Raw genomic sequence first — 55,713 nt, forward strand, 5'->3', positions numbered from 1 at the left:
TGAGGTTGCGGCGCAGCAGCCGGTCGGCGCTGACCGGCCGGTAGCGCACCCCCTTCAGGGCGAGCGGGACCAGCGCGACGATGATCAGCGCGTTGAAGATCACCGCGGAGAGGATCGCCGAGTCCGGCGAGGACAGCCGCATGATGTTGAGCTTGTCCAGGCCCGGATAGACGGCCGCGAACAGCGCCGGGATGATCGCGAAGTACTTGGCGACGTCGTTGGCGATGGAGAACGTCGTCAAGGCACCCCGGGTGATCAGGAGTTGCTTGCCGATCTCGACGATCTCGATGAGCTTGGTCGGGTTGGAGTCGAGGTCGACCATGTTGCCGGCCTCCTTGGCGGCCGACGTGCCGGTGTTCATCGCCACGCCGACGTCGGCCTGCGCGAGGGCGGGCGCGTCGTTGGTGCCGTCGCCGGTCATCGCGACCAGCTTGCCGCCGGCCTGCTCCCGTTTGATCAGGGCCATCTTGTCCTCGGGGGTGGCCTCCGCGAGGAAGTCGTCGACGCCCGCCTCGTCGGCTATCGCCTTCGCGGTCAGGGGGTTATCGCCAGTGATCATGACGGTCCTGATGCCCATGCGGCGCAGTTCCGCGAACCGCTCGCGCATGCCTTGCTTGACGACGTCCTTGAGGTGGATGACCCCGAGGACGCGGGCGCCTCGCTCGTCCTCGACCGCTACCAGCAGCGGCGTGCCGCCCGCGGCGGAGATGCGCTCGGCGGCCGTGTCCGCGTCCCCGGCCACCGTGCCGCCGCGCTCCCGGACCCAGGCGATGACGGAGCCCGCGGCGCCCTTGCGGACGCGCCGGCCGTCGACGTCGACGCCGGACATGCGGGTCTGGGCGGTGAAGGAGATCCATTCGGCGCCGACGATTTCGCCCGAAGAGAAAGGCGCGCGAAGCGCTTCCTCAGAAGGGTGGTGGTGGGCGACGGGTGGGCGTTCGCGCAGGCCGTACTTCTCCTCGGCGAGGACGACCACCGAACGGCCCTCGGGCGTCTCGTCGGCCAGCGAGGAGAGCTGGGCGGCGTCCGCGACCTCGGCCGCGGTGGTGCCGCTCACCGGCACGAACTCGGCGGCCTGCCGGTTGCCGAGCGTGATGGTGCCGGTCTTGTCCAGCAGCAGCGTGGAGACGTCACCGGCGGCCTCGACCGCGCGGCCCGACATCGCCAGCACGTTGCGCTGCACCAGGCGGTCCATGCCCGCGATGCCGATCGCGGAGAGCAGCGCGCCGATCGTGGTGGGGATCAGGCACACCAGCAGCGCCACCAGCACGGGCATCGTCAGTTCGGTGCCCGCGTAGTCGGCGAGGGGCGGGAGGGTGGCGCAGGCCAGCAGGAAGACGACGGTCAGCGAGGCGAGCAGGATGTTCAGCGCGACCTCGTTCGGCGTCTTCTGCCGGGCCGCGCCCTCGACCAGGTTGATCATCCGGTCGATGAAGGTCTCGCCCGGCCTGGTGGTGATCCGGACGACGATGCGGTCGGAGAGCACCTTGGTGCCGCCGGTGACGGCGCTGCGGTCGCCGCCGGACTCGCGGATGACGGGCGCGGACTCGCCGGTGATCGCCGACTCGTCGACCGAGGCGACGCCCTCGACGACGTCGCCGTCGCCGGGGATGACGTCGCCGGCCTCGCAGACGACCAGGTCGCCGACGCGCAGCTCGGTGCCGGCCACCGTGCTGCCGTCGGCCCGGCGGGCGACGGTGTCGGTCTTGGCCCTGCGCAGCGTGTCGGCCTGCGCCTTGCCGCGGCCCTCGGCGACGGCCTCCGCCAGGTTGGCGAAGATCACGGTCAGCCAGAGCCAGGCGCTGATGGTCCAGCCGAACCAGTCGCCGGGGTCGGTGAAGGAGAACACCGTGGTCAGGACGGAGCCGACGAGGACGACGAACATGACGGGCGACTTCACCATCACCCGCGGGTCGAGCTTGCGCAGCGCGTCGGGCAGCGACCTGACCAGTTGCCTCGGTTCGAAGAGGCCCGCGCCGACGCGGCCCCCCGGCTTGTGCCCGGCCGGTGTGTCGTCGTGCGGCGCCCGGGGGCCGGTGGCCGTGGACGTGGCTGTGGACATGGAGTCCTCGTGCTTCTGGGTGTCGGTCGTGTCGGTGGTCATGCCGCCAGCCCTTCGGCGAGCGGGCCCAGGGCGAGTGCCGGGAAGTAGGTCAGACCGGTGATGATGAGGATCGCGCCCACGAGCAGGCCGGTGAACAGCGGTTTCTCGGTGCGCAAGGTGCCCGCGGTGGCGGGCACGGGCTTCTGTCCGGCGAGTGAGCCGGCGAGCGCCAGGACGAACACCATCGGCAGGAAACGGCCGAGCAGCATGGCCAGGCCCAGGGTCGTGTTGAACCACTGGGTGTCGGCGTTCAGACCGGCGAAGGCCGAGCCGTTGTTGTTCGAGGCGGAGGTGTAGGCGTACAGGATCTCGGAGAAGCCGTGGGCGCCGGTGTTGGTCATCGAGTCGCCCGGGGTGGGCAGGGCCATCGCCGCGGCGGTGAAGGTGAGGACCAGCGTCGGGGTGACGAGGATGTAGCAGGCGGCGAACTTGATCTCCCGGCTGCCGATCTTCTTGCCCAGGTACTCCGGGGTGCGCCCGACCATGAGCCCCGCGATGAAGACCGCGATGACCGCCATGATCAGCATGCCGTAGAGCCCGGACCCGACACCGCCGGGCGCGATCTCGCCCAGCATCATGCCGAGCATGGTGATGCCACCGCCGAGGCCGGTGAAGGAGGAGTGGAAGGAGTCCACCGCGCCGGTGGAGGTGAGGGTGGTGGACACCGCGAAGAGCGACGAGCCGCCGATGCCGAAGCGCAGCTCCTTGCCCTCCATCGCACCGCCGGCCGCCTGGAGGGCGGGGCCGTGGTGGGCGAACTCGGTCCACATCATCAACGCGACGAAGCCGGCCCAGACGGTGGCCATGGTCGCGAGGATCGCGTAGCCCTGGCGCACCGAACCGACCATGACGCCGAAGGTCCGGGTGAGGGCGACGGGGATCAGCAGGATCAGGAAGACCTCGAACAGGTTGGTGAACGGGGTGGGGTTCTCGAAGGGGTGGGCGCTGTTGGCGTTGAAGTAGCCGCCGCCGTTGGTGCCCAGCTCCTTGATGACCTCCTGCGAGGCGACCGCGCCGCCGTTCCACTGCTGCGAACCGCCGGTGCTGTGCTCATTCAAGAATTGACCGACCTCGTGGATGCCGGAGAAGTTCTGGATGACGCCGCAGGCCACCAGGACCACCGCGCCGACCGCCGCGAGCGGCACCAGGACGCGGACGACGCCGCGCACCAGGTCGGCCCAGAAGTTGCCCAGTTCGCCGGTGCGGATGGGGGTCCCCCCGCTCGAGCGAAGCCGAGAGTGGGGGAGGGCGAAGCCGCGTACGAGGGCGATGGCGACGGCGATGCCGACGGCCGCGGAGACGAAGTTCTGCACGGCGAGCCCGGCGGTCTGCACGACGTGGCCCATGGCCTGTTCGCCGTAGTACGACTGCCAGTTGGTGTTGGCCACGAAGGACGCGGCGGTGTTGAACGCCTGGTCCGGGTCGATGGAGGCGAAGCCCAGCGAGCCGGGCAGCACGCCCTGGAGCCGCTGGAGCAGGTAGAGGAAGACGACGCCCGCGAAGGAGAAGGCGAGGACGCCGCGCAGGTACGCGGTCCAGCGCATCCGGGTGTCGGGGTCGGCACCGATGCCCTTGTAGATCCACCTCTCGACCCGCAGGTGCCGGGGAGACGAGTAGACCCGGGCCATGTAGGTGCCGAGGGGGACGTGGGCGAGCGCCAGCGCGGCCAGCAGGGCGAGCATCTGGAGCACGCCGGCGAGGACGGGGCTCATGGGGTGCTCAGAACCTCTCCGGGTGGATCAGGGCGAGGACGAGGTAACCCAGCAGGGAGACGGCCACGATCAGGCCGACGACGTTCTCTGCGGTCACAGCTTCGTCACCCCCTTGGCGACGAGAGCCACGAGCGCGAACACCGCGATCGTGGTGACGACGAAGGCCACGTCGGCCATCGCGAGCTCCTAGTGAGGTTCGAACGAGAGTCTGACAACGAGATGAGACCCCCGGTACGACCCGATTCGGCCGCCGTTGATGGCTTCCTTACGGCGGCCCGAGCGGCTTTGATGCATCTCTTACGGCGCCGGTGAACACGCGATGCGCGGGCTCCCGTGCTCCGGTCAGCCCCAGACCCCGTCCGCGATCGCGGCGCCGAGGAAGGCCGCGCCCAGGCCGGCGGTGACACCGGCGACGACGTTGGCGGCGGCCAGGAGCCGCGCCCCGGTCTCGGCCAGCCGCAGCGTCTCGTAGGAGAAGGTGGAGTAGGTGGTCAGCGCTCCGCAGAACCCGGTACCGACCAGCAGCCGCACCGAGTCCGAGGCGGCGCCGTGGGCGGCCGCGCCGGTGAGCGTGCCGAGGACCAGGCAGCCGACGACGTTGACGGTGAAGGTGCCCCAGGGGAAGAGGGTGCCGTGCCGGGCCTGGACCGCGCGGTCGGTCAGATACCGCAGGGGCGCACCGACCATGGCGCCGGTCACGACGAGCAGCCAGTTCACTTGCGCCTCCCGGGGATCAGGCGTCGGGTGAGGCTCGCGGCGCACCACACGCCGGCGAGGGCGGCCGACACGGTGGCGGCCAGGTAGGCGAGGGCGGTGCCGGGATCGCCGCCTTGGAGCAGGCGCTGGATGCCGACGGCGTAGGTGGAGAAGGTGGTGAAGCCGCCCAGGACGCCGGTGCCGAAGAACGGGCGCAGCAGGCGGTGCGCGCACCACACGTCGGTGACGAGCACCATGAAGACGCCGATCACCGCGCAGCCGGCCGCGTTGACCAGCAGGGTGGTCCAGGGGAAGGCGCCGGGCGCGGTGGGCCACAGCAGCGAGGCGGCGTAGCGGGCCGTGGCGCCCAGGGCACCGCCGGCCGCGACCGCAAGGAGGACGGGCGCCTGTCCGCCGGCGAGCTCGCGCCGCTGGGCGGGCACCGACAGGTCGACGTCCGGGTCGATGGGCTCGCGGCCCTCGGGGCCCACCGGCGGTGGCTTGCGCGGGGTGTTCCGCAACGCGGGTCTCCTACTCGTGCGGCCGCCCGGGCATGCGGACGGTCCTGGTCACCAGTAGGGACTGTTGGCGGCGTCGGTGCCGCGGTTCGGGTACGGCGAGCCCCACCGCCGCGCGGCCACCCGGACGGGGCAGGCCGCTGCCGCCCAGGGTAGCCCAGCGGCGCCGGCGCGAGTGGCGCCCCGGTCCCGCTACGAGTCCTGTCCCGGACCGTCCGGGACGGGACTCGTAGACTCGACGGCCGATATCGGTTGCGTCACTGTCGGAGGTGGACCGGGTGCGGGAGTTCCAGCGGGGCGCGGTGCGGCTGCACATCCTGCACCACGCGGCCCAGGAGGAGATCCACGGTGCCTGGATGACCGCGGAACTGGCCCGGCACGGGTACCGGATCAGCCCCGGCACCCTCTATCCGACGCTGCACCGCCTGGAGGCGGACGGGCTGCTCGCCTCCGAGCAGCGCGTGGTGGACGGCCGCACGCGCCGCGTCTACCGGGCGACCGAGGCGGGGAAGGCGGCCCTCGCCGAGGACCGCAGGGCCCTGGAGGAACTGGCCCGCGAGGTGCTCGGCGACGAGCGGCATCGCCCTGAGCCTTCACCAGGAACGTGACTTCGGCTACGCGTCGCGGGAGGCGAGTGCCCGGCGGATGCCGTACGCGATGACGCCGACGGCGAGCACGGCTGCCCCGGAGATCACGGAGGAGGCCGGCAGGGTGAACGCCAGCAGCAGGCAGCCCGCGAACCCGGCCACCGGGACCAGGCGCGGCGGGCGGCCCTCCGCGGGTGTCAGCGTCCAGGCGGAGGCGTTGGCCACGGCGTAGTACGCCAGGACCGCGAACGACGAGAAGCCGATCGCCCCGCGCAGGTCCGCCGTCGCGGCGAGCACGGCCACCACGGCGCCCACGAGCAGTTCGGCCCGGTGCGGCACCTTGTACCGCGGGTGGACGGCGGCCAGGCCGTGCGGAAGATGCCGGTCGCGGGCCATGGCCAGGGTGGTGCGGGAGACGCCGAGGATCAGCGCCAGCAACGAGCCGAGCGCGGCCACCGCCGCCCCGGCCCGGACCACCGGCGACAGCCAGTCGGCGCCCGCGGCCCGCACCGCGTCCGACAGCGGCGCGGTGGCCTCGGCCAGCCCCTCGGGGCCGAGCACCGACAGGACGGCGAGCGCCACGAGGACGTACACGGCGAGCGCCATGCCCAGGGCGAGCGGAACGGCGCGGGGGATGGTGCGGGCCGGGTCGCGGACCTCCTCGCCCAGGGTGGCGATGCGCGCGTATCCGGCGAACGCGAAGAACAGCAGGCCCGCGGCCTGGAGCACCCCGCGCGCGTCGGTGTCGCCCCCGACGTCCCAGCGGGCGGCGTCCGCCGTGCCGGAGCCGAGGGAGGCGATCACCACCGCCGCCAGCACCGCCAGGACCACGGCGACGATCACGCGGGTCAGCCACGCCGACTTCTGCACGCCGGCGTAGTTCACGGCGGTCAGCGCCACCACCGCGGCGACGGCGACGGCGTGCGCCTGGCCGGGCCAGACGTACGCGCCGACGGTCAGGGCCATGGCCGCGCAGGAGGCGGTCTTGCCGACGACGAAGGCCCAGCCGGCGAGGTGGCCCCAGAAGTCGCCGAGCCGCTCCCGGCCGTAGACGTAGGTGCCGCCGGAGGCGGGGTAGCGGGCGGCGAGCCGCGCGGAGGAGGTGGCGTTGCAGTACGCCACCACGGCGGCCACCGCGAGCCCCAGCAGGAGCCCGGAGCCGGCGGCGCGGGCGGCCGGGGCGAGCGCCGCGAAGATCCCCGCGCCGATCATCGAGCCCAGCCCGATCGTCACGGCGTCGGGCACGCCCAGCCGCCGCCGCAACTCGTCCGGCGTCCCCGCCGCGGCGGTCGAAGACTCGCCCATCAGCCCTCCTGGATTACGGTTCTCGATATCGGCAGACGATATAGGAGCCGGGTGACTCGGCGGTGAACTCCCGGCGCCGGACCGGGACCGCCGCCCCCCGCTCCCCCGCCCGAGGCCGCCGCGTCCTCTCCCACCCGAACCCGTAGCATGACGTGCGTGACCAGGAGCACCCCGTCGATCAGCCGCCCGGCCGGGCGGCTGCTCACGCTGCTGGTGACGGCCGTACTGGCCGGCCTGCTCGGCATGCACGGCCTGGCTCCCGGAGTGCCTACGGCGCACGCCGGCACCGGAACGTCGTCCGGTGCACACCACACGGACGCCATGGCGGCCCACGCGGACGGTGCCGCGACCCTCGCGGACCGTGTCTGCGGACACTCGGACGGCGGATCGGGACACGTCGACCACGCCGACGGCACGTGTGCGGCCGCCGGGACCGCCTCCGCCTACACGCCGCCGCCCCTGACCGGCGCCACGGCCGACGCGCCCGACGCCGCCTCCCCCGCCGTGACGGCCACGGGAACGCCCCAGGACGGGCGGGGTCCGCCCGACCTCTCCGAACTGCAGCTCCTGCGGATATAGAGCGGCCCGCACGCCCTCGCATCCACCAGGCACATCCACTCGGACGCGCGCCGCGAGCAGGCGCGCGTGAAGGAGTTGCACCCAGCATGAAGCACACGCGTTCCCTCGTACGCCGTACCGCCGCCGTCCTCGCCGCAGGAGCGGCGGCACTCGCCCTGGCCGCCTGCGGCGGGGCCGACGACGGCGACACCGGCGGCTCCGCAGGACACGGCGGCCACAGCGCGACGGCCTCCGCGTCCGCACCGGCCTCGCAGGGCAAGCACAACGCCGCCGACGTGGCGTTCGCGAAGGGGATGATCCCCCACCACCGCCAGGCCGTCGAGATGGCCGACCTCGCGCCCGGACGGGCGGCGTCGCCGGAGGTCGAGAAGCTGGCCACGGAGATCAAGAAGGCCCAGGACCCGGAGATCAAGACGCTGTCCGGCTGGCTCACGGCGTGGGGCGAGGAGGTGCCCGCCGAGGGCGCCGCCATGGACCACTCCGGGCACGGCACGGGCGCCATGGACGGCATGATGACGGACCAGGAGATGAGCGGGCTCGAGGACGCCTCGGGCGAGGCGTTCGACACCGCCTTCCTGGAGCTGATGATCAAGCACCACGAAGGCGCGGTCACCATGGCGAAGGCCGAGCAGGCCGACGGCGCCTTCGCCCCGGCCAAGAAGATGGCCGACGAGATCATCACGTCCCAGAGCGCCGAGATCGAGCGCATGAACCAGCTCCTCGGCAAGGGCTGATCCACCGGCGGGCCATCCGTCGCCCTCGGATACCCGGAACCGGTACCGGAATACCCCGTGGGGGTATATGGTTCCCGACCGTGGGGCCCAGCCCGGGCCCCACGGTCGAGATGTCGATTGGGGTGGACACGCCATGGAGCATCAGCACGCGCACGGCGCGACCTGGGCGACGGCGGTGCGGGCGACCCTGCACTGCCTCACCGGGTGCGCCATCGGCGAGATCCTCGGCATGGTCATCGGCACCGCCCTGCTGTGGGGCAACGTGCCGACGATGGCCCTGGCGATCGGCCTCGCCTTCGTCTTCGGCTACTCGTTCACCCTCTTCGCGGTGGTGCGGGCGGGGGTGTCCCTGAAGGCCGCGGTGAAGGTGGCGCTGGCCGCCGACACCGTGTCCATCGCGGTGATGGAGCTGGTCGACAACGGCATCATCGCGCTGACGCCGGGGGCGATGGACGCGCACCTGTCGGACGGGCTGTTCTGGTACGCGCTGCTCGGCGGCTTCGCCGTGGCGTTCCTGATCACCACGCCGGTCAACAAGTGGATGATCGGCCGCGGCAAGGGCCACGCCGTGGTCCACGCCTACCACTGACGGCGCCTCCGCGGCCGTCCGTCCGAACGCGCCGCCGGGCGGCCCCCGGAACATCGGGGGCCGCCCGGCGTCGTACGGAGATCCTCAGACGGCGCGGCCGGTGAGCTCGTAGCCCGCCTCGTCGACGACCTTCGCCAGGAGCGCGTCGTCGGGCTCCCCCTCAGTGGTGACGGAGACCCGGCCGGCCTCGCGGTCGACCTCGACCGCCCGTACGCCGTCCAGGGCGCCGATCTCCTTGCCGAGCGTGGCCTCGCAGTGTCCGCAGGTCATGCCGGAGACGGCGTAGACGGTGGTGACACCCTCGGCGACCGCCACGGTGGTGTCGGTGGCGGCGGTGGTGGAGCAGCTGCCGTCAGGGGTGCAGCAGGACATCTCTTCCTCCTGGGAGTGATCGGTGGGGACACCCGGCCGATCCGGTGGCCGAGTACCCTATGGGGGTATGCGGGCTCGCTCCGTCAATCTATACCCCAAGGGGGTATACGTGAAAGCCGCGTGGGCGACGACCCGGCACCCCGCCCTCCTCAGTCCCCGTCCCCGCCCACCACGGGCCCCCCGCCCACCGTGAACCCGATCACCGACCCGCCCCCGTCCCGCCGGAAGGCGAACGTCGCTCCCCCGTGCGCCAGCGCCACCTCCCGCACGATCGACAGGCCGAGGCCGGAACCGGCCCGGGAGCGGGCGTCGGCGGCGCGGTAGAAACGGTCGAAGACCCGGGTCAGGTCGGCCTCGGCGATGCCCGGACCGCGGTCGCGGACCTCCACCCTGATCGGGCCCTCCAGGGCCGGCCCGGCGACCGCGACCTCGATGGGCCCGGTGCCGCCCGGGTCGAACTTCGCGGCGTTCTCCACCAGGTTCGACAGCGCCCGCGTCAGCATGGCGGGCCGCCCCTCCGTCACCGTCTCCCCACGGACGCTCACCCCGATGTCCCGCCCCGTACGGCGCCGCGCCAGGCTCGCCACGTCCCGCGCGACCCGAGCCAGGTCGACCCGCTGCGGAGGCTCCCCGGCGGACTGCCCGGCCGCCAGCTCGACCAGCTCGTTGACCAGGTCGGTCAGCTCACGGGCCTCCTGGCCGAGGTCCGCGACCAGTTCCCGGCGCGCCTCCGGCGGAAGCTCGTCGATCCGGCGCAGCAGCGAGATGTTGGTCCGCAGCGAGGTCAGCGGCGTCCGCAGCTCGTGCCCCGCGTCCTGGACCAGCCGCCGCTGGTCCTCCTCCGACTGCGCGAGGCGGACCAGCATCAGGTCGATGGCGCGGCCCAGGCGCCCCACCTCGTCCGGGCCGGTCACCGGCACCTGGACCCCCAGCCGGCGGGTGCGGGCGACGTCCTCGGCGGCGGAGGTCAGGAGCACCAGCCGCCGGGTGATGCGCCGCGCCAGCCACCAGCCGAACAGCCCGGCGGCCGTCACCACCGCCGCCATCAGCAGCAGCGTCCGGCGCTGCAACGCCCGCAGCAGCTCCTCGGTGTCGCTGAACTCCTGCGCCACCTGCACCGCGCCCCGGCCGCCGCCCAGCGACACCGTCGCGACCCGGAAGACGTCGTCGCCGACCCCGACGTCCTCGTGCTCGACCGTCCGCCCGGCCACGGCGGCGTGCGCCGTCCGCCGGTCGGCGTCGGTCACCGGCAGCCGGGGACCGGCCGGATCGGAGATCTCACCGTCCGGCCCGAGGACCTGCACGTCGGTGCGGGCCGGGCGCACGATCTCGTGACCCGGCGCGGAGGAGGCGAAGTCGCCGGGCGACATCCGCCGCTCGCGCACCTCGGCCCGCAGGTCCTGCACGACCTGCGCGAAGACGGTTTCCTGGTCCACCCGCACCAGCCGGGCCGCCGCGTTGTACGACAGCACCCCGACGAGGACAGTGACCACGGCCGTGACCGTCGCGAAGGACACCGCGAACGTCGTCCGCAGCGACAGCAGCCGGGGCCGGCGCCCGAGCGGGGACGGGCCCACTCAGTCCTCCCGCAGCACGTAACCCACCCCGCGCACGGTCTGGATCGGCTGCGGCGCGCCCGGCTGGTCGAGCTTGCGGCGCAGGTAGCCGACGTAGACGGCGAGGTTCTTGGAGCCGGGCCCGAAGTCGTAGCCCCAGATGCGGTCGTAGATCGTGGAGTGGTCGAGGACGACGCCCGCGTTGCGCACCAGCAGCTCCAGCAGCTCGAACTCGGTGCGGGTCAGCTCCAGCTCGCGCCCGTCCCGCCAGGCGCGGCGGGCCCGCGGGTCCATGCGCAGCCCGGCCGCCTCCAGGTACCGGGCGGCGGCGTCCGGCTCCTGTGGCCCGTCCGCGGCCGGGGGAGCCGTGCCCGCGCCCTCCCCGTCCCCCCTGTCGCCCCTGTCCCCCTTCTCCTCCCGGTCCTCCCGGTCCGTACGCCGCAGCAGGGCGCGCAGCCGGGCGAAGACCTCCTCGACGTCGAAGGGCTTCACCACGTAGTCGTCGGCGCCCGCGTCCAGGCCCGCGATCCGGTCGGCGGTCTCCACCAGCGCCGTCAGCATCAGGATCGGCGTCGGGTCGCCCTCGGCACGCAGCTCCCGGCAGACCTGGAGGCCGTCGACGCCCGGCATCATCACGTCCAGCACGAGCACGTCCGGCCGGCCGCTGTGGGCCTGCGCCAGCGCCTCGGTGCCGTCGGCGACCGCGGTGACCCGGTAGCCCTCCAGGGTCAGGGCGCGCTCCAGGGCGTGCCGGATCGCGCGGTCGTCTTCGGCGAGCAGAACAGTCCGGGGCACCCGTCCAGTCTGCCAAGGCGACCGGGCCCGTGACCGGACGGCCGGGCTTCTTACCGAGCTCTCACCCAGTGGGCCGCAGCGCCGCGAGCCGTTGCTCGAAGGGCACGACCTCGAAGGCGTCGTCCGCCGGCTTCCCGTCCGGTCGCGAGGCCGACGACAGCCCGGCCATCAGCGCGGCCAGCTCGCCGGCCGCCCGCTCGATCCGCCCGTCCAGCCCCTCGGCGCCCCAGTCCTCCGAGGCGGCGTACACGCCGGTCGGGACGACGACGGCCTTGAGGTAGGCGAAGAGCGGGCGCAGGGCGTGGTCCAGGACCAGTGAGTGCCGGGCCGTGCCGCCGGTCGCGCCGATCAGGACCGGTTTCCCGGCGAGGGCGTTCTCGTCGGTGACGCTCAGCGCGTCGAAGAACGACTTGAACAGCCCGCTGTACGACGCCGAGAACACCGGCGTGACGACGATCAGGCCGTCGGCCGCCGCGACCGCGCCGAAGGCGGCGGCGAGATCCGGGCCCGGGAAGCCGCTGGTGAAGGTGTGCGCGATCTCGACGGCGAGGTCGCGCAGCTCGACCACCTGGACCTCGGCCGGTGTCCGCTCGGCGGTGGTGGCGGCCAGGCGGTCGGCGAGCAGCCGGGTGGAGGACGGGACGCTCAGTCCCGCCGAGACGACGACGAGCTTCATGCCCGCACTCCTTCCTCGCGCTCCCTGCGGGCGGCGGCCAGCAGGGACGTGTGCGTCGGCGCGTCCGGCACGGCGGCCGGACGGTCCTTGGCGAACTCCTTGCGCAGCACCGGCACGACCTCCTCGCCGAGCAGGTCGAGCTGCTCCAGGACGGTCTTCAGGGGCAGCCCGGCGTGGTCCATCAGGAACAGCTGGCGCTGGTAGTCACCGGCGTAGTCGCGGAAGGCGAGCGTCTTCTCGATCACCTGCTGCGGGGAGCCCACCGTCAGCGGCGTCTGCGCGGTGAAGTCCTCCAGCGACGGCCCGTGCCCGTAGACCGGCGCGACGTCGAAGTACGGCCGGAACTCGCGCACCGCGTCCTGGCTGTTCCTCCGCATGAACACCTGTCCGCCGAGGCCGACGATCGCCTGCTCGGGGGTGCCGTGCCCGTAGTGGGCGTAGCGGTTGCGGTACAGCTCGATCATGCGCTTGGTGTGGTCGGCGGGCCAGAAGATGTTGTTGTGGAAGAAGCCGTCCCCGTAGTAGGCGGCCTGCTCGGCGATCTCGGGCGAGCGGATGGAGCCGTGCCAGACGAAGGGCGCGACGCCGTCCAGCGGGCGCGGCGTGGAGGTGAAGCCCTGGAGCGGGGTACGGAACTTCCCCTCCCAGTTCACGACGTCCTCGCGCCACAGGCGGTGCAGCAGGGCGTAGTTCTCGACGGCGAGGTTGATGCCCTCCCGGATGTCCTTGCCGAACCACGGGTACACCGGGCCGGTGTTGCCGCGGCCCATCATGAGGTCCACCCGGCCGTCGGCCAGGTGCTGGAGCATCGCGAAGTCCTCGGCGATCTTCACCGGGTCGTTCGTGGTGATCAGGGTGGTGGAGGTGGACAGGATCAGCCGCTCGGTGCGGGCCGCGACGTAGCCGAGCATCGTGGTCGGGGACGACGGCACGAAGGGCGGGTTGTGGTGCTCGCCGGTCGCGAAGACGTCCAGGCCGACCTCCTCGGCCTTCAGCGCGATGGCGACCATGGCCTTGATGCGCTCACGCTCGGTCGGCGTCCGGCCCGTGGTCGGGTCCGGGGTGACGTCGCCGACGGTGAAGATGCCGAACTGCATGGTCGCTCAACCTCCGATTTGTTGACGGTTCAACTATACCCGCCCAACGGTCGGCCGCCGGCCGTTATTCCACAGGCCCGTGCCAGCCTGCCCCCATGCTCGTCCTCCGCTCCGCCGCCCTCTTCGAGATCGGCGGCGCCTGGCTGGTCTGGCAGGGGGTGCGCGTACGGCTTCGTCGCCACCTTCCAGCCCGACGCCCACTTCGGCCGCATCCTCGCCGCGTACGGCGGGATCTTCGTCGCCGGCTCCATCCTGTGGGGCGTGGTCGCGGACGGCTACCGGCCCGACCGCTGGGACATCACCGGGGCCCTGGTCTGCCTCGCCGGGATGGCCGCGATCATGTGGGCGCCCCGCAACGACGGCTGACTACGCTGGCGGCGACCGTTCGTACAGTCCCTGACACCCAGGAGCAGCCCATGGCCACCGCAGCCGCCCCGTCCGCCGCCTCCCGCATCGCCGTCGTCACCGGTGCGAGCAGCGGCATCGGCGCCGCCACGGCCCGGCAGCTCGCCGCCGCCGGCTACCGCGTCGTCCTCACCGCCCGCCGCAAGGACCGCATCGAGGCGCTCGCCGAGGAGATCCAGGCGGCCGGCCACAAGGCCACGGCGTACCCGCTGGACGTCACCGACCGCGCGGCCGTCGACGAGTTCGCCACCGCCTTCAAGACGGTCGGCGTCCTCGTCAACAACGCGGGCGGCGCACTCGGCGCCGACCCCGTCGCCACCGGCGACCCGGACGACTGGCGCCGCATGTACGAGACGAACGTCCTCGGCACCCTCAACCTCACCCAGGCTCTCCTGCCCAAGCTGGAGGCGAGCGGCGACGGCACGATCGTCGTCGTCTCCTCCACCGCCGGCTTCGCCACCTACGAGGGCGGCGCGGGCTACGTCGCCGCCAAGCACGCCGAACACGTCCTCGCCGAGACCCTCCGCCTGGAGATCGTCGGCCGCCCGGTCCGCGTCGTCGAGATCGCGCCCGGCATGGTCAAGACCGACGAGTTCGCCCTCACCCGCTTCAGCGGCGACGAGGACAAGGCGGCCAAGGTCTACGCCGGCGTCCCGGACCCCCTGACCGCCGACGACGTCGCCGACACCATCACCTGGGCGGTCACCCGCCCCGCCCACGTCAACATCGACCTCCTGGTGGTCCGCCCTCGCGCCCAGGCGTCGAACACGAAGGTGCACCGGGAATCGTAGGAGGCGGCGCGCCTCAGCCCTTCACGCAGACGACCTGCTTCAGCTTCGCCACGACCGCCACGAGGTCGCGCTGCTGGTCGATGACCTGCTCGATCGGCTTGTAGGCACCCGGGATCTCGTCCACGACGCCGGAGTCCTTGCGGCACTCCACCCCCCGCGTCTGCTCCTCCAGGTCCTTCGTGGAGAAGCGGCGCTTGGCGGCGTTCCGGCTCATGCGCCGGCCGGCCCCGTGGGACGCGGAGTTGAAGGACTTGTCGTTCCCGAGGCCCTTGACGATGTACGAACCCGTGCCCATGGACCCGGGGATGATGCCGTAGTCCCCGGATCCCGCGCGGATCGCGCCCTTGCGGGTGACCAGCAGGTCCATGCCGTCGTACCGCTCCTCCGCCACGTAGTTGTGGTGGCAGGAGATCTCCTGCTCGAAGACCGGCTTCGCCTTCTTGAACTCCTTGCGGACCACGTCCTTGAGGAGCGCCATCATGAGGGTGCGGTTGTACTTCGCGTATTCCTGCGCCCAGAAGAGGTCGTTGCGGTACGCCGCCATCTGCGGGGTGTCCGCGACGAACACGGCGAGGTCGCGGTCGATCAGGCCCTGGTTGTGCGGGAGCTTCTGGGCGACGCCGATGTGGTGCTCGGCGAGTTCCTTGCCGATGTTGCGGGAGCCGGAGTGAAGCATGAGCCACACAGAACCGGTCGTATCCGTGCAGACTTCGACAAAGTGATTCCCACTTCCGAGCGTTCCCATCTGCTTCCCGGCCCGCTCGTGACGGAATTTGACCGCTTCGGCCACCCCGTCGAACCGCCCCCAGAAGTCGTCCCACCCGCCCGTCGCCAGCCCGTGGAAGCGCCCCGGGTCGACGGGACTGTCGTGCATCCCCCGCCCCACCGGAATCGCCTGCTCGATCTTCGAGCGCAGCCGCGACAGGTCACCGGGCAGATCGTTCGCCGTCAGGGACGTCTTCACCGCCGACATCCCGCAGCCGATGTCCACGCCCACCGCCGCCGGGCACACCGCGCCCCGCATCGCGATCACGGAGCCGACCGTCGCGCCCTTGCCGTAGTGCACGTCCGGCATGACCGCGAGGCCCTTGATCCACGGCAGGGTCGCGACGTTGCGCAGCTGCTGGAGCGCGCCCTCCTCGACCGTCGCCGGGTCGGTCCACATCCGGATCGGCACCTTCGCGCCCGGCATCTCCACGTACGACATATCGTCCTCATTCCCCCGGAAAACAAACAGAAGTCTCAAAGCGCAAAACCGGCGCCAAGGGCAGCCAAAGGGACGACTGACCGGCGTTCACGGCGGCGCGTGCGATACACATTGTCTGCAGGGGACGCCCCCGCGCGGCAAGCGAATAACCAGCGGGGACACTGGAGTACCAGTACCTGGCGTACCGACCACAGCCACCCGGCGAGAGGAGCCGCACCGTGCAGCGGAAGGCCTACGTACCCGGCGTCGCCGCCTGCCTGGCGGTGTTGCTGGCCGGCTGCACCGGCGCCTCGGGGGACGGCGCCACGGCGGACGACTCCAACCCGGGCCGGCCCGGCGTCACGACCGAGGAGGCCGAGCCCGGCAAGTACCGCACCCTCCCGGAGCCGTGCGGCGCGGTCGGCGAGAAGGCGCTCGATTCGCTCCTGCCCGGCATCGAGGAGATCGCGGACGAGCGGCAGCGCGAGAAGGCGTACGCGGGTGAGCCGACGCTCGCCTACGACACGGACCGCAAGGTCGGCTGCCGCTGGAAGGTGGAGTCGGCGGACGCCACCAACCACCTCTTCGTGAACTTCGAGCGGGTCGTGTCGTACGACAACGCCGTGAGCGACGACAGCGAGGCCGAACAGCTCTTCGCACAGCAGGTGGAGGGGGCCGACCTCCCCGAACCGGCGGCCTCGAACTCCGCGTCCGCCTCGGACTCCGCGTCCCCGTCCGGCGCCCCCTCCTCCGGCGCCCCGTCGTCCGGGGAGCCGAGCTCCGGCCCGAGCGGCGCGCCCTCCGCGCCCTCGTCGAGCGCGTCCGCCGATGCCACGCCCACCGAACTCCAGCCCCGGCTCCTGGACGACCTGGGTGACGAGGCGTTCGTGGACGACGAGCTGAGCAGCTCGGGTTCCACGGCGAAGCGGCGCACGGTGACTGTGGCGTTCCGCACGTCGAACGTCATGGTGACCGTCGAGTACGCGGAGCAGTCGGCGACGCTCGGAGTCGTGCCGGACAGCGAGGAAATGCAGGACAAGGCGCGGAAACTGGCATCCCAGCTGGCCGATTCACTGGGCGGTTGAGTCCGCTCCGGGCTCCCCGGCGGCCGTGTGCGGAGGACCTGAGGAGGAACCACACGGTTTCCCCACCGCGTACGGTGACCCCTCGGACCCGTTCCGAACGCAGGAACCACGAGTGCCATGAGTGAAGGAACCATGCAGCGACGAGCCCAGCGTGACCAGCAGAATCCGCGTGCGAAGCGACTCACCCGCGCCCTTGTCTGCGCGGCCGCCGTCCCCGTGATGCTGGTGGCAGCCGGCTGCTCCTCGGACTCCGGCTCCGACGACGGCAAGGACAAGGCGGCGGAGAAGACGGCCGCCTCGAAGTCCGCGGAGCCGTCTCCGACGGTCGAGGCGGCGGCGTACGGGAAGCTTCCGGAGCCGTGTTCGGTGCTGGCGAAGAAGACGCTGGAAGACCTGGTGCCCGAGGCCGACAAGGGCAAGGAGGGCGCTTCGAACGACACGGCGACGCGCGGCGGTTGCTCCTGGGACAGCCTTGACGACAACGGGGTGGAGGGCTCCCAGTTCCGCTGGCTGAGCGTGTCGATGCTGCGCTTCGAGTCGGACCAGACGCGCGGCCCGGGCGACAAGCTGGCGCGTGACTACTACACGAAGCAGGTGCAGGACGCCCAGGGTGCCGAGAACGCGAAGAGCGTGAAGACGGCGCCGGTGAGCGGCACGGGTGACGAGGCCTCCGTCGTCAGTTACGAGCTGAAGAAGAAGGAGGGCACCTTCAAGCAGCAGACGGTGGTGGCGCGCGTCGAGAACGTCGTCGTCACGGTCGACTACAACGGTGCGGGCCTGGCCGGTGACGAGACGCCGGACGCCGCCGATCTGTCGAAGGACGCGCAGAAGGCGGCCAAGGAGGCGGTGGCCTCGGTGACGAAGGCCAACGGCGGCACGTCGAGCACCTCTCCGTCGCCGTCCAAGTCGTCCGAGTCGTCGGCGTCGCCGTCGTCGAAGACGAGCTGACGGGCCGTATCACCCCACCGGCCACCCGTCCCCCGCACACATGTGCCACTCTGTTGCGCGCAACAACTGGCACTGGGAGGGGAGTACGGGTGGCCGCGCCACTAGAGCTGACCCGGACGCATCGCGTTCTCATCGGCATCGTCGTCTTCGGTGCCGTCGTCATCGCCGGGATCGGTTTCGCGGGTTCGTACGCGGCGGTGCGGGAGCTGGCCCTGAAGAAGGGCTTCGGCGACTTCAGCTACGTCTTCCCGATCGGCATCGACGCGGGCATCTGCGTGCTGCTGGCGCTGGACCTGCTGCTGACCTGGATCCGCATCCCCTTCCCGCTGCTGCGGCAGACGGCGTGGCTGCTGACGGCGGCGACGATCGCGTTCAACGGCGCGGCGGCCTGGCCCGACCCGCTGGGTGTGGGCATGCACGGTGTGATCCCGGTGCTGTTCGTGGTGTCCGTCGAGGCCGCCCGGCACGCGATCGGGCGGATCGCGGACATCACCGCCGACAAGCACATGGAGGGCGTCCGCCTCACCCGCTGGATCCTCTCGCCGGGTCCGACCTTCCTGCTGTGGCGGCGCATGAAGCTGTGGGAGCTGCGCTCCTACGAGCAGGTGATCAAGCTGGAGCAGGAGCGGCTGGTGTACCAGGCGCGGCTGCGTTCGCGGTTCGGCCGGGGCTGGCGCCGCAAGGCGCCCGTGGAGTCGCTGATGCCGCTGCGGCTGGCCCGGTACGGCGTGCCGCTGGCGCAGACGGCCCCGGCGGGCCTGGCGGCGGCGGGGATCGAGCCGGCGCTGCTGCCGCCGGCGCCCAGGGAGCAGAGCGGGGAACCGCAGGCCGTCGCGCCCGCGGCCGAGCAGCGTCCCGAGCTGGTCAAGGCGCCGGCGGCGAAGACGCCGCCCGCGCGCGGCGTTCCGGAGGCGGAGGGCGAGCCCGACGAGCAGAGCCCTTGGTTCAACACCCGTCAGGTCGAGTACCAGGGCGGCTACGACCCCGCCTACGACCCCGCGGAGCACCTCGCCGAGTGGTACGAGGAGCAGCGGCGGGCCGATCAGTACCGGGATCAGTACGAGGAGGAGCCTCCGCTCCAGGAGCCCTCGCCGGAGGAGACGGGCAGCTTCCCGATACCGGTCGTTCCGGGTCGTACCCGCGAGCTGGGTGATGGCGGCGGTACGTCCGAGCCGGCGCCGGTCGAGGAGGACTACTACACGGTCTTTCGCAAGTCGATCGACGGCAGTTACCCCACGACCGCCCAGTTCCGGGAGAACGCGGAGGCGACCTTCGGGGTGCCGCTGGCTCCGCGTGAGGCCGATCGCATGGTGAAGGCGTTCACCGAGCGCCATATGCGGGAGCTTCAGGAAGAGCACATCGCGTAGCGAGCGGGCGTACGGCGAAGGGGGCGCCCGGCATTCGCCGGGCGCCCCCTTCGCCGTCGTACCGGCCGGTCCTACTCCCCGAGCAGGGACCGCACCCGGTCCTGTCCCACCGCGAGGAGCAGCGTGGGCAGGCGCGGGCCGGTGTCGCGGCCGACGAGCAGGTGGTAGAGGAGCGCGAAGAACGACCGCTGGGCGGTCTTGATCTCCGGCGGCAGCTCCTTGGGCGTGGCGTCGGCGGAGAAGCCGGCCTGGACCTTGGGCACGCCGTAGACGAGGTGGGTGAGCCCGTCCAGGGACCAGTGGTCGGCGAGTCCGTCGAGCAGCAGCCGCAGCGAGGCGCGGCCCTGTTCGTCCAGCGACTTCAGCAGCTCGGCGTCGGGCTCGTCGCGGACGATGGTGCGCTGGTCGGCGGGGACGTGGGTGTTGATCCACGCCTCGGCCTTGTCGTACCGGGGGCGGGCGTCCGCGAGCGTGCCCAGCGGATTGGCCGGGTCGAGCTCGCTGAGGATGCGCAGCGCCTGGTCCTCATGGCCGGCGGTGATGTCGGCGACCGAGGCGAGGGTGCGGTACGGCAGCGGCCTGGGCGTGCGCGGCAGGTCACCGGCGGCGGTGCGGACGGCGCGGGAGTGGGCGGCGGCGTCGGCGGGCAGCGCGCTGCCGTCGGCGACCTTGGCGTCGAGGCGGTCCCACTCGTCGTAGAGCCGCTGGATCTCCTGGTCGAAGGCGATCTTGAAGGACTGGTTGGGGCGGCGGCGGGCGTAGAGCCAGCGCAGCAGCTGCGGCTCCATGATCTGGAGCGCGTCGGCCGGGGTGGGCACCCCGCCCTTGGAGGAGGACATCTTCGCCATGCCGCTGATGCCGACGAAGGCGTACATCGGGCCGATGGGCTGCTGGCCGCCGAAGATCCCGACGATCTGCCCGCCGACCTGGAAGGAGGAGCCGGGCGAGGAGTGGTCGACGCCGCTGGGCTCGAAGATCACGCCCTCGTGGGCCCAGCGCATCGGCCAGTCGACTTTCCAGACGAGCTTGCCGCGGTTGAACTCGCTGAGCCGGACCGTCTCGGAGAAGCCGCAGGCGGTGCAGGCGTAGGTCAGCTCGGTCGAGCCGTCGTCGTAGGCGGTGACCGTCGTCAGGTCCTTCTCGCAGTTGCCGCAGTACGGCTTGTACGGGAAGTACCCGGCGGAGCCGGAGCTGCCGTCGTCCTCGGCGGCGGCGCCGGAGCCCTCGGCGGCCTCCAGCTCGGCCTCGTCGACCGGCTTCTGCGACTTCTGCGGCTTCTTGGCGGGGTCCTTCTTGGTGCGGTACTGGGCGAGGATCGCGTCGATGTCCTGCCGGTGCTTCATGGCGTGCAGGATCTGCTCGCGGTAGGCGCCGGTGGTGTACTGCTCGGTCTGGCTGATCCCGTCGAACTCGACGCCCATCTCGGCGAGCGAGTCGACCATGGCGGCCTTGAAGTGCTCGGCCCAGTTCGCGTGCGGGGAGCCATGGGGGGCGGGGACGGAGGTCAGCGGCTTGCCGATGTGCTCGGCCCAGGTCTCGTCGACGCCCGCGACGCCGGCCGGGACCTTGCGGTAGCGGTCGTAGTCGTCCCAGGAGATCAGGTGCCGGACCTCGTGGCCCCGGCGGCGCACCTCGTCGGCGACCAGGTGCGGGGTCATGACCTCGCGCAGGTTGCCCAGGTGGATGGGGCCGGAGGGGGAGAGTCCGGAGGCTACGACGACCACCGGAGCGGTAGCGAGTGATGTTTTCGCGCCCGGGGCACGACGCTCCGACTCGGCGATGACCTCGTCCGCGAAACGGGAGACCCAGTCGGTGGTCTCTGTGCTCTGAGCCACGATCGGCACGTCCTTCTTTCTGACTCGGGCAGCCAGTACGGTCGCACGGCTGACCGCTCCATTCTCCCAGCCCGGCCCACATCCGCGAAAACCGCTTTTCACCGCGTGGGATACTCGGTTTCCGTAGTACTCCAGGAACCCGAGCAGAACGGCAGCCACTCCATGGCCTCGGTCACGTCCCTCAGCGACTCCGTCCAGCAGCACCTCGCGTCCGCCCTCACGGCCACCCGGCCCGAGGCCGCCGGCGTCGACCCGCTGCTGCGACGCAGCGACCGGGCGGACTACCAGGCCAACGGCATCCTCGCCCTGGCCAAGAAGGCGAAGGCCAACCCGCGGGAGCTGGCGACCGAGGTCGTCGCCCACATCACCACCGGCGACGAGCTGATCAAGGACGTCGAGGTCTCCGGGCCCGGCTTCCTCAACATCACCGTCGCCGACCGGGCGATCACCGGGAACCTGGCCGCGCGGTACGCGGACGGCGAGCGCCTCGGTGTGCCGCTGAAGGAGGACGCGGGCGTCACGGTCGTCGACTACGCCCAGCCGAACGTGGCGAAGGAGATGCACGTCGGCCACCTGCGGTCGGCGGTCATCGGCGACGCCCTGCGCGGCATGCTCGACTTCACCGGCGAGCGGACGATCGGCCGGCACCACATCGGCGACTGGGGCACCCAGTTCGGCATGCTCATCCAGTACCTGTTCGAGCACCCCGGCGAGCTGGCCCCGGCCGAGGACGTCGACGGCGAGCAGGCCATGTCGAACCTGAACCGGGTGTACAAGGCGTCGCGTGCGGTCTTCGACTCGGACGACGAGTTCAAGGAGCGGGCCCGCAAGCGGGTCGTCGCCCTGCAGTCCGGCGACAAGGAGACGATCGAGCTGTGGCAGCAGTTCGTGGACGAGTCGAAGGTCTACTTCTACTCGGTCTTCGAGAAGCTCGACATGGAGATCCGCGACGAGGAGATCGTCGGCGAGTCCGCGTACAACGAGGGCATGCCCGAGACCGCCCGCATCCTGGAGGAGACGGGCGTCGCGGTGCGCTCCGAGGGCGCGCTCGTGGTGTTCTTCGACGACATCCGCGGCAAGGACGACCAGCCGGTGCCGCTGATCGTACAGAAGGCGGACGGCGGCTTCGGCTACGCGGCCTCCGACCTGACCGCGATCCGCAACCGGGTCACCGACCTGCACGCGACCACGCTGCTGTACGTCGTCGACGTGCGTCAGTCGCTGCACTTCAAGATGGTCTTCGAGACGGCCCGCCGGGCCGGCTGGCTGAACGACGACGTCACCGCGCACAACATGGGCTACGGCACGGTGCTCGGCGCGGACGGCAAGCCCTTCAAGACGCGTGCGGGCGAAACCGTGCGGCTCGAGGACCTGCTGGACGAGGCGGTGCAGCGGGCCGCGGAGGTCGTGCGGGAGAAGGCGCGGGACCTCACCGAGGCCGAGATCCAGGAGCGGGCCGCGCAGGTCGGCATCGGGGCCGTGAAGTACGCGGACCTGTCGACGTCGCCGAACCGCGACTACAAGTTCGACCTGGACCAGATGGTCTCGCTCAACGGCGACACCAGCGTGTACCTCCAGTACGCCTACGCCCGTATCCAGTCGATCCTCCGCAAGGCCGGCGAGGTCCGCCCCGCCGCCCACCCGGAGCTGGAGCTGCACGAGGCGGAGCGGGCGCTGGGCCTGCACCTGGACGTGTTCGGGAACACGGTCTTCGAGGCGGCCGCGGAGTACGCCCCGCACAAGCTGACCGCGTACCTGTACCAACTGGCGTCGCTGTACACGTCGTTCTACGACAAGTGCCCGGTGCTGAAGGCTCAGACGCCGGAGCAGGTGGAGAACCGTCTGTTCCTGTGCGACCTCACGGCCCGCACCCTGCACCGGGGCATGGCCCTGCTGGGCATCAGGACGCCCGAGCGGCTCTGAACACCCGGACAGACGCGTGCGGCCCGTCCTCTCCCCCGGTGGGAGGACGGGCCGCGCGCGTACGTCCTAGTAGTTCGCCACGCACCAGTTGGCGAAGGTCTTCCACGCGGCCCGTGTCTTCGGGCCGGCGTCGCCGTCGAGCCTGCCGCCGTAGCCCCAGCCGTTGTACTTCAGGAAGTGCTGCAGCGCCGTGATGGTGTTCGGCCCGACGATGCCGTCGATGTCGTCCCCGTACCCGTGGTGGGTCTTGAGGAACAGCTGCAGCGCCTTCCAGCTCTTGGTGCCGAGCAGACCGTCGATGTCACCGCCGTAACCCCAGGTGACGCTCAGCCAGCGCTGGACGCCCTTGGCCTGCGACTTGCTCAGCCCCAGGTTGTTCACCGCGAGCGGCGCGACGGCCTCGGCGCTCACCGCCTGCTGCCCGGCCGGCGCGGGTGCCGCCATGGCCGTGCTCGCGGTGGCCAGGCCGCCGACTGCGATACCGACCGCGGTGGTCACACTGACGAGTGTCTTGGTCAAAGCTCGCATGTTTCCCCTCCGATGCGTTCGCTGTGCTGTCGACCACGAGACTGCAGCCCGGTCGGACCGGCCTGCCACAGTCGCCCCGGAACTGACGTACTCACGGGACATCCCACCCTCTGACCTGCAGGGACGCCTTCTGTGGAGTCGGCACGGCGGGACGGCGAAGCGGCGTGGCCGATTCCGAATGGTGCAGGAACCGCAGCCCGGTGGGCCGCGTGGTCCCTGATGCAGAATGAGACCGGGGGACGGGACCCCGGACCGGCGAGCCCGAACGCGAGTGGGGGAACATGTCGCGTTGGAAAGAGCTGCCCGCGGAACTGCATCCGCACGTCCACCAGTTGGTGGTGCGATTACGCAGGCTCAAGGACCACGGCGGACTGAGCATGCGGCAACTGGCCGCGAAGACCGGGTACAGCGCGAAGTCCTGGGAGCGGTACCTGAACGGCAGGTCCCTGCCGCCCCGGGAGGCCGTCGAGGCGATGGCCCGGATCGCCGGTGACGATCCGGCCCGGCTGCTGGTGCTGCACGAGGTGGCGTCGGAGCACTGGGGGCAGGCGAGGGGGGCCGCACCCGCCGGGCTCGGGACCGCGGAACCGGAGATCGCGGAGGACGAGCCGCGCCGGGGGCGGCCCCGGCGCGTCGCGGTCGTGGCCGGGGCGGTGGCCCTGGTGCTGGCCGTGTCCGCGGCCGTCCTGCTGGCCGTGCGCCTCACCGACGGCTCCGGCGGCCCGGAGCGCGGCGGCAGCGCCGCGGCGGCCACCGTCACCACGTCCACCCCGTCGGCGTCCCGCTCCCCCACGGCGTACACCTGCCGCGTGGAGCGGACCGACGGCCGCTGGTACGCGGGCAACAGCCGCAGCGAGGACGCCATCGTGGCGTACGGCGAGGCCGGGCCGGAGGTGGCGGAGGTGCAGTGTCTGCTGGAACGGGCGGGCCTCTCGCCGGGTGAGATCGACGGGATCTTCGGGCCGCTGACGCAGCGCGCGGTCAAGCGCGTCCAGCAGCGCGACGGACTGGTCGTGGACGGCATCGTCGGCCCGCACACCTGGAAGGCCCTGCGCGGGACGACCCCGACATGACGTCGGCGCACACCCGGCTGGTCACGGCACTGAGAGAGCTGCGGACACGTACGGGGCTGAGCCTGGCGGCGCTGGCGGAGCGCACGGCGTACAGCAAGTCGTCGTGGGAGCGCTACCTCAACGGCAAGACGCTGCCGCCGCGCCAGGCGGTACGTGACCTGTGCCGGCTCGCCCGGGAACCGGAGGGACGGGCGCTGGCACTGTGGGAGATCGCGGAGTCGGAGCGGAGCGGGCGCGCGGCCCAGCCGGCACCCGCACCTGCCGGCCCGGAGCCACAGCCGCAGCCGAAGCCGCAGCCGCCGACAAGGCAACCCGGGGTCAGTCGACGGCTCCTGGCCGTGCTCGTCGCCGTCTGCGCCGTGACCGTGGCCGGCGTCGCCTCGGCACTCCTCCTGCTCCCCGACCGGGAGAGAGCAGCCCCTCGTGCGTCAGCCGGCGCGGCCCCCGGACCTCGTTGCCACGGCGCCACCTGCGAGGGCCAGGACCCGATGCACATGTTCTGCGGCGGGGGCCCCGACACCCTCTCCACCCACCGCACCGCCACCGGGGCCCGGCTGGAGCTGCGCTACAGCGAGAAGTGCGGCGCCGGCTGGGCCCGCATGTGGGGGACGGGCGTCGGCGACCGGCTGGAGGTGACGGCGGGTGGTCCGACCCGCCGGGCCGAGATCGCGGACGCGGTGGACGCCGAGTCGTACGTCTACACCGTCATGACCGAGGTGCGTCCCGGAGCCGTCCTGCGGGCCTGCTTCCGGCCCGCGGCGGCCGCCGACGGCGAACGGGAGTGTGTCGAGGCGCGCGTGGGCGGGGCCACGGCCACCACCCGGCCGCCGTCACGTCGGTAGCGTCAGCCCTTCTGGCACGTCGAGGCCCATCTCGCGGGACAGCACCCGGCGGACGTCCGCCTCGTCCGCCAGTTTCCGCTCGGTGACCGTGCCGTCGTCGCGGGTCTCGGTGACGCGGTCGCCGTCGAGCAGCAGGTGCCCGGCCGGGCTCAGGCGCTGGGCGTAGGGGCGCCGGGAGAACGGGGAGCGCGGGTTGGTGGCGATGTGCCAGTTGATCATTTCGAAGTCGGACGGTTCGAACGGCTCCAGGGTGAAGGCGTACTGGTCTTCCCAGCCGTCCGTGCCGTGCGCCTGAAGCACCCACATCTCCAGCGGCCCCCCGTGCGGCGCGTGCACCAGCCGGTGCCGGCGCCCGGCGTCGTGGAACTCGGTGTCCGCCAGCAGCGGCACCGGCTCCAGCAGGGAGCCGATCGCGCCGAAGCCGACGTCGGCCAGGTACGGCCGGGGGTCGCCGGGCGCCTCGACCAGGAGGGCCATGTGGGTGCGCGGCCGGTCCTCGAACCGCTCGGCGCCGACGACGACCCGCGCGGCCAGCCGGGTCAGCCGGAACCCGAGCGCCTCCAGGGCCGCCGCGAACAGGGTGTTGTGCTCGTAGCAGTAACCGCCGCGCCGGCGGCCGTGGACCAGCTTGGCCATGAGGTTGGCGAGATCCAGGGAGGGCGCGGTGCCGCCGAGGGCGTCGAGGTTCTCGAACGCGATGGCCCGCAGGTGGGCGAGGTGGACGCCGCGGAGGGTCTCGGCGTCCGGCCGCCGTTCCCCGTCCCAGCCGATCCGGCCGAAGTACGCGTCGAGGTCGAGGGGCGGCGGCGTCCGTGCGGTCTCAGGCATGGCTTCACCGTACGTCCGGGCACGCCGCCCGTCCTCGGCCTTTTGACCTGGGCTGGAGGTCCTACGACTCGTCCGACGCCGTCCGCAGCCCCTCCCCCAGCCTCCGCAGCCCCTCCGCGATCTCGTCCGGCGTCTGTGTGACGAAGCACAGCCGCAGGGTGGCGCGGTCGGGCTCGCCGGCGTGGAAGGGGGCGCCGGGGACGTACGCCACGTCGTGCCGGACCACCTCGGGGAGCAGGGCCGTGGTGTCGTACCGTTCCGGCAGCCGCGCCCAGACGAACATGCCGCCCTCGGGTCGGGTCCACGCCGACCCGGCCGGGAGGGCGTCCGCGAGGCCGGCGAGCATGGCGTCCCGGCGAGCGCCGTAGGCGGCGGCGACGCGCGCGACGTGGGCGTCCAGGTCGCGGTCGGCCAGGTACCGGGCGGCGGCGAGCTGGTTGACGGTCGGCGTGTGCAGGTCGACGGCCTGCTTGGCGACCGCGCAGGCCCGGCGCAGTCCGGCGGGCGCCCGCAGCCAGCCGAGGCGCAGGCCGGGCGCCATGACCTTGGAGAAGGAGCCCAGCAGCACGGTGCGGTCCCGGGCGCCGTCGCAGGAGGCGATCCACGGCACCCGTTCGCCCTCGAAGCGGAGTTCGCCGTACGGGTCGTCCTCGACGATCCACACCCCGCGCCGCGCGGCGGTCTCCGCGACGGCGGCCCGGCGGTCGGCGGGCAGGGTGCGGCCGGTGGGGTTGGAGAAGGTGGGCACGGTGTAGAGCAGCTTGGGCCGCTCGCGTACGACCAGTTCCTCCAGGGCGGCCGGGTCCATGCCGTGCTCGTCGCCCGGCACGGCGACGACCCGGGCGCCCGCGAAGCCGAAGACCTGGAGGGCGGCCAGGTAGCAGGGGTCCTCGACGAGGACGGTGTCGCCGGGTTCGAGCAGGGCGGTGGCCAGCAGGGACAGGGCCTGCTGCGAGCCGGTGGTGACGAGGAGGTCGTCGGCGTCGGTGGCCAGTCCGCGCGCGGTGGTGCGGGCGGCGAGCGCGGCGCGCAGGGCGGGCTCGCCCTCGGTGGTGGAGTACTGGAGTGCCCGCGCGGGCGTCTCGGTGAGGACGGCCCGGTAGGCGTCGGCGATGCCCTCCGCGTCGAACAGCTCCGGCGCCGGGAGCCCGCCCGCGAAGTTGATCACCTCGGGGCGGGCGGTGACGGCGAGGATGTCCCGTACCGGCGAACCGCCGGTCGACCGGGCCCGCGCGGCGAGCGGCGGGAGGGGGGCGGCGGGGACGGGCGCGTTGTCGGGCACTGTCTCGGTCACGGTCATGCCCGCACCCTAGAGAAGTACGTGGCGGCTACAAGTGCCTTTCCGCGATCCGGACGCCGGCCCGGCGCTCAGCCCTTCGCGCCCACCCCTCCGTACACGTTGATGTCGGCGTCCGTGACGTCGTTGATGTCCTTGTACCGGACCTTCTCGATGTCCTCCAGGCTGGCCAGGTAGGACTCCTCCGGCTGTTCGGGCACGGGCGCCGCGTGGTCCGGGCGCCAGTGGTGCACCGGGACGACGGCGCCCGGCTCGGCGAGCTTCAGCCCGGCCTCGGTGAAGAAGCGCTCGACGTCGTCACGGGAGCGCAGCACGAAGGTGAACCCCCGCTCGGTGTAGGTCCGCTGGACCGCGCGGATGTTCTCCGGATTGAGGTCCTCGGTGAGGTGGCTGAGGACCAGCCGGCTGCCGGCGGGCAGCGCGTCCACCAGCTCGCGGACGATCGGGTACGCCTCCTCGTCCTCGACGAAGTGCAGGATGGCGACCAGGCAGAGCGCGACGGGACGGCTGAAGTCGAGGGTCTGGGCGGCCTGTTCGAGGATCCGTGCCGGGCTCTTCAGGTCGGCGTCGATGTAGTCCGTGCGTCCCTCGGGGCCGCTGGTGAGCAGGGCGCGGGCGTGGGCGAGGACCACCGGGTCGTTGTCGACGTAGACCACCCGGGACTCGGGGGCGATGCGCTGGGCGATCTGGTGCACGTTCTCCGCGGTCGGCAGGCCGGTGCCGATGTCGAGGAACTGGCGGATGCCGTCCTCCTCGGCCAGCGCGGTGACGGCGCGGCGCAGGAAGTCCCGGTTGTGCCGTACGTCGAGGTAGCCGCGCGGGTTGGCGGCGAGCCCGGCGGCGGCCGCGTCGCGGTCGGCGGGGTAGTGGTCCTTGCCGCCGAGGAAGACGTCGTAGACGCGGGCCGGGTGCGCCTTGCTGCTGTCGATCCTCCTTCTCAGCTCCGCGGGGTCCTGGCTGAGGGCGTCACCGGGCATGAGCGTCTCCTGACGGGGAACCGTTGTGTGGTCAACAACCTAACGCCCCGGCCCAGTTGACCGTGCCCGGTCCCCCTTGCGCTCCGGTTCAGTCGCCCTCGACCCGCTCCCAGGCGTCGCTGCCCAGCGGGTACGCGTAGTAGGAGCCGTCCTTGGAGGCGCTGGTGCGGAACGGCTTGCCGTGGTCGTCGACGCGCAGGGTGCCCTCCCGGCCGCCGCTCGACCACTCCAGCTCCAGGTACCAGCTGACGTCGTGATCGCTGGTGTGCGCGTTGACGTGGAAGACCTCGGGGTCGGACTCGCTGACGGAGTACGGGAAGTCCCGCTGTCCCCCGATCGGCATCGCCAGGGGGTTGCCCATGTCCAGCGCGACGTCGAAGGCCTTCACGCTCACCTCGCCGCCGCAGCCGTTGCCCATCACGTACTGGTTCCAGTCCAGCGGCGCCCCGCTGTTCACCACGCGTACGTGCAGGGCCTCCAGGACGACGGTCTCCGGACCGGTGCCCTGCACGGTGAGGACGGCGGTCTGCCGGTTCGCGGAGACCGCGCCGTGGGCGGCGGCCCAGCCGACCGCGTCCTGCTGGGCGGGGGGCTTCAGCACGTTCTTCGGGCTGCGGTCGACGAGGAAGGCGTGGTCGCAGGGGGAGTCCCAGTAGTACGGGGTGGTCGAGACGGTGAGCATCGGGCCGTCGGCGGGCGCGCGGCGGCTCGGCGACGCGGAGGCACCGGCGTCCGTCGCGGACGCCGAGGGGCTCGCGGACTCGGACGTGGAAGGGGACGCCGACGCGGAGGCGCTGCCGCTCGGGGTCGCCGGCGCGGTGGCGCTCCCGGACGCCGACAGGGAAGGCGGCACCGCACCGGCGGCCCCGGCGGGACCGCGCCGCCCGTCGTCGCCCGAGCCCGACACGAGGTTCGCCACGAGCGCCACGGCGACACTGACGGCGACGACGCCGGAAGCGGCGTAGAGGGCGGTGCGGGGGACACGGCGGCGGGGGGCGGGCGGCGTGGGCTCCTCGACGGCGACCGGAGGGTCCGGCTCCTCGGAGCCGCCGGTCTGCTCCTCGCCCTCGCCCTCGCCCTTCTTCACACCCCGCAGGGCGTCCGCGCGGATCCAGCGGCGGTGGAGTTCGAGCAGTTCCTCCGGGGTGGCCCGGCACACGCGGGCGAGGCGTTCGACGGGGGCGAACTCGACGGGTACGACCTCCCCGCTGACGTACCGGTGGAGGGTCGACGCGCTCATGTGCAGCCGCTTGCCCAGCGCCCCGTAGCTCAGCCCGGACCGCTCCTTGAGTTCCCTCAGCAGTCCCGCGAAGTCGTCCCCCGCCACCGTTTCTCCCTCTCCCGCATCCCCGTACCGCATCCCAGCGGGAGGTCATTCCCGCAGGTCAGAGCCGTTCTCGGCATCCCAGTGTCCCGCATGCCCCGGCAGCTCTGGCGACCGGGACGGCCCCGGCCCCAAGCTGTGGTCATCCAAGCAGCCGCTCCCGGCGAACGGTCGAGCGGCTCACCTCAACTCCACCCGAAGGGGTCCACTCATGTCCACACGCACCGCCCGCCGCACCCGACTGTTCGCCGCCACCACGGTCGCGCTGGCCGCACTCGCCCTGACGGCGTGCGAGAGCGGCGACAGCTCCGACACGGGCGCCTCGGCACCGCCGTCCTCCGCCCCGGCCGGTGCGCAGAGCGAGCGGCCCGGCGGAGGGGAGGAGCCGGGCAGCGGCACCGAGGCCAACGGCTCGAAGGGAACGAACGGCTCCGCCGGCACGAACGGCTCCGCCGGCAAGCCGGACGAGGGTTCCGCCACCGGAGAGAGCAACGCCGCCTCCGACTCCGACCTGCCCGGCAAGTGCTCCGCCGCCGACGTGAAGATCACCGCGACGAAGGTGACCCGCCCCCTCAACCACCTGCTGCTGACCGCCACCAACACCGGCTCGAAGACGTGCATGCTGCCGCCGTACCCGGCGGCCCGCTTCGGCGAGGCCCAGGCGGTGCCGCCGGTCGCGGAGGCGACCAAGCCGCAGTCCCTGACCGGGGTCGAGCCCGGCAAGTCCGGCTACGCGGGCGTGGTGCTGTCGGCCGGCGACGGCAGCGGCGAGAACGGCTACGAGACGGACACCCTCACCGTCCCCTTCGAGGACGGCTCCATCGCCACCGTCGCCCTGCCCGCCGGCGGCGTGTACGTCGACAGCGCGCTGACGGTCACCTACTGGCAGACCGACATGGACGCCGCCCTCGGCCACTGAAGGGGTGCCCGCACTCCCTGCGCGGGACACCGGGCGAGGTCGCCGCTCAGCGGAGGGTGCGAGCGACCTCGGTGGCCCAGTAGGTCAGGATGTTGCGCGCACCGGCCCGCTTGATGCCGGTGAGGGCCTCCAGGATGGCGCGGTCGCGGTCGATCCAGCCCTTCTCGGCGGCGGCCTCGATCATCGAGTACTCGCCGGAGATCTGGTAGGCGGCGACGGGCACGTCCGAGGCCTCGGCGACCTTGGCGAGGATGTCGAGGTAGGGGCCGGCCGGCTTGACCATCACCATGTCGGCGCCCTCCTCGAGGTCGAGGGCCAGCTCGCGCAGGGACTCGCGCACGTTGGCGGCATCCTGCTGGTAGGTCTTCCGGTCCCCCTTCAGCGAGGACCCGACGGCCTCCCGGAAGGGGCCGTAGAAGGCGGAGGCGTACTTGGCGGTGTACGCGAGGATCGCGACGTCCTCCCGCCCGATCTGGTCGAGGGCGTCACGGATGACCCCGATCTGCCCGTCCATCATCCCGCTGGGCCCGACCACGTGGGCGCCCGCGTCGGCCTGGACCTGTGCCATCTCGGCGTACCGCTCCAGGGTGGCGTCGTTGTCCACCCGCCCCTCGGCGTCGAGCACCCCGCAGTGCCCGTGGTCCGTGAACTCGTCGAGACACAGATCGGACATGACGAGCAGCTCGTCCCCGACCTCGGCCCGCACGTCCCGCAGCGCGACCTGCAGAATCCCGTCGGGGTCGGTGCCCGCAGTCCCGGCGGCGTCCTTCTTCCCCTCCTCGGGCACCCCGAAGAGCATGATCCCGGAGACGCCCGCCTCGACCGCCTCCGCGGCGGCCTTCTTCAGCGTGTCCCGGGTGTGCTGCACGACCCCGGGCATCGCCGCGATCGGCACGGGCTCGCTCACGCCCTCGCGCACGAAGGCCGGGAGGATGAAGTCGGCGGGGTGCAGCCGGGTCTCGGCGACCATCCGACGCATGACAGGAGTGCTCCGCAGCCGCCTGGGCCGCGTACCGGGAAAGGATCCGTACGTCGACATACCACCTACGCTACGCCCGCCCCACCCGTGCCTTTGCCGACGACGAGTCGGCCCGGGACGAAGGCCCTCGCCCCACCTCGACCCCCTTGACCTCAACCAAGCTTCAGTTTCTACGGTCGTCGCCATGGACTACTCGCACAGCGACGCCGAACTGATCCGCCAGCCCGCCGGCTACTGGACCTGGGCCGCCTACAAGGCCGTCGTCACCCGCGTCCGGACCGCCCTGGCCGAACTCGGCACGACTCAGCCCCAGTGGTGGGTGCTGGCCCAGGTGGCCCGCGCCGACACCCCGAAGACCCGCGCCGAGATCTCCACCCTCCTGCGCAACTACCTCGACACGGGCCCGGAGTCGATGGAGTCGGAGATCGACGCGACCGTCACCAACGGCTGGATCACGCAGACCCCCGACGGCCACCTGGCCCTCACCCCCGCGGGCAGGGCGTTCTTCGACAAGGCCGCCGCCCTCCAGGACGACCTGTGGACGGAACGCCACGCCGGAATCTCCGACGACGAGTACCTGACCACCATGAAGGTGCTCCAGCGCTTCATCCACAACACGGGCGGCAAGGCCTGGCACCACTGAGCCGCCGACCGGGAGCCCTACGGGGCCGGAGGCGCGGCCGGCGGCCACGGCACCTCGGCCAGCAAGGGCAGCAACACCTCCTCCTCGTAGTCGAGGTGCGCGTTGAGCTGCGCTGACATCTCGTCCAGCTCGGCCCGGAAGCGCCGGGGGTCGGCGATGGCGACACCGGCCAGGAGGGCCGCCAGCTCGCTCTGGACGCGGCCGACGGCCCGGTGTTCGTCCGCGAGCCGGTCGAAGACGTCGGTCAGGTGCGGGTGGTGACGGGCGATCCCCGGGAACAGGTGGCCGTCCTCGCTCACGTGGTGGAACTCCAGCGCCTGGCAGAACGCCAGGCACCGTTGCCGGATCTGCAGCCCGAGTCCCGGCGGCGCACCGGCCGGTCCCGGCGCCGCGAAGTACGCCTCGGTCTCCGCCCGCACCTGCCGCAACTGCCCCCGCAGCCAGGTGTGCACCTCCAGCAGCTTGCCGGCCAGGGTCCGCACCTCCCCCGGCCCCTCCCACCCCTCGGGCTCGGCCCGCTCCAGCGCCACCACCGGCAGCGGCCGCGAGGTCCCCTCCTGGTAGTCGCCGTAACCGGGCACGGCCCGCACGACGTGCGCGAACAGCTCCTCGCGCCGCGCTCCCTCGGCGGGAACGGCGAGCGCCTCGAAGCTCGACGTGCCCACCTCCACCCGTACGACGGGGTGGGCGAGCAGGTTGTGGTACCAGCCGGGGTGCCGGGGGCCACCGAGGTTGGACCCGACCACGAGGAGCGATTCCCCGTGCCGGACGTAGCCGAGCGGCGTGGTCCGCGAAGCTCCCGACCGAGCACCCGTGGTGGTCAGCAGAAGCAGGTCCCCGCCTTCGAAGGGACCACCGACCTTCCCCTCGTTGGCGCGGAATTCATCGATGACGGACTGGTTGAAAGACGTGGGCATACGGTTCCGTGTCTCCATGGCGGCAGGCCGCGGCGCGCGGCGCGCGGCGCGGTGCCGGAAAGGGTGAAGTGAAGAAGAGAGAGGAGAGGACGACGACGTGCGGAAGCGCTACGTCGTGTCAGGGCGCGGAGTGGTGACTCAACACGTACCCCTTGACTGCCAGGGCGCTCGCCCGATCGCCGGCCGGCCCACTGCTCTTTGACCGGCGCCACGCGGCACCAGCCTCATTACACGCACCCCGCCGCCGGCTGTCAACGCACCGCAGTCCGAAAACGCGGAATCCGCCCGGCCGCGGACGGGGCTGCGGCATGGGGCGGATTCGGGTACGGCTACGGCTGTGACTACGGCTGGGAGCGGCCCTCGATCTTCGCCTGCTCGACCAGCTCGGCGTACGCGTCGGGTTCGTCCAGGTGGTCCTCGCTCAGCAGGAGCATCGACCAGGGCACCGGGCACGGCGGCGCGTGGTCGGGGTCCGGGCACAGGAGGGCGGCGACGCGTGCCTTGATCTTCTCTGCCTCCTCCTGGCTCGCGTACAGGCCCAGCCGCAGCTCGTAGACGCCTCGCTCTTCGGACACGGGCACTCTCTCCTGTTCGGGAGGGGACGGACGGGAGGAAGGGGGAGACGCGTCTCCCCCTTCCTCTTCCTCCGCTCCGTTCTACCAGACACGCTTCGCGTCGCAGTGGCGCTTGTAGTGCCCCGACGGGACGGGCACGTTGCGCTTGGCGTCCTTGATGGCCGCGTCCTTGGAGTTGCCGGAGCCGTCCGCCCGGTCGTACCCGACGACGTTGTTGTCGCTGATGCGGACGATCTGGCACTGCACGGTGGCGTGCCAGGTCTTCAGGACGCCCATCTCGGCCGCCGGGGGCGCGGCGGACGCGGTACCGGCCGACGCGACGGGCGCGACGAGGCCGCCGAGCGCGATGGTCATAACGCCGACGGCGAGCGTGCGGCGCAGCGCGCCCGGCTTCGTCTTCTTCATCGTGGCCCTCCTTGACAGCAGTGGAACCGGAACGTCCACGAGCCTCACATCCGGCCCCGGCGCCTGTCCCCGTCCGCCGGGCCGATTGGCAGGCGGCTGACACCATCGGGCAGCTGTCCGCCGACTGCCACCGCGCCGGCGGTGAACCGGTCCTCCCGTCGCCGCTACGTACCCGTACGTACTCGTCGTCCATGGCGTCACCGACAGTGGCCAGGCAGGAGAACCATCGTGCACGAGACGGCCGTCCAGCCCCCTCCCGCACCGGGGAAACGCGACAACCCCTCGCTGGTGACCGTGGTGAGCACCGAGCTCGCCCGCAACAAGCGGGGGTTCCTGCCGTGGTACCACCTGCTCGCCCCGGTGATCATCACCGTTCCGCTCTTCCTGGGTTCCCTCGGCTCCTCCGAGGCGAAGGCCGGGCAGACCTTCGAGGTGTTCCGGAACGTGACGCTGGAGTTCTGGGGCGTGCTGGTCCCGATGACCGCGGGCCTGGCCGCGGCGCTGTCGGTCCGCGCCGACCAGGACGCCTGGCGGCTGCTGCTGTCCTACGGGGTGCCCCGGTGGCGCTACTTCGTCGGCAAGGTGGCCATGCTCGGCGTGCTGGGTCTCGTCTCCTCCACCGTGCTGCTGGTCATGCTGTCCCTGGGGGCGGCGATCAGCGGGAAGTTCCCGGAGGCGATGGGCACCGTCGCGGCGGCGGTGTACCTGCCGTGGCTGGTGGGGCTGTCCATGACCGCGCTGGCCGTGCTGGTCGTCATGGTGTGGGGCATGGGCCCAGGCATCGGGGTGGGCGTCGCGGGGCTGCTGTGCGGCGCGCTCGTGTCGGACAAGTCCTTCTGGTACGCGGTGCCGTTCTCCTGGCCGATGCGAGTGGTGCTGCCGCTGGCCGGGATCGGGCCCAACGGGGTGCCGCTGCCCGACGACAGTCCGGTGACCGAGATGTCGGCCATCCCGCTCGCGGTGGCCCTGGCCGCCGTGCTGACCGCCCTCCTGCTGGTCGCCGGCAGCCTGCACATGAGCCGTAAGGAGATCTGACCGTGAGCATGCCGACACCGCACAGCGCGGGCGTCCCGGCGACGCCGGCGCTCGTCATCCGCCAGCTGCACAAGCACTACGGCGCCCACCGCGCCCTGGCCGGCGTGGACCTCACGGTCGGCGCCGGGGAGGTCTACGGGCTGCTGGGGCCGAACGGGGCGGGGAAGACGACGCTGATGAAGGCACTGCTGGGCCTGCAGCGGCCGACGTCGGGCGCCATCGAGATCCTCGGCCGGCCGGTCGGGCGGGAGTCGCTGGCGCAGGTGGGGGCGCTGATCGAGGTGCCCGGGCTGTGGCCGACACTGACCGGCGACGAGACGATGCGGGTGCACGCGAGGCTGCGCGGGGTGCCCGAGGAGTGGATCGAACCGGCACTGCGGCTGGTGTCGATGACCGAGGCGCGGGGGCGCCGGGTCAAGGAGTACTCGCTCGGCATGCGCTGGCGGCTGGGCATCGCCGTGGCCCTGCTGGCCCGGCCCCGGCTGATCGTGCTGGACGAGCCCACCAACGGCCTCGACCCCGTCGGCATCCGCGAGATGCGCGGCATCATCCGCTCGCTCGCCGCGGAGGGGGCGGCGGTGCTGATCGCCAGCCACCAGCTCGCCGAGGTCGCCCAGGTGTGCGACCGGGTGCAGGTGCTGGTGGCCGGCCGCACCCGGTACGAGGGTTCGCTGGCGGGGCTGGCCCTCGACGGGGACGTGGAGGCCGGGTTCTTCCGGCTGCTGGAGACCGCCGATGCCGGCGTCGGCTGACCGGCCGTCCGCCGACGGCCCGGACGTCTCCGGTGCCGTCGGCGGACGGTGGGCGGGTGGCGGTCGGCGGGCGGTCGGCGCGTGCTCAGCCGACGCGGTCGCGGCGCTGCCGGTGCAGCCCGAGCCGGCCGGCGGCCGACATCAGCTCGGCCCGGCTGCCGACGCCCAGCGCGTCGTACAGCTTGCGGATCCGGCGGTACATGGACCGCTCCGAGCAGTAGTAGTGGCGGGCGATCTCGGTCACGGTCATGGCCGTGCAGAGCAGCCGCACCAGCTCCCCGTCGTACTCGGGCGGGGCGGGCGCCGGGGGCGGTTCGGGCGAGCCGCGCAGGGCCGGGTCCGCGCGCCGGTCGTCGGCGCCGTGTTTGATGCCGTGGCCTTCGCCCTGGTGCCGGACGTGGCCGGCCGGTATGGCGCGGAGCCGGGTCGTGGCGGGGTCGGCGGCCGGGCCGGAGCGGGCCGCCGTGGTCACGCGGTGGGCCCGGATGTGTGCGCGCAGCAGGTCGGTCTGGGCGTCACCGGGTATCGCGAGGTTGAGGACGAAGTCGGCGCCGGCCCGGATCCCGTAGTAGGTCCGCAGCCCGGAGATGTCGTGGGTGACGGCGACGAGCAGGGACATCGGGTGCCGGGCCCGGACGGCCCGCAGGCTGTCGGCCTGGGGTTCGCTGATCACCGGCACCAGCACCGGCAGGTCGAGCGGGCGGCCGGGCGCGGTGAGGTCCTCGTCGTCGACGAACTCCACGCGGCGCAGGCCTGAGCGGAGCCGGCCGAGCGGGGCGTACGGCGTGGCGAAGTAGTCGCCGAGGCCGGAGTGGACCAGGGCGTCGGGCCCGGTCGTGGGGTCCGCGGCGTGGCGGCTGTGGAGTATGGGACGGTTCTGCTGGTCACGCTGATCCTGGTCATGATCGTGCGGTTGCACAGCGTTTTCCCCCGAGTTGATCGTTCTTGCCTGGTTGCGGTGTCCTGACTTCTTCCTGGGTGTTCGGCTTCTTCGACTCTTCGGCTTCCGGAGGTCACTGGCGGTCAGCCCAGTGACACGGGGACCTTGTTGGGCTACCCCGAGACCCGGCAGAGACCCATCGTGCGGCTGAGCAGCGGGCCGAGGCTCACCTTGTCGCCCCCGTCGCCGGTCGCGCGCACCGGCCCGATGTCCCGGTAACCCGCTTCCCGGGCACGCTCGTTGAGCGCGTAGGTGGTGCCGTCGGGCACGGTGAACACGGCCTGGTCGCCCTCGCGGCACTCGGCGGTGCCGTGATCGACCGTCAACGGCCAGGTGTAGCCGAGGTTCTTCTCGCTCATCTGCTGCGCGGTGCTGGTGGGGCTGGGCAGCGGCACCGGGTCGGTGGTGTCGGGGTCGGTCCGGCCGCTGCCCCCGCAGGCGGTCAGCACGAGCAGGGACAGACCGGCGAGGCCGGCCAGGACGCCCGGCGCGGTTCGCCGGCGGTGCGGGGCGGGGCGCTCGTCGGCGGCGGGGCGGCCGGGGACGGTGGTGGTCATGTGGCGGTACCTCACTTTCCGGTGGTGCCCGCGCGGTGTTCCGCACGGTGCGCGCCGAGCAGGGCGGCGTACCCGTCCTCCAGGGACGGCTCGACCGGCCGGGAGCCGGCGGGCGGGGTGGGCGTGACGATGCGGTACTCGGGGCCGTCGGCGGTGGCCACCGCGCTGACCACCTCGGCGCCGGGCGGCGGTCCGCCGGCGGCGCCGGCCGGCCCGTACACGTAGGTGCAGCCCGCGGCCTCGCTGACCAGGGCGGCGGTGGCGTCGTGGAAGACCAGGCGGCCCGCGGAGAGGACCGCCACCTCGGGACAGGTCTGGGCGACGTCGTCGAGGATGTGGGTGGACAGCAGGACGGTGCGGCCCCGGCCGAGCCCGGCGAGCAGGGTGCGGAACCGCATCCGCTCGTGCGGGTCGAGGCCGGCGGTGGGCTCGTCGACGATCAGCAGTGACGGGTCGCCCAGCAGGGCCTGGGCGATGCCGACCCGGCGTTTCATGCCGCCGGAGAAGCCGGCCAGCCGGTCCCGAGCCCGTTCCTCCAGGCCGACCTCGGCGATCCGCGCGTCGACCTGCCGGCGGCGTGCGCGCTTGTCGTGGATGCCCTTCAGTACCCCTATGTAGTCGAGGAACTCGCGCACCGTCAGGTCCGGGTAGAGGGAGAGTTCCTGCGGCAGGTAGCCGAGGCCGCGTTTGACGGCGGTGAGTCCCGCGGTGGTCGCCAGGTCGTGCCCGCCGACGACGATCCTGCCGGACGTGGGGCGCAGCACTCCGGTGACCAGGCGCAGCAGCGTGGTCTTGCCCGCGCCGTTGGCGCCGAGCAGTCCGACGGTGCCGCTCTCGATGTGCAGGTCCACGCCGTCCAGTGCGCGGCGGCCGCCGGGGTGGTCCTTCGTCAGTCGCTCCGTGGTGATGTTCATGATGCTCCGTGTCGTCTGATCGTGCCGACGAGCCGGGCGAGCGCGTGGCAGACCAGGGCCGTCGTGAGGACGCAGGTGAGGTTGAGCAGCGCGGTGGCGTCGTCGGCCGCGGGGCGCAGCGCGCCGGTGCCCTCCCGGGCCGCCCACACCTGCGGCGCGTGCGCCCAGGCGACCAGCGGGTAGCCGCCGAGGGGCGACAGGACCGTGCCGGTCGGGGTGGGGACGGGCGAGAACGCCGGCGGGAAGTGGCAGGCCCACAGCCACGCCAGGACCACGACGGCACGGGCGGCGGCCACCGGCAGGAGGACGCCCAGCAGCCCGCCGAACGCCGTGACCAGCATCGTGGCGGGCAGGATCACCGTCAGCAGGGCCACCGCAGCCGAGCCCAGGGGTGCCGGGGACCCGCCGGTCACGGACAGCACGGCCGCGTGGAGCAGCAGCAGCGCGGCGACCGGGGTGAGCGCGGTCAGGAGCGGCCCGGCGAGGCCGCCGGCGGCGCGGGACAGCGGGCCGGTCGGCGTGGCGGCCAGCAGTTCCGGCATGCCGTGCTCCTCACGGGCGCGGCGCAGCCGGTCGGTGAGGGCGAGCCCGATCCCGAGGGTGCAGAAGGTGTTGACGAGGACCGCGGCGGCACCGACCCGTGCCGCCGGGTCGGCGTGCCCGGTGACCACGGGCGAGGTCGCGGCGAGCAGCAGGCTCAGCAGGGCCAGGGGGAGCACCGTGCCCCAGACGACCTTGCGGCGGGCCGCCATCAGCGCCTCGTACCGCACGGTCCACAGCAGCGCGGTCATCACGCCTCCCTGGGGCCGGGGTACGGTCCGCCGCCCCGGCCGAGCCGTACGCCCGGAGGGCCGCCGGGGCCCAGGGCGCGCAGGGCACGGGCGGTCAGCCAGCCGCCGGCCAGCAGCGCGGGCAGCGCCCGGCCGGCTCCCTCGGGAACGACCGGGTCGACGAGGAGCAGCTTGGCCAGGACGCCGGCGGCGACCAGTCCGCCGGCGGGCGCCGTCGCCCCGGACCGCACCGTCGCCCACACCGCGGCCCCGCCCAGCAGTACGCCCAGCCCGGCCAGCTCCAGCAGGGCGGTACCGGGATCCAGCGGTTCCCCGGTGGCCGTCAGCAGCGCCACCAGCGCGAGGGCGGTGACCGCGGCGACGGCGGCGACCCAGGCGAGCCGGCGGGCGACGGTGCGCGGGTAGGGGGTGGGCAGCGACAGGTGGAGTTCCGGCATCGGCTCGCGGGCCACCACCGCCGCGCAGACCAGCGCCGTGGCAGCGGGCAGCGCGCAGGTCAGCAGGGTCCGGCCGAGCAGGGTGCCGTCCTCGGAGCCGGCGGCCACACCCACGTATCCGAGCACGGCGGCCAGCACCGGAAGGGTGACTGGCTGATGTCCGCAGCGGCGCACCTCGTACGCCCACCAAGTGGCGACCGTCATCTGCCCGGCTCCTCCCGTGCTCCCCCGTGGCCTGCCGCGCTCCCGGCCTCCGGGGCGCCGCCCGCGCCGGGTGCGGCGCGGATGTACCGCCGCTCCGGCCGGCCGGGGGATTGCCGGCCGGGAACGGCGGTACACCCAGTACGTAGCGGCCGGGGCGCCGGCGGTTCGCACCGTCATCGTTCGGCCGCTTCCGGCGGCGCGTACGCCCGCATGGCACCGGCGGCCCAGGCGAGCAGCGCCGCCGACAGGGCGACGGTCCAGGGCGTCGTCGACAGCAGCGCGTCCACCGTCGCGCCCACCGGGGTGCTGAACAGGCCCTGCGGGCCGCTCGTGACGCCCAGCAGCCACACCGCGCCGCCCGCCGCGGCACCCGGCGCGGGGCCGTGTCTGACCGCCAGGGCCAGCGCGAGGGACGCGGCCAGCAGGGACTGGCCGAGCCAGCTCGACACCACCGGCCACCAGCCGGGGCCGTCCACGAGCGCCGAGGAGGCCATCGCCATCGCCAGGTCGGCGCTGAGCACCACCGTCAGCCGCGCGAGGAAGACCGCGCCGGGCGACACCGGAAGGGTGAAGAGCAGTTCGTGGCGGGGGTCGCGCCGGGGCAGGGCCGCCGCCAGCGCGCCGAAGGTCACCAGCAGCACCACCACGGCGCCGAACAGCCGGAGGGCGAAGCGGTCCGTCTCCTGCGCGGAGGCGAGCAGGGCGGCTCCGACGAACCCGCCGGCACTCAGCGGAGCCCATGCCTTCGGCATCAGCGCGGCCTGTCGCCCGACCAGTTGCCAGGCGGTCCGCAGCGACCGCTCGGGCCCCTGGGACCGGACGCCGGCGCCCAACCGGCCGACGAGGGCGCGGAGTCCGGCCGCTTCACGGGCAGCGGCCGGAGGTGCCGCGTCGGCCGGCGCGTCGGCGGACAGTGGCGCCAGCACGGGCCCGAGCAGCGCGTCGAAGGGCGGCGGGGCATGCGCCGGCCCGGCCTCCTCCGTGCGCAGGGCGGTGCCGATGTCCCGCCAGGCGGCCAGGCGCACCCGGCAGTCGGGGCAGGCGTCGAGGTGGCGGCCGTCCCGCCGGTCCCGGGACGCGGTCTGCGCCAGGCGGGCGAGGACGTCGTCCGCGAGGTGTTCTGTCATCGTCGTCCCGTTCCTTCCAGCCGCCTGGCGGCGAGCATCCCGGACAGCCGCTTGCGCGCGTGGGACATCCGGCTCTTGACGGTGCCCACCGGGATGGCGAGCACGGTGGCCACCTCCGGGTAGGCCAGTTCCTCGATCAGGACCAGGGCGAGGACCTCGCGCAGATGGCCGGGCAGAGTGCGTACGGCGGCCAGCAGCTCGGCGCGCTCGGCCTCCCGCACGACCTGGTCCTCCACGCTCGGCGCGGGGTCGGGCACGTCCTGCGCCTCGGCGAGGTCGGCGAGCTGCGGCCGCGACTTGCGCAGGTGGTTATGGGCCTGCCGCCGGGCCACGCCCAGGAGCCAGCCCCGTACGGAGGACTCGCCGCGGAACCCGGCCGCCGAGCGCCACACGGCCAGCCACGTCTCCTGGAGGATCTCCTCCGCGACCGACCGGTCCGAGGTGAGTCTGCGGATGAGGCGGAGCATGGCGGCGGCGTGCCTCTCGTAAAGGGCACGCAGGGCGGCCTGGTCGCCACGGGCGACGGCGCTGAGCAGAACCTCGTCCGAACACACGGTAGGTACGTATCCGACGCCGCCCGCCCGGTTCACGTCCAACCGCCGGGCCCTCCCGAATCTGGCCGGAATCCTTCGCCCGGCCCGCCCGACGCTCCGGACCGGGAACGTTCGGGGCGGAACCGGAGAATCCGGAGGGCAGCCCCCGCGGACCGGTCGGACGGGGTGGCAGGAGCACCGGAGCCCCCCGGCCGCCCGCGCCGGCACGGATTGGCCGGTACCCGCCCCCGGAGATCACGGGCACGGCCGGCGGGCGGCCGGGGGCGTGCCACGTGTGCGGGTGGTGGTGTCCCGCCTGCCATCGGACTGCCACCTACTGCCAGCCCGGTCCGAAGCCGTTGAGCCGTCACCGAGGCCCGTGGTTGCGTGTTCGACGGATCGCGACCCGACGAACATCCATTCGGCCTGTACGAAGGAGTCAGTATGGGAATTCACGCCCCCGCCACGGGACAGAACGACGCGAACCTCTTCGACCTCGACCTCGAGATCGGCGTCGAGAAGTCCGTGGCCGGCCCGGCCATCACCAGCGTCTCCTGGTGCACCCCGGGCTGCACCAGCGAGGGCGGCGGCTCCGGCTGCAGCCACTGCTGCTGACGACGGCAACGGTTCACGCACACCCGTGGGGCCGGCGGGCGGCCCGCCGGCCCCACGGGGCCGCCCCACCGGCAGCACACGGCACAGGACACGACACAGGACACCGGCAGGCCCGGACGAGCAGGGGGACAGCCATGGGGGAAGCGCCGCCCAGGACACCTTTCGAGGCGAACGACGTCTTCCTGTACCGGGCGCCGCTGGGCGGATCACCCGCGCTGCCGCTGCCCGCCGCCGGACCGCACGACCTCAGTGCCTGCGCCGAGTTGCTCGCCTCCGTCCCCGCCGACCCGCTGCTCGCCGAGGCGCTCGACCTCGCCTCCCCCAGCCTCAGCGCCCTGGTCCGCCGGGTCGCCGAGCGCGGCGCCACGGGCATCAAGGCGGGGCAGCTGCGCCGCGCGGCGCTCGCCGTGCTGCGCTACGACATCCGCAGGCGCACCCGCCCGACACCCTTCGGCCTGTTCGCCGGTGTGTCGACCGGCCGCTTCGACTCCACCGCCAAGCTGGAGCGCGGCCCCGACCACCGCACCCGCACCCACGTCGACATGCAGTGGCTGACCCGGCTCGGCCACCGCCTCGAAGGCGACCGGGCGGTGCTGTCCGCGCTCACCGTCCAGGCGCACCAGGCGCTGACCGTGCGCGGCGACCGCGTGGTCCTCACCGCCTCCTCCACGCAGGGCGTCCGCCTCACCGAGGGCGGCGAGACCCGCGCCACCGTCTCCGTGCGCCGCACGCCCGTCGTCGCCCACGCCCTCGCGGAGTCGGCCGCGCCGCTGCCGTACCGGGAACTGGTCCGGCGCACCGCGGAGGCGTTCCCCGGCGCGCCCCTGGACCGGATCGAGGCACTGCTCGCCGAGTTGGTGCGCCAGGAACTGCTCCTGACGGGGCTGCGCCCGCCGCTGGACGGCGGCGACCCGCTCACCCACGTGCTCGGGCTGCTGGCGGCGGTCACCGACCCGGCGCCTGAGACCCGCCGCATCCACGAGGCGCTGCGCGAGATCGACGACGCCCGGCGGGCGTACGACGACCGGACGGCGGGCCGGGGCCGAACGGAACTGGACCGGCTGCTGCGGCTCGCCCGGTCGGCGGAGCCCGACGACACGCCGCTGCACATCGACACCCGCCTCGACACCGGGCTGCACCTGCCGTACCCGGTGCGCGAGACCGTCGAGCGGGCCATGGGCGTGATGTGGCGGCTGTCCCGGCCGAAGCTGGGGCTCTTCGCGCTGCGGGACTACCACCGCCGCTTCCTCGACGTGTACGGCGCCGACCGGCTGGTGCCGGTCCTCGACCTGCTGGACGAGTCGACCGGCCTGGGCGCCCCCGCCGGCTACGGCTGGCCGAACAGCGAGGCCCCGCCCCTGCCTCCCGAGGACCCCCGCACCACGCGCCGGGACCGGGCCATGGCCCGGCTGGTCGCCGCCGCGCAGCGGACCGGCGCCCGGGAGGTGCACCTCGGCGACGACGAGGTGGCCGAGCTGTGCCACGACACCGCCGACCCCGCGGATCTCCAGGGCTCCGCCGAGGTGACGGTGCAGGTCGTCGCGCCCTCGGTGGAGGCGCTGGACGACGGCGAGTTCCGGGTCTACCTGTCGCCGTCGCCGGGCTCGCACCGGGCCGGGGCCACCTTCGCCCGGTTCGCCGACCAGCACCCGGACTGGGGGCCCGCGTTCGCGGCACTGCACCGCGACAGCCCCGTGCACGTACAGGACGCGGTCCCCGTCGACCTCGCCTTCCGCACCCGTTCGGGCCGGGCCGCCAACCTCGCCCACACCGTCCCGGCCACGGGCCGCCGCATCGGAGTCGGCGTCCCCGACGTCCCCGGCGGCGGCGTCGAGGAACTGCGCCTGTCCGACATCGGCATCGGTGCCACCCTGGACCGGCTGACCGCCGTCCACCTGCCGACCGGGCGGGAGATCGTGCCCGTGCTCGGCAACATGGTCAGCGCGCCGGCCCAGGCACCCAACGCGGCCCGGCTGCTGTGGGAGATCGGCCTGGAAGGGCAGCGCCTGTGGGAGCCGTGGAACTGGGGCCCGCTCGCCGACGCGCCGTTCGTCCCGCGCGTCCGGTACGGCCGCTTCGTCCTGGCCTGCGCGGTCTGGCGGCTGGACGTCCTGCGCACCCGGGCCGAACGCCTGCGCGCCGAAGGCGAGAAGGGCGGGCCCGCCGCGGGGACACCGGGCGCGGCGGCGGACCCGGCCGCCCGGACCACTGGCACCGTCGAGGACCGGCAGCCCCTTTCCCCCACCGACCGCCCCACCGACCGCCCCGCCGCCCTCCCCCGCACCGACTGGGACCGTGCGGTCGACGACTGGCGGGCGGACTGGGCCGTTCCCCGGCACGTGCTCGCCGTCACCACCGACCAGCGGCTGCTGCTCGACCTCGACGACGCCTGGCACCGCGCCCTCCTGTTCGACCAGGTACTGCGCCACCCCGACCTGATCGCGCAGGAGGTTCCCGGCGAGGACGAGGGCTGGCTGGACGGCACCCTGGCCGGGCACACCAGCGAGCTGGTCGTCCCCATGACCCGCCGGGACGACGGCGTGCCCCGCAGGCGGCCGTACGCCGGGCACCCGCAGCCGGACCGCACGGTGCACGGCCTGGGCGGCGAGTGGCTGTACCTCAAGGTGCACGGATCGGCGCGGACCCAGGACGACCTGCTGCGCGACCACGTACCCGGCCTGGTCACCCTGGCCGCCGAACACGGCGCCGACCGCTGGTTCTTCATCCGCTACACCGACGAGGCCGGCCACCACCTGCGGCTGCGTCTGCACGCCGCCCGCCCCGAGGAGCTGTGGGGGCGGGTCGCCCCGGCCGTCGGCGCGCTGCTGGACCGCTGGCAGCGCGAGGGCCTGGTGCGCGGACACACCGTCGCGCAGTACGACCCGGAGACCGAGCGCTACGGCGGCCCCGCGGCGCAGGCGGCCGCCGAACGGGTCTTCCAGCACGACAGCGAGGCCGCCGTCGAACTGCTGCGGGTGGCCCGGGACCCGGCGAACGACTTCGCGACGGACGACCTGGCCGTCATCTCCTGCGCCGCGCTGGCCCACGCCTTCGGCCCGCCCTCGCCCAGCAACCCGCTGGTCACCGAGGACTGCGGCGACGACGCGGCGGCGGCCTGGCTGTCCATGACCGGCGCCCGCCGCGACCTGCCCGCCGTCTTCCGCACCCGGGCCGCCCACTGGCGCCGCCTCGTCGACCCCCACGACGGCTGGCCCGCCCTCGCCGCCGACCCCGCCGGGTCCCGGGTGCTGGCCGCGCTGCACGCCCGCGACCGGGCGGTGGCCGAACTGTCCGACGCCGTACGGCGGTCCGGGCCGACGCCGGAGGGCCGGGTGGTCGGCAGCCTGCTGCACATGGTCTGCAACCGCCTCTTCGGCGGCGAGGGCGCCCGCGAGCTGACCGTGCTCGGCATCGCCCGGGGCGCCGTACAGGACCACCTCAACCGCCGGAGGCACCAGTCGTGAACGCCGTCACCGCCCCGCGCGCCGCGGAGGCCGTCGCCCTCGTCGCCGAACGGCTCGCCGACCCCGCGCACGTGGCCGCCGTCGCCTCCCGCGACGACAACCGGGACCCGATCTACGACGCCGTCATGTGGGGGCCGCTGACCCTCTCCAACGGCCTGCCCGGCACCGCCCTGCTCTACGGCGAACTGGCCCGCACCGACGAGGGCCGGCGGGCCACCGCGCACCGCCACCTCGCCGCCGCCGGCCGGGCGCTGAACTCCGCCCCCAGCCGGGGCCTGTTCTCGGGCCCCGCCGCACTGCTCGCCGCCGCGCAGACCTGCGCCGGCCCCGAGGGGCACTACGCCTCGCTGCGCCACCGGCTGGCCGCCTGGGTCGCCGACGACCAGACCGAGCGGCTGGCCGTCTTCCGCTCCCGGACCGGACCCGGCGTCGACTGGGGCGCGTACGACCTGATCAACGGCCTGTCGGGGACGACCCGGCTGCTGCTCGACGCGGCGGCCGACCCGGCGGAGGCCGGGCCCGGCGTCGAGACCGCCCTGACCGAGTCCCTCCACCACCTCGTCCGGCTCACCGCGCCGGTCACGGTCGACGGCCACGAGGTGCCCGGCTGGTGGGTGCCGGCCGAGCTCCAGCTCAGCGAGCGCGACCGGGCCGACTACCCGCGCGGCGACTTCAACCTCGGCATGGCCCACGGCATCACCGGCACCCTGGCGGTGCTCTGCTCTGCGTACACGGCGGGCCGCGAGGTGGAGGGCATGCGGGACGCCGTGCACCGCGTCGCCGACTGGCTGCTGGGCTGGACGCTGCACGACGAGGCGGGACCGTACTGGCCCGCCCGCGCCGGCTTCGCCGACGAGGTGGCCGCCGACCGGCCGCCGCACCTGTTCACCCGCACCGCCTGGTGCTACGGCACCCCCGGAGTGGCCGCCGCCCTGTTCCGGGCCGGGACCGTCCTGGACCGCCCCGAGTGGCGCACGGCCGCCGTCGAGGCGCTGCGGGCGGCGCTGCGGCGGGACGAGTCGCGGTGGGCCGTCGAGGGCGCCACCGTCTGCCACGGCTACGCCGGCCTGCTGCGCGTCGTGGCCCGCGTCGCCCACGCCGTCCCCGACGAAACCGACCTCGCGGACGGCGTCGCACGACTGACCGGCCGGGTCCTGGAACTGGCCGACGAACAGGCGCCGTTCGGCTTCCGCCACCTCATGCGCTTCCCGGCCGCCGCCCGCTCGCCGCACCCGCACCGGGCCGTGGACACCGCGGGCATGCTGGAGGGCGCGGCGGGGGTGGCGCTGGCGCTCCTGCCGGTCGACGACGCGGCGCCGCTGCCGTGGGACCGCACGCTCGGACTGGCCTGAACCGTGGAGGGAACCCCCGTGCCGTCACCCGAACCACCAGCCGCACCCGTCATCCCCCTGCCCGGGGCCGTACCGCCGGCCTTCGAGCTGACCGACCTCGTGGTGCGCTACGGCAAGGTCCGGGCCGTCGACGGGGTGTCCGTCAGCTCCCCGCCGGGCCGGGTCACCGCGCTCCTCGGCCCCAACGGGGCCGGCAAGTCCTCCCTGCTCGGCGTGTTGTCCACGGCGTCGCGGCCGGACTCGGGCGACGTCCGCATCTTCGGGCACGACGTGCGCGAGGCCCCGATGGCCGCGCGCCGCCGCCTCGGGCTGGTCTTCCAGGAGCGGACCCTCGACAAGGAACTGTCCGTGGAGCGCAACCTGTGGTTCCACGCACGGCTGTTCGGCATGAAACGGGCCGACGCCCGCTCCCGCATCGACCTGCTGCTGGACCTCTTCGAACTGACCGACCGCCGCCGCCAGCCGGTCGAGGAACTGTCCGGCGGCCTCTCCCGCCGGGTCGAGATCGCCCGCGCCCTGCTGCACCGCCCCGGCCTGATCATCCTCGACGAGCCCACCAACGGCCTCGACCCCACCGCGCGGGCGGTGGTCTGGCGGGACCTGCTGCGGCTGCGGGACGAACTGGGCGTCACCGTCCTGTACTCGACGCACTACATGGACGAGGCCGAGTACGCCGACGAGATCGTCATCCTCCAGCAGGGCCGCGTCGTCCGCCAGGGCAGCCTGGCCCGGCTCAAGAGCAGCCTGGACTCCTCCCGCATCGTGGTCTCCTGCGCCGACGACGAGGCCGCCGCCCGGCAGCTGCGTGCCGCGGGCTTCGAGCCGCTGTCCGAGCCGGGCGGCGTCGCCGTCCACTGCGCCGACCCGGAGTCCCGGATCGCGGACGTGGTGCGGGCCCTCGACGTCAAGGGCCTCACCGTCGCCGTGCACCACCCGTCCATGAACGACGTCTACCTGGCGGCGGCCGGCCCCCGCGCCGAGAGGGTGAGCGCACCGTGACCACGACCACCGTCGGCGCCCCGGCGCCGCTCGCCGCGGCCGACGGACGGCTGCGGGTCGCCCTGCGCGCCGTCGGCGTCATCGCCCACCGCGACCTGCTGCGCCAGTTCAAGCGCCCCGGCGTGCTGTTCAGCCAGGGCGTGCAGATCCTCTTCTTCGTCCTGGTCTACGCGGTCGGCTTCGACGGCATGATCGACTCCGTCGGCGACGTCCCGTTCAGCGCCTACGTGTTCCCCGGCATCATCGCCATCCAGGTCGTCTCGATCGGCGTCGCGTCCGGGCAGACGTACGCCTGGGACCGCGAGTACGGCGTGCTGCGCGAGCTGCTCGTCGCCCCGGTGCCGCGGATCTGCCTGCCGCTGGGCAAGGTCGTCGCCGGCGCGGGCATGGTGACCGCGCAGAGCGCGGTGATGCTCGCCTTCTCGCCGACGGTGGGGGTGCAGCTGACGCCGGGCCGGTTCGCCGCCGCGATGGGCTGCTACGCGCTGGCCGCCGTGGTGTTCAGCGTCATCGGCCTGTGCCTGGCCACCGTCATCAAACGGGTGCAGACCCTCCAGGCGACCGTCCAGCTGGCCATGTTCCCCATGCTGTTCCTGTCCGGCTCGGTGTTCAGCGCACAGGACGCGCCGGGCTGGCTGTCCGCGATCATGCACATCAACCCCATGACGTACGCCGTCGACCTGGCCCGCCAGACACTGCTGGGCACCCCCGGCCTGCTGCCGTGGTGGGCGGACCTGGGCGCGCTGTGCGGCATCCTGGCGGCGGTCCTGGCCGTCCTGCGCCTGCGGAGCGGCCGGTGAGCACCACGCCGGCGACCTCGGCCCCGCCGTCACCCCCGCCCCCGCCCCCGCCCCCGTCCGACGGCCCGTCGTGGCCGCCGCTCCCGGCACACGCCGCGACGGACGACGCGGACGCACCGCCGCCGGGCCGTGACCCGGCGCCGGACGCCGACGCGGCACCGGAGCGGGTACTGGCGGGCGCGCTGCGCTGGATCGACGCCAACCTGGAGTGGTTCCGCCCCCGGCGCTGGGAGGAGTACCTGCCCCCACGCCCCTTCCGCCCCGGCCCCCTGCTCGAACTCCTCGGCCTGCTCCGCGTCCTGGACCGCGAAGGCGTCCTCCCCCGGAACGCCGCGCTGCCGGGCCGCGCCCTCGACCTCGCCGCCGAGACCGCCGCGGACCCCGGATTCGAACGGTCGCTGCGCCGCGGGGACGCCTACTTCCCGTACCACCTGAACCTCGTCACGCTGCTGGAGCACCTGGGCCGCCCGCAGCCCGCGCTGCGGGCCCGCTGCGAGGCCCTGCTGGCCGCCGACGCGGGCGGCCACAGCCGCCCGTACAAGCCGGTGCTCAACCGCCTGGAGCTGCGCTACTTCCTGGACCGCGGCGGCGTCACCGCCCCGCCCTCCCTGCCCACGGTCGAGGCGCTGCTCCGGCAGAGCGTCGCCGCGCTCGACCCGGACGTCCTGCAACTGACCGAGAGCGAGACGTACGCCCTCACGCACGCCGTGTTCTACGCGACCGACTTCGGCCGCCACCGCCTCGACCTCGGCACCCGGCCCCGGACCCGGCTGCGCGAGACGGTGCGCGTCCTGCTGGGCGTACACCTCGCCAGGGGCAGCCTGGACCTGCTCGCCGAGCTGCTGCTGTGCACGCGGGCCCTGGCCGAGGGTCCGGAGACCTCACCGGCCGAACGGGCGGGCTGGCACCTGCTGGCCCGCGCGGTACGCCCCGACGGCGCCGTGCCCAGCCCGGTGCACCGCCCGGAAGCCCTGGCCGCCCTGACCGGCGACAAGGCCGCCGCCTACCTCTTCGGCACCTGCTACCACACGACCACGGCCGCCGCGCTCGCCGCCGCCACGCTCCGCCACCGCCCGCCGGACACCCTCCGCCCCGCTACCGGCACTCCCCCGCCACCGCGCGCGGACCCGGCGGCGATCCGCGCCTGGGCGCGCCGGGTGACGGCACAGGCCGGCACCGCGCCGACGACCCTGCGCACGGCCTGGCGCGACCAGCTCGCCCCGCTGCTGACCCTCGCCGTCCAGGCCCGCGACCCACACGTCCTGTCCGAGCTCCTGACGGCCGCCGAGTCCCTGGGCACCACCGCCCACTCCCCGGCCCGCGAGGCGGCGGCGCTGCTGGCCACCTGGGCCGACTGAACCAAAAAAGGGCGGGGCGCCCGCCAAGGAGCGCCCCGCCTCACCTCACGTCACCTCACGTGGAGGACCGCCGCCTCCGCGCCCCCGGCCGACGCTCGCTCGGCCGGGTCACCGGGTCGCCGGCCTCCACGGCCGCCGCGCGGCGGCGCGCGCCGAAGTCGGCCAGGGCCTCCGCCAGCTTGGTGACGGACGGCTCCGGGGACATGACGTCGACCCGCAGCCCGTGCTCCTCGGCCGTCTTGGCGGTCGCCGGACCGATGCAGGCGATCACCGTCACGTTGTGCGGCTTGCCCGCGATGCCCACCAGGTTGCGGACCGTGGACGACGAGGTGAAGAGCACCGCGTCGAAGCCGCCGCCCTTGATGGCCTCCCGGGTGGTGGCCGGGGGCGGCGAGGCGCGCACCGTGCGGTAGGCGGTGACGTCGTCGACCTCCCAGCCCAGCTCGATCAGACCGGCGACCAGGGTCTCCGTGGCGATGTCGGCGCGGGGCAGGAAGACGCGGTCGATCGGGTCGAAGACCGGGTCGTAGGGCGGCCAGTCCTCCAGGAGGCCCGCCGCCGACTGCTCGCCGCTCGGGACCAGGTCCGGCTTCACGCCGAAGGCGATGAGCGCCTTCGCGGTCTGCTCGCCGACCGCCGCGACCTTGATGCCCGCGAAGGCACGGGCGTCCAGGCCGTACTCCTCGAACTTCTCCCGGACCGCCTTCACCGCGTTGACCGACGTGAACGCGATCCACTCGTAGCGGCCCGTCACCAGGCCCTTGACCGCCCGCTCCATCTGCTGCGGGGTGCGCGGCGGTTCGACGGCGATGGTCGGGACCTCGCTGGGGACGGCCCCGTAGGACCGCAGCTGGTCGGAGAGCGACGCCGCCTGCTCCTTCGTACGCGGCACGAGCACCTTCCAGCCGAACAGCGGCTTGGACTCGAACCACGACAGCTGGTCGCGCCGGGCGGACGCGGAACGCTCGCCGACCACGGCTATCACCGGGCGGCCACCGTCCGGCGACGGCAGCACCTTGGCCTGCTTCAGGGTCTGGGCGACCGTGCCGAGCGTGGCGGACCAGGTCCGCTGGCGGGTCGTCGTACCGGCGATCGTCACCGTCAGCGGGGTGTCCGGCTTGCGGCCCGCCGACACCAGCTCACCGGCGGCCGCGGCCACCGAGTCGAGCGTCGTCGAGACCACGACCGTCCCGTCGGAGGCGCCCACCTCCGTCCAGCACCGCGCCGACGCCGTACGGGCGTCCACGAACCGCACGTCGGCACCCTCGGCGTCGCGCAGCGGCACACCGGCGTACGCGGGCACGCCGACGGCGTTCGCGATGCCGGGGACGACCTCGAAGGGCACCCCGGCCGCGGCGCACGCCAGCATCTCCTCGGCGGCGTACGCGTCCAGCCCGGGGTCCCCGGTCACCGCACGCACGACCCGCCTGCCGCCCCGCGCGGCCTCCATGACAAGATGTGCGGCATCCCGCACAGCGGGGACACCAGAGGTCGTTGACGTGCCGTCAACTACCTTCAACTGGGGCGCGCCTGTGCCCGGATCCGACGGATCGGCGTCCGTGTGCACTTCCGACACGCCCTGCCTCGCATGCGTGCGTACGACGTCGAGCACCTCGTGCTCGGCGACGAGGACGTCCGCGTGCGCCAGCGCCTCCACGGCGCGCAGAGTCAGCAGTCCCGGATCTCCGGGTCCGGCACCGAGGAAGGTGACGTGCCCTTGTTCCGGACCGGCGGGAAAGGTGGTGGGGCTCAATGTGCTCGCTCCCCCATCAGACCGGCCGCGCCCTGGGCGAGCATCTCGGTGGCGAGTTCGCGACCGAGTGCCATAGCCGCCTCGTGCGTTTCAGGCACGGGACCGGTGGTGGACAGCTGCACCAGCGTCGAGCCGTCGGTCGTGCCGACGACGCCGCGCAGGCGCATTTCCTTGACAGTCTGCCCGTCGGCCAGAAGGTCGGCCAGCGCCCCCACGGGTGCGCTGCAGCCGGCCTCCAGGGCGGCGAGCAGTGACCGCTCGGCCGTTACGGCGGCCCGCGTGAACGGGTCGTCGAGCTCGGCGAGCGCGGCGATCAGGTCCGCGTTGTCCGCGGGGCACTCGATCGCCAGGGCCCCCTGGCCGGGGGCGGGCAGAACCGTGTCGACCGACAGGAAGTCGGTCACCTCGTCGATGCGGCCCACCCGGTTCATCCCGGCGGCGGCCAGCACGACCGCGTCGAGCTCACCGCTGCGGACGTATCCGATGCGGGTGTCGACGTTGCCCCGGATCGGGACCGTCTCGATCTCCATGCCGTGGGTGCGGGCGTACGCGTTCAGCTGCGCCATGCGGCGCGGCGCGCCCGTCCCTATGCGGGCGCCGCGCGGCAGGTCGGTCAGCTTGCGCGCGTCCCGGGCGACGACCACGTCCCGCGGGTCCTCGCGCTCCGGGATCGCGGCCACCACCAGGCCCTCGTGCTGCGCCGTGGGGAGGTCCTTCAGCGAGTGAACCGCGAAGTCCACCTCGCCCCGCAGCAGCGCCTCGCGCAGCGCGGCGACGAACACGCCCGTGCCGCCGATCTGCGCCAGGTGCTCGCGCGACACGTCCCCGTACGTGGTGATCTCGACCAGCTCAACGGGCCGACCGGTCACCTGGCTCACGGCGTCCGCCACCTGCCCGGACTGGGCCATGGCGAGCTTGCTCCGCCTGGTCCCCAGCCTCAGTGCCTTCTCAGTCATGCCGGCCCTCGGTTCTTCTCAGTGGTGCTGTCTTCGGCGCGGGAGACGGAGGCCACCGTCTCCTGGTCGAGGTCGAACAGGGTGCGCAGCGCGTCCGCGTACCCGGCGCCGCCGGGCTCGGCGGCGAGCTGCTTGACCCGCACCGTCGGCGCGTGCAGCAGCTTGTCGACCACACGCTTGACGGTCTGGGTGATCTCGGCGCGGTGCTTGTCGTCGAGCCCCGGCAGCCGCCCCTCCAGGCGGGCGATCTCGCCGGACACGACGTCGGCGGCCATGCTGCGCAGCGCGACGACGGTCGGCGTGATGTGCGCGGCCCGCTGGGCGGCGCCGAACGCGGCGACCTCGTCGGCGACGATCCGGCGCACCATGTCGACGTCGGCCGCCATGGGCGCGTCCGCGGAGGCGTCGGCGAGCGACTCGATGTCCACCAGCCGCACCCCGGCCAGCCGGTGCACGGCGGCGTCGATGTCGCGCGGCATCGCGAGGTCGAGGAGGAAGAGCACGGGCTGCGGGCGCGGCACCTCGGCGACCGGCTCGGGGCGGCGGCGCTCGGGGATGCGGCCGACGCGCGTCGCCGTCGCGGCGAGCGCCGTGATCAGCTCGGCGTCCGCCTCGGCGCCCGGCCGCCCGGTCTCGCGCGGCCGGTCCACCGTCGTACCGCTCGCGGCCCAGGCCCCGTGCTGCTCCAGCGTCGCCGCGTCCATGCCGGCCACGGCGGCCTCGCCCATGACGGAGAAGCCGGACGGGACGGCGGACAGGTCCAGCGGGCAGTTCTCGTCGCCGCCGGCGGCCTGCAGAGGCGTTTCGGCTGCCTCGCGCACGGCCGCTTCGTGTACGGCGCTGTCCACGGCCGGCGCTTCCGCGGCGGGCGCGCCGGTGCGGCCCTCCACCGTCGCCGACACGGCGTCCGCCGTGAGGACCAGCCCGGTCGCGCCGGTGCAGGAGACGGCCACGTCGGCACGTGTCAGCTCGGCCGGCACCGCGTCCATCGGTACCGCGCGGGCCAGCACGTCCGTGTCGTCGCCCTCGGCAAGGATCTGTGCGAGCCGCTCGGCCCGCTCGAAGGTGCGGTTGGCGACCACGATCTCGGCGACCCCGGCCCGCGCCAGCGTCGCGGCGGCCAGCGAGGACATCGAACCGGCACCGATCACCAGGGCCTTCTTGCCCTCGGCCCACGTCTGGACGTCGGCTCCCGCGGCCAGCTGCTCCAGGCCGAAGGTGACCAGGGACTGCCCGGCGCGGTCGATGCCGGTCTCCGAGTGGGCCCGCTTGCCGACCCGGAGCGCCTGCTGGAACAGGTCGTTCAGGAGCCGTCCGGCGGTGTGCAGGTCCTGGGCGCGGGCCAGGGAGTCCTTTATCTGGCCGAGGATCTGGCCCTCGCCCACCACCATCGAGTCGAGCCCGCAGGCCACCGAGAAGAGGTGGTGGACGGCCCGGTCCTCGTAGTGCACGTAGAGATAAGGAGTGAGCTCCTCCAGGCCGACCCCGCTGTGCTGGGCGAGCAGCGTGGACAGCTCGGCGACACCGGCGTGGAACTTGTCCACGTCGGCGTAGAGCTCGATGCGGTTGCAGGTGGCCAGCACCGCGGCCTCGGCGGCCGGTTCGGCGGCGACCGTGTCCTGGAGCAGCTTGAGCTGCGCGTCCGCGTTCAGGGACGCCCGCTCCAGCACGCTGACCGGCGCGCTGCGGTGGCTGAGTCCGACGACGAGGAGGCTCATGCCGGCATCACGGCGGGCACGTCCCCGTCGGGTCCCTGGTCGGTGGAGGGCTGCTGCTTGCGGGCGGCGACGGGCGGTACGGCGCCGGTGTCGGCCACGGCCTCCTCGCCCGCCTTGCGCTGCTCGTGGAAGGCGAGGATCTGCAGCTCGATGGAGAGGTCGACCTTGCGCACGTCGACGCCCTCGGGGACGTTCAGCACGGTCGGCGCGAAGTTCAGGATGGAGGTGACGCCGGCGGCCACGAGCCGGTCGCAGACCTGCTGGGCGGCGCCCGCGGGGGTCGCGATCACGCCGATGGAGACACCGTCGTCCTGGATGATCTTCTCCAGCTCGTCGGTGTGCTGCACCGGGATGCCCGCGACGGGCTTTCCGGCCATTCCCGGATCGGCGTCGATGAGCGCGGCGACCCGGAAACCGCGGGAGGCGAACCCGCCGTAGTTGGCGAGCGCGGCGCCGAGGTTACCGATACCGACGATCACAACCGGCCAGTCCTGGGTGAGCCCCAGTTCGCGCGAGATCTGGTAGACGAGATACTCGACGTCGTAGCCGACGCCCCTGGTCCCGTAGGAGCCGAGGTAGGAGAAGTCCTTGCGCAGTTTCGCGGAGTTGACTCCCGCCGCCGCCGCCAGTTCCTCGGAGGAGACCGTGGGCACCGAGCGCTCGGAGAGCGCGGTCAGCGCGCGGAGGTACAGCGGAAGCCTGGCGACGGTGGCCTCGGGAATCCCTCGGCTGCGGGTCGCCGGTCGGTGTGCTCGGCCAGTTGCCACGGTGCTCCTGCGGGTAGAGCGGGGCTGTAGGCGGTCATACGTCCCTACATGACCGCCCCGTCGAATGCAGGCTATGTCTTTGTGAACGCGTGCACAAAGATGGTGTCCGATTTGCCCGGCCAACGTGACCGGGCTCACGCGCGCCCGGCGCACGAACCGGGAACCGGCGCGTACACGCACGCGTTCCTCTTCCATCGAGGGCAAAGCCGCACACGCTCCTCACGATCAACGCCCCCAAGACCAAGTCACCATCGATCCTAAGCGACCATCCGGACTACTTGTACTGGTCGGTCAGTGCCTTGCGCAGGCGTTCCTCGTTCACACGCCAGAAGGTGTGCTGCCTGCCGTCGACCAGGACGACCGGGATCTGTTCCCAGTACTCGTCGTGGAGTTGGCGGTCCTCGGTGATGTCCTTCCCCTCCCAGGGGACACCGAGGTCGGCACAGACCTTCTCGACGACCAGCTGTGCGTCAT

55 protein-coding genes and 1 pseudogene (2 of these 56 running past the window's edge) are annotated in these 55,713 nt (G+C 73.2%); 22 read left to right on the forward strand and 34 right to left on the reverse strand.

Going from position 1 to position 55,713, the window contains the following annotated elements; translation table 11 throughout:
- The 5 genes from kdpB to AMK11_RS10645 all read right to left on the reverse strand — a co-directional run.
- A protein-coding gene (kdpB, locus tag AMK11_RS10625) for a potassium-transporting ATPase subunit KdpB (RefSeq protein WP_073725508.1) crosses the window boundary here: on the reverse strand, positions 1-2,104 show its 5' portion. The gene continues 89 nt to the left of window position 1, outside the view; only the first 2,104 of its 2,193 coding nucleotides appear in the window; the start codon lies at positions 2,102-2,104; the stop codon falls past the left edge of the window.
- Positions 2,101-3,816 carry a potassium-transporting ATPase subunit KdpA gene (gene kdpA, locus AMK11_RS10630; RefSeq protein ID WP_073725510.1) on the reverse strand — a complete coding sequence of 572 codons (1,716 nt, stop codon included), beginning with the start codon at positions 3,814-3,816 and terminating at the stop codon, positions 2,101-2,103. The genes kdpB and kdpA overlap by 4 nt, the downstream gene beginning before the upstream one ends.
- Before the next feature lie 7 nt (positions 3,817-3,823).
- Positions 3,824-3,913, reverse strand: coding sequence for a K(+)-transporting ATPase subunit F (kdpF, locus tag AMK11_RS10635; protein WP_073725512.1), 90 nt, complete (start codon positions 3,911-3,913; stop codon positions 3,824-3,826).
- A 245-nt stretch (positions 3,914-4,158) separates the two neighbouring features.
- On the reverse strand, positions 4,159-4,533 hold the full coding sequence (gene crcB, locus AMK11_RS10640; protein ID WP_073725514.1) for a fluoride efflux transporter CrcB: 375 nt from the start codon (positions 4,531-4,533) through the stop codon (positions 4,159-4,161).
- Complete coding sequence (locus AMK11_RS10645; RefSeq protein ID WP_241846934.1) at positions 4,530-5,033, reverse strand: fluoride efflux transporter FluC; 504 nt, start codon at positions 5,031-5,033, stop codon at positions 4,530-4,532. Before AMK11_RS10645 ends, crcB begins: the two co-directional genes overlap by 4 nt.
- Before the next feature lie 275 nt (positions 5,034-5,308).
- Between AMK11_RS10645 and AMK11_RS10650 the strand changes: the two genes are divergently transcribed.
- Positions 5,309-5,638, forward strand: coding sequence for a PadR family transcriptional regulator (locus AMK11_RS10650; RefSeq protein WP_073725516.1), 330 nt, complete (start codon positions 5,309-5,311; stop codon positions 5,636-5,638).
- 6 nt (positions 5,639-5,644) lie between these two features.
- On the opposite strand, the gene AMK11_RS10655 is transcribed toward AMK11_RS10650, so the two are convergent.
- Entirely contained in the window at positions 5,645-6,922 is a 1,278-nt protein-coding gene (locus AMK11_RS10655; RefSeq protein ID WP_073725517.1) for an APC family permease, read from the reverse strand.
- Positions 6,923-7,078: 156 nt separating this feature from the next.
- On the opposite strand from AMK11_RS10655, the gene AMK11_RS10660 reads away from it, so the two are divergent.
- The 3 genes from AMK11_RS10660 (at position 7,079) to AMK11_RS10670 (ending at position 8,824) form a co-directional block, all read left to right on the forward strand.
- Positions 7,079-7,501, forward strand: coding sequence for a DUF6153 family protein (locus AMK11_RS10660; protein WP_073725767.1), 423 nt, complete (start codon positions 7,079-7,081; stop codon positions 7,499-7,501).
- Positions 7,502-7,587: 86 nt separating this feature from the next.
- A complete protein-coding gene (locus AMK11_RS10665) occupies positions 7,588-8,235 on the forward strand; it encodes a DUF305 domain-containing protein (protein WP_073725518.1) in 648 nt (215 codons plus the stop codon).
- Positions 8,236-8,368: 133 nt separating this feature from the next.
- The gene (locus AMK11_RS10670; RefSeq protein WP_107429659.1) at positions 8,369-8,824 is read left to right on the forward strand and encodes a DUF4396 domain-containing protein; all 456 of its coding nucleotides are present in this window, start codon (positions 8,369-8,371) and stop codon (positions 8,822-8,824) included.
- A gap of 84 nt (positions 8,825-8,908) precedes the next feature.
- On the opposite strand, the gene AMK11_RS10675 is transcribed toward AMK11_RS10670, so the two are convergent.
- The 5 genes from AMK11_RS10675 to AMK11_RS10695 form a co-directional block, all read right to left on the reverse strand.
- On the reverse strand, positions 8,909-9,196 hold the full coding sequence (locus AMK11_RS10675; protein ID WP_073725521.1) for a heavy-metal-associated domain-containing protein: 288 nt from the start codon (positions 9,194-9,196) through the stop codon (positions 8,909-8,911).
- A 149-nt stretch (positions 9,197-9,345) separates the two neighbouring features.
- Positions 9,346-10,773 (reverse strand): sensor histidine kinase, encoded by a 1,428-nt coding sequence (locus tag AMK11_RS10680; protein WP_073725523.1) that lies wholly within the window; start codon positions 10,771-10,773, stop codon positions 9,346-9,348.
- Positions 10,774-11,547 carry a response regulator transcription factor gene (locus AMK11_RS10685; RefSeq protein ID WP_073725525.1) on the reverse strand — a complete coding sequence of 258 codons (774 nt, stop codon included), beginning with the start codon at positions 11,545-11,547 and terminating at the stop codon, positions 10,774-10,776. It abuts the gene before it with no gap.
- Between the two features lie 61 nt (positions 11,548-11,608).
- On the reverse strand, positions 11,609-12,223 hold the full coding sequence (locus tag AMK11_RS10690; RefSeq protein ID WP_073725527.1) for an FMN reductase: 615 nt from the start codon (positions 12,221-12,223) through the stop codon (positions 11,609-11,611).
- A complete protein-coding gene (locus AMK11_RS10695; RefSeq protein ID WP_073725529.1) occupies positions 12,220-13,320 on the reverse strand; it encodes an LLM class flavin-dependent oxidoreductase in 1,101 nt (366 codons plus the stop codon). The genes AMK11_RS10690 and AMK11_RS10695 overlap by 4 nt, the downstream gene beginning before the upstream one ends.
- A gap of 95 nt (positions 13,321-13,415) precedes the next feature.
- Between AMK11_RS10695 and AMK11_RS10700 the strand changes: the two are divergent.
- Both AMK11_RS10700 and AMK11_RS10705 read left to right on the forward strand, forming a co-directional pair.
- Positions 13,416-13,686 (forward strand): annotated as a pseudogene (locus AMK11_RS10700) (YnfA family protein).
- Positions 13,687-13,736: 50 nt separating this feature from the next.
- Positions 13,737-14,516, forward strand: a complete 780-nt coding sequence (locus AMK11_RS10705) for an SDR family NAD(P)-dependent oxidoreductase (RefSeq protein WP_073725531.1) — start codon at positions 13,737-13,739, stop codon at positions 14,514-14,516.
- 13 nt (positions 14,517-14,529) lie between these two features.
- Here AMK11_RS10705 and AMK11_RS10710 read toward each other — a convergent pair whose 3' ends face one another.
- A complete protein-coding gene (locus AMK11_RS10710; RefSeq protein ID WP_073725533.1) occupies positions 14,530-15,723 on the reverse strand; it encodes an RtcB family protein in 1,194 nt (397 codons plus the stop codon).
- Between the two features lie 218 nt (positions 15,724-15,941).
- Between AMK11_RS10710 and AMK11_RS10715 the strand changes: the two genes are divergently transcribed.
- The 3 genes from AMK11_RS10715 (at position 15,942) to AMK11_RS10725 (ending at position 19,102) form a co-directional block, all read left to right on the forward strand.
- The gene (locus AMK11_RS10715; protein WP_073725535.1) at positions 15,942-16,787 is read left to right on the forward strand and encodes a hypothetical protein; all 846 of its coding nucleotides are present in this window, start codon (positions 15,942-15,944) and stop codon (positions 16,785-16,787) included.
- Between the two features lie 117 nt (positions 16,788-16,904).
- Entirely contained in the window at positions 16,905-17,735 is an 831-nt protein-coding gene (locus tag AMK11_RS10720) for a DUF3558 family protein (RefSeq protein ID WP_073725537.1), read from the forward strand.
- Between the two features lie 89 nt (positions 17,736-17,824).
- Positions 17,825-19,102: a DUF2637 domain-containing protein gene (locus AMK11_RS10725; RefSeq protein ID WP_073725539.1), complete on the forward strand. Its 1,278-nt coding sequence runs from the start codon at positions 17,825-17,827 to the stop codon at positions 19,100-19,102.
- A 71-nt stretch (positions 19,103-19,173) separates the two neighbouring features.
- Here AMK11_RS10725 and lysS read toward each other — a convergent pair whose 3' ends face one another.
- Positions 19,174-20,946: a lysine--tRNA ligase gene (gene lysS / locus AMK11_RS10730; RefSeq protein ID WP_073725545.1), complete on the reverse strand. Its 1,773-nt coding sequence runs from the start codon at positions 20,944-20,946 to the stop codon at positions 19,174-19,176.
- A 153-nt stretch (positions 20,947-21,099) separates the two neighbouring features.
- On the opposite strand from lysS, the gene argS reads away from it, so the two are divergent.
- The gene (gene argS, locus AMK11_RS10735; RefSeq protein ID WP_073725548.1) at positions 21,100-22,860 is read left to right on the forward strand and encodes an arginine--tRNA ligase; all 1,761 of its coding nucleotides are present in this window, start codon (positions 21,100-21,102) and stop codon (positions 22,858-22,860) included.
- A gap of 66 nt (positions 22,861-22,926) precedes the next feature.
- On the opposite strand, the gene AMK11_RS10740 is transcribed toward argS, so the two are convergent.
- Entirely contained in the window at positions 22,927-23,388 is a 462-nt protein-coding gene (locus AMK11_RS10740; RefSeq protein ID WP_073725549.1) for a peptidoglycan-binding domain-containing protein, read from the reverse strand.
- Between the two features lie 281 nt (positions 23,389-23,669).
- Here AMK11_RS10740 and AMK11_RS10745 point away from each other — a divergent pair, with 281 nt between their 5' ends.
- Both AMK11_RS10745 and AMK11_RS10750 read left to right on the forward strand, forming a co-directional pair.
- A complete protein-coding gene (locus tag AMK11_RS10745; RefSeq protein ID WP_073725550.1) occupies positions 23,670-24,461 on the forward strand; it encodes a peptidoglycan-binding protein in 792 nt (263 codons plus the stop codon).
- A complete protein-coding gene (locus AMK11_RS10750) occupies positions 24,458-25,303 on the forward strand; it encodes a helix-turn-helix domain-containing protein (protein ID WP_073725551.1) in 846 nt (281 codons plus the stop codon). Before AMK11_RS10745 ends, AMK11_RS10750 begins: the two co-directional genes overlap by 4 nt.
- On the opposite strand, the gene AMK11_RS10755 is transcribed toward AMK11_RS10750, so the two are convergent.
- From AMK11_RS10755 to AMK11_RS10770, 4 genes are all read right to left on the reverse strand, one after another.
- Positions 25,292-26,131: an arylamine N-acetyltransferase family protein gene (locus AMK11_RS10755; protein ID WP_073725552.1), complete on the reverse strand. Its 840-nt coding sequence runs from the start codon at positions 26,129-26,131 to the stop codon at positions 25,292-25,294. The two genes, AMK11_RS10750 and AMK11_RS10755, sit on opposite strands and share 12 nt — an antisense overlap.
- 61 nt (positions 26,132-26,192) lie before the next feature.
- Positions 26,193-27,431 (reverse strand): aminotransferase-like domain-containing protein, encoded by a 1,239-nt coding sequence (locus AMK11_RS10760; protein WP_073725554.1) that lies wholly within the window; start codon positions 27,429-27,431, stop codon positions 26,193-26,195.
- 68 nt (positions 27,432-27,499) lie between these two features.
- A complete protein-coding gene (locus AMK11_RS10765; protein ID WP_073725557.1) occupies positions 27,500-28,405 on the reverse strand; it encodes an SAM-dependent methyltransferase in 906 nt (301 codons plus the stop codon).
- Positions 28,406-28,493: 88 nt separating this feature from the next.
- On the reverse strand, positions 28,494-29,732 hold the full coding sequence (locus AMK11_RS10770; RefSeq protein WP_073725559.1) for a helix-turn-helix domain-containing protein: 1,239 nt from the start codon (positions 29,730-29,732) through the stop codon (positions 28,494-28,496).
- A gap of 208 nt (positions 29,733-29,940) precedes the next feature.
- Between AMK11_RS10770 and AMK11_RS10775 the strand changes: the two genes are divergently transcribed.
- Complete coding sequence (locus AMK11_RS10775) at positions 29,941-30,648, forward strand: DUF4232 domain-containing protein (RefSeq protein ID WP_073725564.1); 708 nt, start codon at positions 29,941-29,943, stop codon at positions 30,646-30,648.
- A gap of 46 nt (positions 30,649-30,694) precedes the next feature.
- Here AMK11_RS10775 and hemB read toward each other — a convergent pair whose 3' ends face one another.
- Entirely contained in the window at positions 30,695-31,687 is a 993-nt protein-coding gene (hemB, locus tag AMK11_RS10780; RefSeq protein ID WP_073725566.1) for a porphobilinogen synthase, read from the reverse strand.
- Between the two features lie 124 nt (positions 31,688-31,811).
- Between hemB and AMK11_RS10785 the strand changes: the two genes are divergently transcribed.
- Positions 31,812-32,270 carry a MarR family winged helix-turn-helix transcriptional regulator gene (locus AMK11_RS10785; RefSeq protein WP_073725568.1) on the forward strand — a complete coding sequence of 153 codons (459 nt, stop codon included), beginning with the start codon at positions 31,812-31,814 and terminating at the stop codon, positions 32,268-32,270.
- Between the two features lie 17 nt (positions 32,271-32,287).
- On the opposite strand, the gene AMK11_RS10790 is transcribed toward AMK11_RS10785, so the two are convergent.
- The 3 genes from AMK11_RS10790 to AMK11_RS10800 form a co-directional block, all read right to left on the reverse strand.
- The gene (locus tag AMK11_RS10790) at positions 32,288-33,187 is read right to left on the reverse strand and encodes a nitroreductase/quinone reductase family protein (RefSeq protein ID WP_073725570.1); all 900 of its coding nucleotides are present in this window, start codon (positions 33,185-33,187) and stop codon (positions 32,288-32,290) included.
- Between the two features lie 341 nt (positions 33,188-33,528).
- The gene (locus AMK11_RS10795) at positions 33,529-33,762 is read right to left on the reverse strand and encodes an SPOR domain-containing protein (protein WP_073725572.1); all 234 of its coding nucleotides are present in this window, start codon (positions 33,760-33,762) and stop codon (positions 33,529-33,531) included.
- Positions 33,763-33,843: 81 nt separating this feature from the next.
- Positions 33,844-34,167, reverse strand: a complete 324-nt coding sequence (locus AMK11_RS10800) for a hypothetical protein (RefSeq protein ID WP_073725574.1) — start codon at positions 34,165-34,167, stop codon at positions 33,844-33,846.
- Positions 34,168-34,395: 228 nt separating this feature from the next.
- Here AMK11_RS10800 and AMK11_RS10805 point away from each other — a divergent pair, with 228 nt between their 5' ends.
- Both AMK11_RS10805 and AMK11_RS10810 read left to right on the forward strand, forming a co-directional pair.
- Positions 34,396-35,202, forward strand: coding sequence for an ABC transporter permease (locus AMK11_RS10805; protein WP_241846935.1), 807 nt, complete (start codon positions 34,396-34,398; stop codon positions 35,200-35,202).
- Between the two features lie 8 nt (positions 35,203-35,210).
- Entirely contained in the window at positions 35,211-35,954 is a 744-nt protein-coding gene (locus AMK11_RS10810) for an ABC transporter ATP-binding protein (RefSeq protein WP_073725771.1), read from the forward strand.
- Between the two features lie 85 nt (positions 35,955-36,039).
- Here AMK11_RS10810 and AMK11_RS10815 read toward each other — a convergent pair whose 3' ends face one another.
- The 7 genes from AMK11_RS10815 to AMK11_RS10845 form a co-directional block, all read right to left on the reverse strand.
- Complete coding sequence (locus AMK11_RS10815; protein ID WP_073725576.1) at positions 36,040-36,873, reverse strand: helix-turn-helix transcriptional regulator; 834 nt, start codon at positions 36,871-36,873, stop codon at positions 36,040-36,042.
- A 134-nt stretch (positions 36,874-37,007) separates the two neighbouring features.
- Positions 37,008-37,451: a DUF2511 domain-containing protein gene (locus AMK11_RS10820; protein ID WP_079187342.1), complete on the reverse strand. Its 444-nt coding sequence runs from the start codon at positions 37,449-37,451 to the stop codon at positions 37,008-37,010.
- A gap of 11 nt (positions 37,452-37,462) precedes the next feature.
- Positions 37,463-38,365, reverse strand: coding sequence for an ATP-binding cassette domain-containing protein (locus AMK11_RS10825; protein ID WP_073725578.1), 903 nt, complete (start codon positions 38,363-38,365; stop codon positions 37,463-37,465).
- A complete protein-coding gene (locus AMK11_RS10830) occupies positions 38,362-39,156 on the reverse strand; it encodes a hypothetical protein (protein WP_073725580.1) in 795 nt (264 codons plus the stop codon). Before AMK11_RS10830 ends, AMK11_RS10825 begins: the two co-directional genes overlap by 4 nt.
- A complete protein-coding gene (locus tag AMK11_RS10835; RefSeq protein ID WP_073725582.1) occupies positions 39,156-39,797 on the reverse strand; it encodes a hypothetical protein in 642 nt (213 codons plus the stop codon). The genes AMK11_RS10830 and AMK11_RS10835 overlap by 1 nt, the downstream gene beginning before the upstream one ends.
- 173 nt (positions 39,798-39,970) lie before the next feature.
- Positions 39,971-40,924: a hypothetical protein gene (locus tag AMK11_RS10840; RefSeq protein ID WP_073725584.1), complete on the reverse strand. Its 954-nt coding sequence runs from the start codon at positions 40,922-40,924 to the stop codon at positions 39,971-39,973.
- Positions 40,921-41,478: an RNA polymerase sigma factor gene (locus tag AMK11_RS10845; protein WP_073725775.1), complete on the reverse strand. Its 558-nt coding sequence runs from the start codon at positions 41,476-41,478 to the stop codon at positions 40,921-40,923. Before AMK11_RS10845 ends, AMK11_RS10840 begins: the two co-directional genes overlap by 4 nt.
- 423 nt (positions 41,479-41,901) lie before the next feature.
- Between AMK11_RS10845 and AMK11_RS10850 the strand changes: the two genes are divergently transcribed.
- The 6 genes from AMK11_RS10850 (at position 41,902) to AMK11_RS10875 (ending at position 50,045) form a co-directional block, all read left to right on the forward strand.
- The gene (locus AMK11_RS10850; protein WP_073725586.1) at positions 41,902-42,072 is read left to right on the forward strand and encodes a gallidermin/nisin family lantibiotic; all 171 of its coding nucleotides are present in this window, start codon (positions 41,902-41,904) and stop codon (positions 42,070-42,072) included.
- Between the two features lie 134 nt (positions 42,073-42,206).
- Positions 42,207-45,536, forward strand: a complete 3,330-nt coding sequence (locus AMK11_RS38440; protein ID WP_073725588.1) for a lantibiotic dehydratase — start codon at positions 42,207-42,209, stop codon at positions 45,534-45,536.
- The gene (locus tag AMK11_RS10860) at positions 45,533-46,888 is read left to right on the forward strand and encodes a lanthionine synthetase C family protein (RefSeq protein WP_073725590.1); all 1,356 of its coding nucleotides are present in this window, start codon (positions 45,533-45,535) and stop codon (positions 46,886-46,888) included. The genes AMK11_RS38440 and AMK11_RS10860 overlap by 4 nt, the downstream gene beginning before the upstream one ends.
- 18 nt (positions 46,889-46,906) lie before the next feature.
- A complete protein-coding gene (locus AMK11_RS10865; RefSeq protein WP_073725592.1) occupies positions 46,907-47,887 on the forward strand; it encodes an ABC transporter ATP-binding protein in 981 nt (326 codons plus the stop codon).
- Positions 47,884-48,687, forward strand: coding sequence for an ABC transporter permease (locus AMK11_RS10870; protein ID WP_073725594.1), 804 nt, complete (start codon positions 47,884-47,886; stop codon positions 48,685-48,687). The genes AMK11_RS10865 and AMK11_RS10870 overlap by 4 nt, the downstream gene beginning before the upstream one ends.
- Positions 48,684-50,045: a DUF6895 family protein gene (locus AMK11_RS10875; protein ID WP_107429660.1), complete on the forward strand. Its 1,362-nt coding sequence runs from the start codon at positions 48,684-48,686 to the stop codon at positions 50,043-50,045. The genes AMK11_RS10870 and AMK11_RS10875 overlap by 4 nt, the downstream gene beginning before the upstream one ends.
- A 55-nt stretch (positions 50,046-50,100) precedes the next feature.
- On the opposite strand, the gene AMK11_RS10880 is transcribed toward AMK11_RS10875, so the two are convergent.
- The 5 genes from AMK11_RS10880 to AMK11_RS39110 form a co-directional block, all read right to left on the reverse strand.
- On the reverse strand, positions 50,101-51,798 hold the full coding sequence (locus AMK11_RS10880) for a uroporphyrinogen-III synthase (protein ID WP_073725596.1): 1,698 nt from the start codon (positions 51,796-51,798) through the stop codon (positions 50,101-50,103).
- A complete protein-coding gene (hemC, locus tag AMK11_RS10885; RefSeq protein ID WP_073725598.1) occupies positions 51,795-52,754 on the reverse strand; it encodes a hydroxymethylbilane synthase in 960 nt (319 codons plus the stop codon). Before hemC ends, AMK11_RS10880 begins: the two co-directional genes overlap by 4 nt.
- Positions 52,751-54,472 (reverse strand): glutamyl-tRNA reductase, encoded by a 1,722-nt coding sequence (locus AMK11_RS10890; protein WP_073725600.1) that lies wholly within the window; start codon positions 54,470-54,472, stop codon positions 52,751-52,753. Before AMK11_RS10890 ends, hemC begins: the two co-directional genes overlap by 4 nt.
- Complete coding sequence (locus tag AMK11_RS10895) at positions 54,469-55,239, reverse strand: redox-sensing transcriptional repressor Rex (protein WP_073725602.1); 771 nt, start codon at positions 55,237-55,239, stop codon at positions 54,469-54,471. The genes AMK11_RS10890 and AMK11_RS10895 overlap by 4 nt, the downstream gene beginning before the upstream one ends.
- Before the next feature lie 274 nt (positions 55,240-55,513).
- Positions 55,514-55,713, reverse strand: the 3' portion of a protein-coding gene (locus AMK11_RS39110; RefSeq protein WP_073725604.1) for a glutaredoxin family protein. 178 nt of this gene lie beyond the right edge of the window; the window shows 200 of its 378 coding nt (coding positions 179-378); its start codon lies beyond the right edge, outside the window; the stop codon is at positions 55,514-55,516.

This window comes from Streptomyces sp. CB02414, from assembly GCF_001905385.1.
In the GTDB taxonomy this organism is placed as follows: Bacteria; Actinomycetota; Actinomycetes; order Streptomycetales; family Streptomycetaceae; genus Streptomyces.

What these genes read in the sequence shown, in the direction of transcription:
- kdpA (WP_073725510.1), bottom strand. Translation starts at nt 3,816, where the DNA reads ATGAGCCCCGTCCTCGCCGGCGTGCTCCAGATGCTCGCCCTGCTGGCC.
- AMK11_RS10655 (WP_073725517.1), bottom strand. Translation starts at nt 6,922, where the DNA reads ATGGGCGAGTCTTCGACCGCCGCGGCGGGGACGCCGGACGAGTTGCGG.
- AMK11_RS10665 (WP_073725518.1), top strand. Translation starts at nt 7,588, where the DNA reads ATGAAGCACACGCGTTCCCTCGTACGCCGTACCGCCGCCGTCCTCGCC.
- AMK11_RS10670 (WP_107429659.1), top strand. Translation starts at nt 8,369, where the DNA reads ATGGAGCATCAGCACGCGCACGGCGCGACCTGGGCGACGGCGGTGCGG.
- AMK11_RS10675 (WP_073725521.1), bottom strand. Translation starts at nt 9,196, where the DNA reads ATGTCCTGCTGCACCCCTGACGGCAGCTGCTCCACCACCGCCGCCACC.
- AMK11_RS10690 (WP_073725527.1), bottom strand. Translation starts at nt 12,223, where the DNA reads ATGAAGCTCGTCGTCGTCTCGGCGGGACTGAGCGTCCCGTCCTCCACC.
- AMK11_RS10695 (WP_073725529.1), bottom strand. Translation starts at nt 13,320, where the DNA reads ATGCAGTTCGGCATCTTCACCGTCGGCGACGTCACCCCGGACCCGACC.
- AMK11_RS10705 (WP_073725531.1), top strand. Translation starts at nt 13,737, where the DNA reads ATGGCCACCGCAGCCGCCCCGTCCGCCGCCTCCCGCATCGCCGTCGTC.
- AMK11_RS10710 (WP_073725533.1), bottom strand. Translation starts at nt 15,723, where the DNA reads ATGTCGTACGTGGAGATGCCGGGCGCGAAGGTGCCGATCCGGATGTGG.
- AMK11_RS10720 (WP_073725537.1), top strand. Translation starts at nt 16,905, where the DNA reads ATGAGTGAAGGAACCATGCAGCGACGAGCCCAGCGTGACCAGCAGAAT.
- argS (WP_073725548.1), top strand. Translation starts at nt 21,100, where the DNA reads ATGGCCTCGGTCACGTCCCTCAGCGACTCCGTCCAGCAGCACCTCGCG.
- AMK11_RS10740 (WP_073725549.1), bottom strand. Translation starts at nt 23,388, where the DNA reads ATGCGAGCTTTGACCAAGACACTCGTCAGTGTGACCACCGCGGTCGGT.
- AMK11_RS10745 (WP_073725550.1), top strand. Translation starts at nt 23,670, where the DNA reads ATGTCGCGTTGGAAAGAGCTGCCCGCGGAACTGCATCCGCACGTCCAC.
- AMK11_RS10750 (WP_073725551.1), top strand. Translation starts at nt 24,458, where the DNA reads ATGACGTCGGCGCACACCCGGCTGGTCACGGCACTGAGAGAGCTGCGG.
- AMK11_RS10755 (WP_073725552.1), bottom strand. Translation starts at nt 26,131, where the DNA reads ATGCCTGAGACCGCACGGACGCCGCCGCCCCTCGACCTCGACGCGTAC.
- AMK11_RS10760 (WP_073725554.1), bottom strand. Translation starts at nt 27,431, where the DNA reads ATGACCGTGACCGAGACAGTGCCCGACAACGCGCCCGTCCCCGCCGCC.
- AMK11_RS10765 (WP_073725557.1), bottom strand. Translation starts at nt 28,405, where the DNA reads ATGCCCGGTGACGCCCTCAGCCAGGACCCCGCGGAGCTGAGAAGGAGG.
- AMK11_RS10775 (WP_073725564.1), top strand. Translation starts at nt 29,941, where the DNA reads ATGTCCACACGCACCGCCCGCCGCACCCGACTGTTCGCCGCCACCACG.
- hemB (WP_073725566.1), bottom strand. Translation starts at nt 31,687, where the DNA reads ATGTCGACGTACGGATCCTTTCCCGGTACGCGGCCCAGGCGGCTGCGG.
- AMK11_RS10785 (WP_073725568.1), top strand. Translation starts at nt 31,812, where the DNA reads ATGGACTACTCGCACAGCGACGCCGAACTGATCCGCCAGCCCGCCGGC.
- AMK11_RS10790 (WP_073725570.1), bottom strand. Translation starts at nt 33,187, where the DNA reads ATGCCCACGTCTTTCAACCAGTCCGTCATCGATGAATTCCGCGCCAAC.
- AMK11_RS10800 (WP_073725574.1), bottom strand. Translation starts at nt 34,167, where the DNA reads ATGAAGAAGACGAAGCCGGGCGCGCTGCGCCGCACGCTCGCCGTCGGC.
- AMK11_RS10810 (WP_073725771.1), top strand. Translation starts at nt 35,211, where the DNA reads ATGCCGACACCGCACAGCGCGGGCGTCCCGGCGACGCCGGCGCTCGTC.
- AMK11_RS10820 (WP_079187342.1), bottom strand. Translation starts at nt 37,451, where the DNA reads ATGACCACCACCGTCCCCGGCCGCCCCGCCGCCGACGAGCGCCCCGCC.
- AMK11_RS10825 (WP_073725578.1), bottom strand. Translation starts at nt 38,365, where the DNA reads ATGAACATCACCACGGAGCGACTGACGAAGGACCACCCCGGCGGCCGC.
- AMK11_RS10830 (WP_073725580.1), bottom strand. Translation starts at nt 39,156, where the DNA reads ATGACCGCGCTGCTGTGGACCGTGCGGTACGAGGCGCTGATGGCGGCC.
- AMK11_RS10835 (WP_073725582.1), bottom strand. Translation starts at nt 39,797, where the DNA reads ATGACGGTCGCCACTTGGTGGGCGTACGAGGTGCGCCGCTGCGGACAT.
- AMK11_RS10840 (WP_073725584.1), bottom strand. Translation starts at nt 40,924, where the DNA reads ATGACAGAACACCTCGCGGACGACGTCCTCGCCCGCCTGGCGCAGACC.
- AMK11_RS10850 (WP_073725586.1), top strand. Translation starts at nt 41,902, where the DNA reads ATGGGAATTCACGCCCCCGCCACGGGACAGAACGACGCGAACCTCTTC.
- AMK11_RS38440 (WP_073725588.1), top strand. Translation starts at nt 42,207, where the DNA reads ATGGGGGAAGCGCCGCCCAGGACACCTTTCGAGGCGAACGACGTCTTC.
- hemC (WP_073725598.1), bottom strand. Translation starts at nt 52,754, where the DNA reads ATGACTGAGAAGGCACTGAGGCTGGGGACCAGGCGGAGCAAGCTCGCC.
- AMK11_RS10890 (WP_073725600.1), bottom strand. Translation starts at nt 54,472, where the DNA reads ATGAGCCTCCTCGTCGTCGGACTCAGCCACCGCAGCGCGCCGGTCAGC.